We start from the raw sequence: 42,731 nt of genomic DNA on the forward strand, positions 1-42,731 counted from the left end.
TTAGGTGGGTCCCCCCCCAAACAGGGCAATCGCATTAAAATCTGAGATGCGTGATCCAGTAAAGATTTTAGAGTTTCAGTACAAATGAACGGCGATCGCGAAACCTCTTATGCAGTCAGCTTTTCAAAAATTAAATGCGATTGCCCTGCCCCCCCAAACTGTTTTGATGCGCGAGCGTCAACTCCTAAAAGAGAGAAAACAATCCGATTTTATGCTAATAATAATCAGATTGTCCTTAATCGTTTTATAACTTAAATCATGAGCTTTTTAGCAGTTTATGAATCTCATTTTACCAAACATTTAACACAAACACAGTTCGAGGCTTTTAGAATTTTACTGTGGTTGCTGACAGTACATAAACAGGTTAGAATAGAAAGGTTAGCAGCTTGTTTTCCTTTACCAATCCTTTATCAAAGTCGTCGTAAACATATCCAGAGATTCCTAGTTTTGTCAGCTTTAGCCATTCCCAGATTCTGGTTTCCTGTGATTAAAGCTATTATTTGTAAAGAATTTAAGACTGGCTCTCGTCTGATTATAACAATTGACCGAACCCAATGGAAAGATAAAAATGTTTTCATGGTTGCTGTTATCTGGAAAAAGCTGGCTTTACCCATCTATTGGACACTTTTAGGGAAAAGAGGAGCTAGCAGATTATCTGAACAACAGGCATTAATTCAACCTGTTCTTTGTCTTCTAAAAAACTATGAGTTAGTCATTCTTGGAGACCGAGAATTCCACAGTGTTAAATTAGCTTATTGGTTGAAACAAAAAAAGTAAAAAACAAAAGTTATTCTTCGCTTTTCGTCAGAAACAAGGTACAAACCAGAAAAAAGATGATGAAGATTATCAAACTTTTTCGCAGTTAGGAATGAAACCTGGGATGAAGATGTTTTTAACTGGGGTTTCAGTCACTAAAAATAAAGGGTTTGGAAACTTTAATGTGGGAGCATATTGGAAAAGAAAATACAAGGGCAAACAGGAAAAAGAGCCTTGGTTTATTCGTAATTGCTCACCGCAATAAAGAATCTGTCTTGACAACATAAAGGTAAAATCGGGGATTTTTATGTATAGTGGGGGTTATGACCACAAATGCTACCATTGATTCAAAGCTAGTTAGAGCTATCGCCGATGAACAGTTGGCGAACAATGTCTTCATGATTGAGTGGCTAGTCAAGGCACAACAACAGTTATCTCTTCAACAAAGACTGATTGACCAGCAACAACAACAAATCTCTACACAACAGCAAGAAATTGAAAAATTGAAAGAAGAGAGAGATAAGCTAAAAAACCGTAACTCAAAAAACAGTTCAGTCCCCCCATCATCAGACCCACTAAAAAAGCCTTCTGACAAAAAGAAACGCAAAAAAGGATTTAAACGCGGACCAAAATATGACCACCCAGGGAAGACCCGTAATGGTTTTGGTCAGCCCGATAAGATAGTCCCTTTAGAACTAGAAAACTGTCCTGTTTGTGGGGGTTCAGTGGAACGAGATGAAGTAGTTCCCGAAAAAGTCCAGCAAGTGGCTGAAGTAGTAGACCAACCCATAGAAATCAGGGAATATCGTCGCGGATTCTATAAATGTCCTAGTTGTGGATGGTCAGATTACAGTCCTGTTCCATTGGGAGTTAAAGAAGGATTCAGTTATGGGGTGCGATTAAGTAGCATCGTGGGCTGGCTTGGCTATGGGGGTAATCTTACATGGCGTAAACAGGAACATTTTATAGAGTATGTCTTTGGCATTCCCATTTCTCAAGGGAGCCTTGCCAAAATGCACAAATGGTTTCAAGAAAGTTTAGAACCCTTGACCCAACAGTGGTTAAAGTACATCCAGCAGCCAGGAATCCGATGTGTTGACGAAACCAGTTATTGCATCGATGGCATCAAGTATTGGGTTTGGGTAGCCACATCAAATGAGGTCTGTGTGTTGATGTTGGCTCCCACTAGAAGCTCCGCAGAAGTCGAGAAATTGTTAGGAGCAGATTTTAAGGGCATCCTCACCAGTGACTGCTATAGTGCCTACTTTAGACAAAGTGCGATGGCCAAACAGAAATGTCTGGCACATTTAGAACGAGAGTTAGAGTCCCTTAAAACCAGTCGTTTTCAAGCGAATCGAGAATTTGCTGCCGATGTACAGCAAGTTTTAGCAACCGCCCGTATCCATTATCGTCATTATCATGCTCGAAATTTAACCCTTGAAGACTTAGGCTCCAAAAGAACAGAAGTCGAGAACTCACTGCAAAAGATTTTTAAAGCAACTCCCAAAAAAGGATGGCCTTATGATGCACAAAGATTGATTAACCGTCTCAAACGTCATTGGGAAGAGTGGTTCACCTTTCTAACTTATCCTGAAGTCAAACCAGATAATAATGATGCTGAGAGAGCTTTACGTCCCATTGTCATTCACCGCAAAGTAAGTGGGGGAGTAAGAAGCGACTGGGGTGCAGAGTTAGTCACCCAAATGTTCAGTTTTTTAGAGACCATGAGATTACAGGGGCAAAATGCCATTGTCCAATTATGCGAATTATTGTCATTAGCTGGTCGGAGTCCCCCAGGATTAGAGATGTAAAAGGCTCCGGAGCCGATGGGGGATAGATTTTTCTTGATCGCCCTATCTCTCTGCACAAAAATACAAAAGGTTAGCTGATAATCTCCGCTAACAAAAAACTATCTTACTATTCTTTTTTTTTCTCATATTGTTGTTTTTATTTGAGGTTTTTAAAAGACTTGATTCTGGGAATGTTAGTCATTAAAATAGCCGTAATAAATTAGCTTAAATTTTACGCTAAATCACAGGGCTTATATTTTTGTTGACTCAACTGATGTTGTTTGTAGTGCTTTTCAATAAGACTTTTTTGTTGCGGTGAGCAGTTACAAAATTAGTTTACCTTTATTTTTTATTTTTTCTCCTTTTTCTTGGAGACAATCCTTTTTTTTTACTTCTTTATCACTCTTGTCTATTTCTCTTTTTACTATTTTTTTATTGATTTTGCTTATCAATTCTCCATCAATTCTTTTCCTAAAATGAACTAGCATTGAAGATTCCAGTGGTGGCTCTTGTTGATAACAATTTAAACCTATAAAGTATTGTAGATAGGGATTTTCTCTAATCTGTTCTATAGTTTCTCTATCACTTGTTCCTAATTTTTCCTTAATAATTAATGTCCCTAATGCCATTCTAAATAGTTTGGCTGGCGCACCTTTTTCTGCTGAAAAAAGTTTAGCATATTCTTCCTCAAAATCATCCCAAGGTATCAACTCTGCCATGATTACCCAACGATTATTGGGGGACAATTTGCCCTCGAAAGGTAATTCAAATTTTTCTGGGGGCGGTAAAGGTTGCTCCTCTTTTCGATACATTTGTTCTTGACCAACAACTGGGAGGTGTTTCTACCAATTATAGCGGTTTGTAGCCGACAAAGCTGATCTTTTTTGCGATCGCGAATATGGGTGTAACCTTTTAAAGAATAGGGTTTTGCTTTTATTCAGCAAACCCTAAATAATCCTTTTACCCAGGTTTCAAAATAACTTGCTAATTTTGTTTGAGAAGCATTATCTATGCTAATTAAGAGACTACAAGCAACATCAAAGGTATAGTCTCTTAATTCTGGATACCAAGTTAACTCTTTGGTTTGTAACCACTTGTCTATATATTGTTGAGTAATTTCGGTCATTTTCGGAATATAACTATTTAACGCCCTGGGTTTAAACGCTTGGGCTAATAATTTCCGTCTAGAAGTATGAAAAGTACCATCGTTAGTGGACAAAGATAATTTTCCTAAGAGAATACGGGTACTTTTTGGCCAGGTTGAGACAACATATTGATTTTCGTTACGGAATAGAAATTGATTGGCCTCTGCACCAATCATGATAACAGCGTTATTACCAAAGATATTGGTTTTATAAACGTGACCATATTTTTTTAGTTTCTTCTTCCCAAAATCAGGATCAAATAAAAAGCTAAGGCTTTCACCGATCAAGGGTAGTCCTTTATCTCCAGGGGGTAAAGATGCAGGTTTTTTGCTTTCTAATTGTGTCATTTTTGATGGATTAAAATTAAATTTTGATCTACTAACCTTTAATTTTAATACCAATTCCTAAAGTTTGGCTATACATCTCTGTAGGGGTCAACGGCCGTTGACCCCTACAAGATCAACTTATTTAGTCTAAGTTGGTGAAAATGATCTAAAAGTAAAAGAAAAAGGGGCAATTTTGCCCCTTCCAACCAACTTTAAAAAAGTCAGTTAAACCACACTAAAAACAATCACAAATCCTAACACTGCCCCAAATACAATTAAGGCATAAAATTGGGCGCGACCATTTTCTAGATATTTCAAACCTTCTCCACTGACTAGAGTAGCTAAACCGGTCAAATTAACCGCGCCATCAATAACACGATAATCTACTTCCATAATTTGACGGGCTAAGCGACGACATCCCATAATAAAGACATTATGGTAAAGATCATCGAAATACCACTTATTCAGGGAAAACTTATACAAGGAAGGTAATTTATCGGCGATCGCTTTGGGATCAATTTTGTGTTGTAAATACGTCAAAGAAGCGATGGTAATACCAATCAAAGCAATACCCACAGAATTTCCGGCCATAATCCCAAACTCAGTCCAGTCGAAGTGAGAAACCTCTTCTATCACCTCTCCAGGGGCGTGTATAAAGCCCTCAAAGGTATTATCCCAAGGTTTACCCAATAAACCGATTAACGTGGAAGGAACGGCTAAAATAAGCAGGGGTAAGGTCATGGTTAAAGGAGACTCATGGGGATATTCGCTGTGGCCGTGGCCATGATCATCGTGGCCATGATCTTCGCTATCATGTTCCAATTCTTTCACATCCATAGCCCCAGGACCAAACACAGGGGCAACTGCTGCTGATAACTCAGCCCGAATGTCCATATCATTGCCTCGGAAGTCTCCTTCAAAGGTCATAAAATACATCCTGAACATATAAAAAGCGGTTAAACCAGCAGTCAACCAACCCACTAACCATAAACTGGGGTTTGCTTCAAAAGCTAAGCCTAAAATCTCGTCTTTTGACCAGAAACCAGCAAAGGGAGGTATTCCACAAATAGCTAGGGTTCCGATCAAAAATGCTAAGGAAGTTAGGGGCATATATTTTCTTAGTCCCCCCATTAAACGCATATCCTGGGCTAATACTGGATCATGACCTACAACCTCTTCCATGCCATGAATAACGGACCCAGAACAGAGGAATAACATGGCTTTAAAATAAGCATGGGTCATTAGGTGAAATAGTCCGGCAGTATAAGCACCGATACCCATGGCCATCACCATGTAACCCAGTTGGGAGATAGTAGAGTAAGCTAAACCCTTCTTGATATCGTTTTGGGTTAAAGCGATGGTTGCCCCCAAAAAGGAGGTAATAGCCCCAGTCCAAGCGATGGTTGTCATAGCTACGGGGATGTTCTCGAATACAGGATACATCCGCGCCACCAAGAAGACACCTGCTGCTACCATGGTGGCAGCGTGAATTAAGGCAGAAATAGGTGTGGGGCCTTCCATTGCGTCTGGTAGCCAAACATGGAGAGGAAACTGTGCTGACTTTGCCACTGGTCCCAAAAAGACTAAAACAGCGAATAATGCGGCTAATGCCGGGGCAATCATTCCAGAAGAGACTAAATCTTCTAATCTTTCCCCCATCACATCAAATTCAAAGCTTCCTGTTGCCCAGTAAATGCCTAACATTCCCAAGAGGAGGCCAAAGTCACCCACACGGTTAGTAACAAAGGCCTTTTGACAAGCATCGGCCGCCGCTTTGCGATCGAACCAGAAACCGATGAGGAGATAGGAACACATCCCCACCAGTTCCCAGAAGATATACACTTGCACTAGGTTGGGACTTATTACTAAGCCCAACATAGAGGCACTAAAAATACTTAAATAAGCATAGAAACGGACATAGCTTGGATCGTGGGCCATGTATCCATCGGTGTACACCATCACTAACAAGGCTACCGTAGTTACGATAACACACATCAAAGCACTAATATGATCCAGGGTGTATCCCATTTGTAGGCTAAAATTGCCTGCGGCTGCCCATTCGATCATACGGGTGTATTCCCCATGACCTTGAATTTGACTCCACAATAGGGTAAAGGATAACACCATCGATGCCCCTATCAGGGAAATAATAAATACTGCGTTGACTTGTCTGAGGCGGTTGGTTGCTTCATTAAAGGAAATTAAGCCTAACCCCACCACCATCGCCCCCAACAAGGGCAACACTGGAATAAGCCAGGCGTATTGATAAATAGGTTCCATAGAGTAATGCCTAAGTTTTGTGTTCTCTACTTTAGTTGATAACGCTAACTCTTCTGTTATAGACTTTTTTTAAGGAATTTTTCAAATCCATAATAATAAGAGAAGAAGTTTTGTCTTAAAATACGGCTGAAGATAAAAAACAATTTCTAAAGCCTCAATTCCTCACACTGACATAAATTCAATTCTGGGTACTAGGGGATCTTTGACTAAGCCAATGCCTTGAAAATCCCAGCGTTCTAAAATGGTTTTTAATTGGGTTCCTGATGTAGATTCTACAATAAAGCGATCGCTGACATCGGAACCGTGAGTATTAAGATAACTTAGTGCCTCAAAATTTTCTGGAAATACCAATACATAACTCACAGGGGCTTCGTCTTCTCCTTTATCAATTTGGGCAACTAAATATTTGCCATCTACTTTGGAACGAACGATATAATAAAGTTGTGAGAGCATATTTGTCTATTTAATATTTTCCAATTTAATGCGAGGATCGACTGCTTTCAATAATAAGTCAGCTAATAAATTACCCACAATTAACATAGTAGCACCCATAGTTAAACTTCCCATTACTAAATACAAATCCTGTGCCGTTACCGCCTGTAAAATCAGTCTTCCTAGCCCTGGCCAATTAAAGAAAAATTCGGCAATAAATGATCCCCCTAATAAACTAGCAAATTCAAATCCTAAGAGGGTAATTAAGGGGTTAATAGCATTGCGTAACCCATGGACATAGATAACCTTATATTCTGGTAGTCCTTTGGCCCTAGCAGTCTGAATATAATCCTGTCTCATCACGTCTAACATTTGTCCCCGCATTAAACGCATTAAACCAGCAAAGCTGGTAATACTCAAGGCAATAGTAGGCAAGATCATGTGCCAAGCAATATCTAATATTTTGCCTATGGGAGATAATTCTGTATGGTTTAAACTGGTCATATTTCCCACTGGTAATAACGGGGATAAATATTGAGCAATAATCAGTAAAACTAAGGCTGTTATAAAACTAGGAAATCCTTGTCCTAAATAACTAACAACCCTTAGTATTTTATCAGTCCAACTACTCTGTTTAACTGCGCTTAGAATTCCTAAAGGAATGGCTATTAACCAAGTAATAATAATAGAAGAAATTGCTAATAATAAGGTTGCGGGTATTCTTTCGCCTAGTAAAGAAGCAACAGAACGGTTATAAACAAAGCTTGTGCCAAAATCTAATTGAGTAACAACCTGCACAAACCATCGCCAATATTGAACATACCAAGGTTTATCTAAGCCAAATTGATTAGTTAATTGTTTGATAGTTTCCTCAGCAATTTTCGGATTCTGTTTTAAGGTATCTAAGTAGTCTCCTGGGGCAAGTTGAATGATAATAAAACTAAGAATAGAAGCCAATAATATAGTTAATAAGCCTTGTAAAATTCGCTTTACAACATAGACAATGTTTTCCGCATCTAACCAGTTTTCTAACTTATTTGAAGGTTTATTAGGTTCAGGGGATAGGGTTTGAGTCATGATAATTAGAAAAGATATTAATCTAGGTAATTTATTCCTTATTAAATCAGCAAATTTAATCTCTTAATATTCTATCAGAGTAATAATGGGAACATCAGGCAGCTTTTTACGACCTTCTAAGGCTTTTAATTCAATAATAAAGGCAAAGCCCAAAACATTACAACCAATTTTTTCCAATAACTCTGCCGTTGCTTTTGCCGTTCCTCCTGTTGCCATTAAATCGTCTACTATTAAAACATTATGATGATCCTCTAAAGCATCTTGATGAATTTCTAAACTATCCGTACCGTATTCTAACTCGTACTCTACCTTATGCACAGCAGCAGGTAACTTACCTGGTTTTCTCACAGGAACAAACCCTGCATTTAATTGATAGGCTAAAGGAGCTCCAAATAGAAAACCACGGGACTCCATCCCCACAATATAATCAGGGGATAAATTAGCACTCAAACATTTTTCCTTCAAGGTGTCAATGGTATAACGTAAACCTTCCGCATCACTGAGTAAGGTGGTAATATCTCGAAAAACAATACCCTGTTTAGGAAAATCAGGAATATCACGAATTAAAGCTTTAAGATCCATTGATTCTTTCTGAGCAAATTTTCCTATGTATTATATATGAAGACACCCCTCGATGGAAAAATCTAACGTTGATACTCAAAAATTAACGGGACGGTATCTAATCCAGCCAGTTCATAGTTTTTCATCATCTGCTGAAAAGCATCCCAGGCTGGTTTATTTCTGATAACGACACAAGCAGCACTTCCAGGAGCATTTGTATCAAAGTGTATCCCAAAGTCTCCCCTGGTCTTTCCCCAAATGTCGACTTCTTCTACTTCAATCCGAGATCAGCTTAAGAGAGTGTACGGGAATTGGTTTTAGAGTTAGAACAACTCGACAAATTAAGAACAACATTGGTCAATCAGTTAAGACAACGGTTTGCCTTAGAATACCCAGAAGCGGCCGCACAAACATGGCAAACGAACGATCACGGTATGACCCCTATAATTGAGTGGTTAATCGGCAAGAATCATCACGGAAGACGAGTAAACCATTGCAACAATTCTGTCGCTAACAGCTTAGGTATTGACATCTCAGAATATTCTCTAGATCACGGTTACGCTATACATCACATAGAGCAGCGTCGTAGAGACACAGAAAGGATGTTAGATGAAGCGATGGATCAAGAGTGCTTTATTCCCTACCTACAAGCTTTTAAGGGGTTTCGGTGGGGTATAGGAATGGAAGCTTTAACATTAATGAAAGTGTACCCCTTCGAGAAGTTCTTAGTAGATGGATTTCCTGTGGTTGAGTGGATAGAAACTAAGAACAATGGGAGACAAAAGCGCAACCGCAGTTTACAACATTTTCAATCCTACTTAGGGTTGTCCCGTCAAGTTGAGCAATCAGGTGATAAAGAGAATATACGGTGGTTTAACTCAAAAATGATGCGGTCACACTATTATATATGGTGTCTATCCAGTATTTGTCCTAAACCACCTAAGCGGTTAAATACAGAGATAGGGAAAAAGTTGGGGAAGAAATGGGACAATTTCAAGGACGCTAAGCAAGCTAAGGGGAAAGATGCTATTATGCGCTTAACGTTCTATGCCACTCGCTTGCTTTTCCAACAACTCAAGGATAATATCTGCTTTTAGCTCTACAGCAATAACCCACCAGCTTGTTATGGTGGGTATAATTTTGACAGAAGTTTGATTTAGACAGATACTGGGGAATAATAAGAATGTCAACAGCAGTAAGAAAGATACTTTAATAACCATGAATTTAATCAGAATCTGGATCATTGCTAGTAACGGATTTCGAGAAGTTATTCGCGATCGCATTCTTTATATAATTGGATTTTTTGCCGTTGTTTTAGCCCTATCTTTGCGCTTACTTCCTGAAATTTCGGTGGGGACAGATGGTAAAATTTTTCTCGATGTTGGTTTAGGGTTAACCTCTTTTTTAGGGGCGATCGTTGCTATTTTCGTAGGAACTGCTTTAATTAACAAGGAAATTGAAAAAAGAACCGTTTTGATTTTAATTCCTAAACCCATTAGTCGGGCAGAATTAATTGTGGGTAAACATCTAGGTTTATGTGGCGTTTTAGCCGTTGTTATTGCCATTATGACGGCGCTTTATTTAGGGGCATTAACTTGGGCAAATATTATATTCTCTCCTTTTAGTTTATTAGTTTCTCAGGTTTATCTCTTACTAGAATTGGCTGTGTTAACAGCCGTTGCCATAACGTTTGGGACTTTTACAAGTTCAATTTTAGCTACTTTGTTAAGCTTTGGTATCTATATTATTGGACATCTCAGTAGTGACTTACTCGAATTAGCACAAATAAGCAAAAATCCCCAAATTACCGCCTTAACAGAAAGCATCTATTTAGTTGTGCCTAACCTAGAAAGATTTAACCTCAAAAATACAGCAGTTTATGGAATTCTTCCCAGTAGTTCTGATTTATTAGTTAATGGGGTTTATGGGATGATTTATATTGTTCTCCTACTGACCATTTCTAGCTTTATTTTCTCTCGTAGACAGTTCTAAAATCACCTTCAGGGAGATCCTAAACCGTCAAATCAACCAACTGGGTGAGCCGTCAACCGCCCCCAGTGGTAAAATAGGTATGAGATCCATTCTTTAAGTCAGGAAATTCAGTTTGGTGCTATCATCCATGATTGCCGATTTTCGTGTTATCTTTGAGCGTGACCCTGCTGCCCGCAATTGGCTGGAGGTTCTTTTCTGCTACCCTGGGTTACAAGCAATTATGCTTCATCGTGTTGCCCATAGTCTTTATAAACAAGGAATGCCATTCTTGCCTCGTTTAATCTCCCATCTGGCAAGGTTTTTTACTGGTATTGAAATTCATCCAGGGGCCCAAATAGGTACTGGTGTATTTATCGACCACGGCATGGGTGTGGTCATCGGTGAAACTGCCGAAGTTGGTGACTATAGTTTAATCTATCAGGGTGTCACTCTTGGGGGAACTGGCAAAGAAAGCGGTAAACGTCATCCTACCCTTGGTAAAAACGTGGTAGTAGGCGCAGGGGCTAAAGTCCTCGGCAACCTTAATATAGGTAATAGTGTGAGAATTGGAGCAGGTTCTGTAGTATTACGGGACGTTCCCTCTGACTGTACCGTTGTGGGAATTCCAGGGCGCATAATTTATCAATCCGGGGTCAAAGTCAACCCCCTAGAACATGGCAACTTACCTGATTCCGAAGCGAAGGTAATTCGGTTATTACTCGACAGAATTGAAGCTTTGGAAAAACAGGTTGAAGCATTACAAGAAGATAAGTTAAAACAACGAGAATTAGTGGTTAGTGGTATATCTAAGCTAACAGCTAGTTCTGATCATGATGAATCTCATAGTTGTTATATAAAAGATAAAGAAATCGAGGAATTTCTCGGCGGTACCATGTGACTTTTTATCTGATTAATTCCAACTGTAGGGGTCAACGCTTCGACTAAGCTCAGCGTTGACCCCTCTATTTATTTTTTTCTGCTGATCTCATTCTCAATTTATTGTGCTTAAAATACTACCGATACGTGGCCAAGGAAAGAAGCGAAAAATAGCATGACCAATGACATTTTTTTCTGGTAAAAATCCCCAGATATGAGAATCGTTACTATTATTTCGATTGTCCCCCATGACGAATAAATAACCTTCAGGAACTTGTACAGAATCCAAATTATAGTTAGGAGATTCTAAAATATAATTCTCTTCAAGAGGGGTATTATTCACATAGACTATGCCATTTTCCACAGCAACTATATCACCTCCAGTCCCAATAATTCTTTTAATAAAAGCTTGCTCTTTTTCGTACCCTTGCATTTGTAATTGCGTGGGAGGTTCAAAAACAATAATATCTCCTGTTTGGGGTGGATGAAAATAATAAGAAACTTTTTCGACAACTAGGCGGTCTCCAGTTTCTAGAGTGGGAGACATAGACTCAGAAGGAATATACCTGGGTTCGGCAATAAAAGTCCTAATAATGAACGCTAGAATAACAGCAATGACCAAAATTTGTACATTTTCCCAGACAGTTTGCCAGATGCTATTGTTGGTGTTTGAGCTTGAGTTGGATTGTTCTTTTTCTGGATCGATGGTCATAGATATTACCGAAAATTACTCTTTAATTATAACTTATTGATTCAGTTGTTTTTTAGCTTGTTGCCAAAGCTTTTCTAAATCTTCTAAAGCATAATCATTTAAGGGGCGATCTGCAATTTTTTCCATTTTAGAAAGTCTTTGAATAAATCTTTCATTCGTACCTGATAATGCTTCTGAAGCATCTAAATCATACCACCTGGCTAAATTAATAATAGTGAACAATAAATCCCCTAATTCCGCTTGTTGATGGCTTTTGTCATCGGTTTCTAATGACTCTTTAAACTCGGTTAACTCTTCAGAAAATTTATCCCAAACTCCCTCGACATTTTCCCATTCAAAACCAGCTTTTGCAGCCTTAACTGAGATTTTACTACTAGCCATTAAAGGGGGTAAAGTACGGTGATAACGATCTAATTTTCGACTCAATAACTGAGCCATTTCTTGGGTTTCTCCTTTTTCTTCTGCCTTAATTCTTTCCCAATTTTGACGAACTTCTTCGCTATTTTCAACGGTTACATCGCTAAAGACATGAGGATGGCGACGGATTAACTTTTCTGTGATGCCTTCTGCCACTTCTTGTAAGCTAAAATGACCGTAATCTTTGGCTATTTGTGCTTGTAATACCACTTGTAATAGTAAATCCCCTAATTCTTCAACAATGGCTTTTTGATCTTCGCTTCTAAGGGCATGAACTACCTCATAAGCCTCCTCTATGATATAAGGTATCAAAGTTTGGGGAGTTTGAGCCAGATCCCAAGGACATCCTCCGTCAGGCGATCGCAGTTTGGCTACCACATTAATCAAATGATTTAATGCTTCTAATATAGCGTGATAGGTTTGGTTTTGAGTGGTTTGAGGGTTAGACATAAATGGTTAGAATAAAACTTACCTATTTATTGTTAACTAAGTTAGCATTTTTTTCAATGATTATTGATAAACAGCTCTAATTTACTATGTTGCTTCCTGCATTTTAGTTTGAGCTAATTTTAACAATTTTTGTGCTTCTTCATAAGCAGTAGTTCCTGTTTTTACTTTTTTGAGTTGTTCCATGGCTGTTTGTATTTTACTAATAAATAATTTTCTTTGATCCGCTTCAACTCCATCTGCGAATTGTTCTTGAATAGCCTGGATATCTTTTTTAGCAATTTCTAAGGCTGCTACTGATTGCTTTTCAACTTTACTGTTTAGTTTAACTATACTTAAATTGGTTTCATATTCTGCTAATAAAGCTTGTGTTTCTAAATAGCCTATATCATTTTGAGAAATAGTCTCTAAGCGACTAATAGCCTTTTGCCAAAGTTGTTGACATTCTTGCCATTTATCCACCGAATGAGGAGGGTTTTCACATAATTTTGTGGCTGATGAAGAAAAGCTTTTAGCTGCTGTTATCATTCTATTAGTTCTTTGCTGATCTGTTATAGTTCCTGTTACAGATTGAAAGTCTCCCTGATAACTATTTGATTTTGGACTAACTAACGTTGCTGCAAAAGTTTGAGGAGGTAATTGTTGTAATTCATCTAAAGATTGCTGCCAACTGTTTATAATTGTTTGTTTTTGTTCCGGTTGAATTGCCTGTTGATAGTTTTGTTTGGCTTTTTGGAGGTTTTCTTCTGCTTGTTGATATGTATTAAAAGCATTTCTTTGTTGAAAAATAATCGCTTCCATTCTTCCTATTTTTTTTCTAGCTGCTTCAAATTCATCGATGGTAAACTGCCAACTACAACTAAACATTTGACAGTATCTTTGAGGTTCATAACCAATAAACCAAACAGGTAGTTTATCTAAGTTTTCTTGAGCAAGTTTAACCTTTTTTTCCCCTAATTTGATATCCTCAAAACTAGAAACATGATGAATAAGTTGATCCGCTTGTTCCACATGGGCGATCGCTTCTCGATAAGGATGATCCATCTCGATATAACTAGGTAATAATAACAGTGGAGCAACTTTTGAGACGGGACGACGTATCATAGGATAGGGTAAATTAACGAGGGAAATAAGTCCCACTAAACCCGCAGTTGTAACCGTTGTAATGCCTAGACCCCAAGCAATTAGTTTTAGTTTCATAATTGATAATAGTAAGTATACTCAACATTAGTATTCCCCATATTGATCAATTTGTTATCACACAGCATTAGCTATCATGACTAGGGGATTAGAGAGATTCCTCGTTTCCTCGCAATGATAATTATCAATTATCAATTATCCATAATATTCCTGATAAAATAGTTAAAATTATGGTTAACCAGTCTCCCCATTTAACATATAAAGTTTGGCTATTTCGAGGATAAATAGTACCTTGATGTAGTTGGTAAGTATTCATTTCTGATATCCATAAAGTATCTCCTTTTGGGTTAACAATAGCAGAGTATCCAGTATTAGTTGCCCTTGCCATCCATCTGTCAGTTTCAATGGCACGAATAACATCTTGTGCATGATGTTGTGCTGGCATAATTTCACTATAATGGGCATTATTAGAAGCTGTAAGAATAAACTGTCCCCCTGCATTTGCTTGGCGACGAAAATGCTCACTAAATGCAGATTCATAACAAATTCCTGTGATTGCTTGACCAAAAGGTGTCTCAAATATTTGGTCAGATGTTCCTGCTATTAAACGACTATCTAATGGTGATAATCTATTAATTATTTTCCCTAAAATATCCTCAAACGGAATATACTCTCCAAGGGGAACTAACTTTACTTTATCAAAACGACTTAAAATATTCCCTGTCTCTGTCATCATAAATAAACTATTAGTATAACTTCTCTTTTCACTACCAAAAGCACCAAGAATGACAGGGACTTTTTGCTTTAAAATAGCACTATAAAAAGAGCTATTTTTGATGATATACTCTACATCGAAAGGGAGAGCAGTTTCTGGTGTAATAATTAGATCAACCTTTTGATTACTAAGTTTTTCATATCCGTTTGTATAACCCTCAATCGCTTTTCTCCATCCTGAAGCATAGAGTTTGATCGTATTAGGAATATTTCCTTGAATAATCCCCACATTTATCTCTTTGCTTAGATCATTAATTAAAGGTTGTTTATATAAGTAAAATCCCCCTAAATGTAATAAGATTATTCCTAATGTTCCTGTCAAAATCAATAATGAAAACTGTTTTTTGTTTACTCCCAAAACAAAAATGGACTCTGCAAAAATACCATTGATAGCTACGATAGCGGCAGTTACTGTGGAATAACCTGATAATTTTGTTAACTGTAAAATAGTTAAGTTATTAGGACTTTGAGTGTAAGATAAAGAAGTCCACCACAAATCACCTTGATTCCAAAGCAATTCTAATAAACACCAAACAGCTACCCCAAAAACAACCCTACTTATAGATTGAAAAAGATTATTATTTAACCATGTTTTCTTTTTAATTCCCATTCCCTGTTCCTCTCCACCCTTAGTAAGTGGGGGCAGGGGGGAATTACCTATTTCTTTACTTCCAATAAATAAACGAAAAATAACCGACCAAAGGGTAACTAATATAGCTCCCCATATAGTAATAAATAACCAGCAAAAAATAGCAATTAATAAACTAAATAACCAAGGAACTCCCATCCAAGTCATAGGATGAATACCCGTTATCCAAAATAAAGAAAAACCATGATAAGCAAATCCCCAAATAAAAGCAATTAATGTTTTTTCATTAACAATTATATTTCTAATTTTTAACTTATTTTTAACTCCTGGTGTTAACGATGTAGTCTTATGAGATATAGTAAATAACCATAAGGGAATTAATGCTATCCAAGCTAAATACGAAGCAGAAAAGGGAGCCGTTGTCAAGCCCATTAATAGACCACTTATAGCAGTTAATAATAATTTCATCAAAAAATTGGGTAGAAACCCCGTCCTTCTAGGACGGCTTTACTTGTGTTAGAATGTCTTGGTTGGCGAGTCGCAGTGACTTCTAGATTTGGGTGAAACTCCTAGTAGTAGGACGCTCTAGTTAAATGCCTAGTTCTAGCCAGGACAAGCAACAGGTCCCGATTGAGCGAAACAAAAAAGAAGCCAACACAAAAACTAAAAGTATGCTGCGGACCCTTTTGGGGGCGAGAGAGTAGGGGCAATTGGTATCGCCCAGCGAGCAGTATTTTAGTACTTATTTTTGTTTTCACCTTCCTAAAGTCTACTCGCCCTAGAATATGTTTATTATTGGTCGAGATTCACCACATCGGCATAGCCGAGAGTCCTCTCTCGACATTTAAGATAAAAAGATAGGGGTGAACGCTGAGCGTAGTCGAAGCGTTCACCCCTACAAATTTTCTACATCTTCTCACAATGATTATTCATTATATGCCGGAAACAAACTGCGAGGAAAATCTTGTGCTGATAAACAAATATCCATTGCTCTAATGGGGTCCATATCTGTAACTTCTCTAGCAGTAGCAATAACACATTCAGAATAAAAACCAGGTCGTGAACTGGTACGACAGGAATTTAATAAAGTTAATAAGTTAATCTCTTCTGTATCTGTGTCGGGATCAACCGTTGCTAAACTAGGTACAGCGTTATAAATATCAGCGACACAGTTTCCTAAATCAATAGGTCGCCTCACCTGAAAACAAGCATTTACAGAGTTATTTCCATCGATAGGAGTTGCATTTCCTATCATACTGACACACTCTGATAATTCTTTGGGAATCAGTGCATCAGAACAAGCAATAGCTGCATTATCTCCCGATACATTGAACTTTTGTAGTTGTGTCACACAGACACTATATTGGTTCCAGTCTCTGGCCTCTACCACAGGAACGGTAAACAAACCTAAACCGAGAGAAACCGGAAACACTCCTAACCCACGCAATAAACGATTTAATGACATGATTATCACTGTTTGAAACAGTCTTATAAAGTATCAAAATCTAATAGATCACTTGGATTCTAACAAAAGATTCGATGAAGTCACCCTTAAAGCTCAAAATTTTCTTCAAACCATTGACGAGTCATGGGTTGTTCTACGATTAAACCTTCTCCTCCCAATACCTTTAAGGGTTCCCCTTCAACGGATAACCAAACTTGTCCCTTCTCATCTAAACTGCTGGCTGTGTACAACAATTGGGCTAAACGTCCTGTCATAGAAGCACTACCACCCTCAGTTGTGAATTCGGAAGAGAGATTAATCCTTACCCCTTCTTCGTCTATTTTTAGGCTTAATAACTTAGTATTTGGGGGTATAGTGGTGTAATTTTCAGCAGTTTCAGTCCCCGATAATAACTCTTTGACCCCAGTTTCGAGAATGTCTTCGTCTGTTAAAGACTTTGAGATGCTTAAAGGACTCTCTTGCAGTTGTAAGCGATCGCCTCTACTATTTAGCCAATATACTTGTCCTTGTTTGTTTTTGGCAGAAGGTTGACTGATAGGGTTTTCTCTAGGGGTTGGGGGGGTGATATCAGTAGAATTACTCAACGTATGTATAGCCCACCAAGTGGTTATAGTTCCGGTGGTAAGCATTGCAGCGAGAATACCCGCAATAAAACCAGTAGAGGAACGATTGTGACGTTCATTATTTTGCATATTATTTTCCTCTTAATCTTTCTCTATTCCTGATGACGATTCTAGCCTAGATAACAGTTCCTCAGTTTATCTTCAATGTCGGGGTGAAGACCCCCGTTACACGGATGCGCTTCGGTGGTGGAACAGTTAAATTAATTGTTTAAATCTTTACATTTAATATCAGTAAATATTCCATTCATCTCCAGTAAGAACATTTAAGTAGTAGAATTTTTAATTGTTTAAATCTTTATGTTTAATGTCAGTAAGAGCACTATTTGCAAAAAAAATAAAGATTTACAATGTGATTATTAGAGACGAAATTAATTTTTTGTAAATAGTGAAATAATAGTTCACTCCCATAGAATGTAGGGATAGTGTCTATTTTTATCAAAATCAGTAATTTTAGACCATGGATTAAAAGTGCTACGAAAACTAGCAAAATATTTTGTTAAAGTGGCAAATGTCTGCGCGGAAAAGTAAAAATTTACGGAGGAATTGTAAAAATGATTTTTAATAACCAGGGACAGCTTATGGATGGCAGTGGTCAGTCTATTGTGATTCTAGACACAGGAATTGACTTAGATCATCCTTTTTTTGGTCCAGATTTAGATGGAGATGGAGTTTCAGATCGTATTGTTTACCACTATGATTTTGCAGCAACACCATTAACAAATTATAATGATCCCACGAGTAATGATGATAACGATGCCAGCGACTCTAATGGTCATGGGAGTCATGTAGCCAGCATTGCTGCTTCAAGTGATTCCAATTATCCAGGAATAGCTCCTGGTGCTGATATTATTGTCCTGAAAGTTTTTGATAATAACAATTCAGGGAATTTTTTTGATATAGAACAAGCTTTACAGTGGGTAGTTGCCAATCAGCAACAATACAATATTGCCAGTGTCAATATGTCCCTCAGCACTGGAGGCAACTATGTAAACCCCACCAATTTTGGGATTATTCATGATGAATTACAACAATTAGCTCAAGAAGATGTTATCGTCGTTTCTGCTGCGGGTAATACTGGACAGTATGGTGTATCCTATCCAGCAGCCAACCCTTATTCTTTAGCGGTTTCTTCCGTAGATGATTACAATAATAGAAATATTTCTTCTTTTTCTCAACATCATGAGACTTTAACCGATGTCTTTGCCGACGGGAGAAGTATTCGAGCCGCCAATCAAAACGGTGGAACAACGGTTAAATCAGGAACAAGTATGGCGGCTCCTGCGGTTAGTGGAGCCATCGCAGTAGCGCAACAGTTAGCTGAGCAAGAGTTAGGCAGAAGATTAACTTTTGATGAAATTAAAACTGTACTCGCACAAGGGGATGACATTGTCGGTCCAGTTCAATACACAGATGACTACGATGGCAAAGTCTTAAACATCAACAAATTAGGGAATGCTATCCTCGACATGGTGGAAACTCCCAGTGAGATTATCATTGCTCAAGCAGGTGATATTAGCAATTTAGACCATAATAGTCAAACCATTGTCTTTGACCATGAGTTTACTAACCCAGTTATCTTTGCTCAACCCTTATCTTATAATGGGAGTGATGCATCCACTATCAGAATTACTGATATTCAAGGCGATCGCTTCTCTGTAAAACTTCAAGAAACCAATTTAAGAAACCAAGAGACTAACGAGGGCAATCATCTAAAAGAAACTTCCGGTTTCTTAGTGCTTGAGAAAGGTATCTGGGAACTATCTGACGGCACTATTATCGAAGTGGGTACTACCACTACCGATGCCACCACTAAATCCGGTTGGGAAAGTATCACCTTTAACCATGATTTTGACGATGCTCCTATAATTTTAACCCAAGTTCAAACCGACAATGATGCTACCTTTGTGCAAACTCGTCAGAAGAATATCACCGAAAATGGATTTGAGCTTGCCTTAGAAGAAGAAGAAGCTTATCTTAATACTGGACATGGAGCAGAAACCATCGCTTGGTTAGCAATTTCTCCAGGACAAGGTGACTGGGATGGCAACGCTTTTATGGCAGGTAATACGGGGGATCAAGTTACCCATAATTGGCATACTGTTGACTTTGGCAACCTCTTCAACAACGCCCCTAAATTCTTTGGTAATATTGCTAGTGCAGCTTGGCGAAAGTAATCCACCAGATTTTTAATGAAACTAACGGAAGAATCTCGAAGTTGATGTCCATGATAAAAGCATTGCCAATTAACCTCTCCAACCTACAGAAAACAGTACTCCAACAAATAGTGAGAGGGACAACAAACCCCTATCGCCTTGTTAGACGAGCCAAGCTAATCTTAGCCGCAGCATCAGGAGAGAGCAATAGTTCGATTAGTCGAAGATTAGAATTAGACCGAGTACAAGTGCGTCAGTGGCGATCGCGATGGTTTGAGGAGAGAGAAAAACTGAGTGCCGCCGAAGAACAACAGGTAACGGAGAAAGCATTAATGGTCTTGATCAAAGGAATTTTAAGCGATCGCCCAAGACCTGGAACAACAAAATCCTTTACGGTCGAACAAGTAGTCCAGATTGTAGAGATCGCTTGTGAAGAATGTGAAAAATCAGACAGACCAGTGAGCCATTGGACACCTTCAGAGTTGGCGGATGAAGCCATAAAAAGAGGAATTGTCGAAAAGATTTCCCCCCGTAGTGTGGGGCGTTTTTTAAAAAGAAGCGACATTACAACCACATCTCGTTCGTTACTGGTTAAATGCCAAAATTGATGATCCCTTAAAATTTAAAAAGCAAGTCAAATATATCTGTGAACTTCATCAAGAAGCTAAAACTTTGTTAGAACAAGGAATTCATTTAATTAGTACAGATGAAATGACAGGGATTCAAGCTCTTGAGAGATTATTTCCGAACAAAAGAATCAAGCCTAAACAAGTAGAAAAAATCGAATTTGAATATGAAAGACACGGAACTTTAAGCTTGATTGCGAACTGGGATGTGGCAAGAGGAAAAATTGTTAGTCCCTCTATTGGACCGACAAGAACAGAACAAGATTTTTCTGAACATATCCAGAGAACGATTAAGATTGATGAAAAAGCAGAATGGATTTTTATTGTAGATCAACTCAACACTCATAAATCGGAAAGCTTAGTCAAATTAGTAGCAGAAAGCTGTGGAATTACTATTGATTTGGGGAGAAAAGGAAAGGAGGGGATTTTGCAATCTATGGACAGCAGAGCAGATTTTTTATCAGATGAATCTCATCGAATTCGCTTTGTTTATATTCCCAAACATACATCGTGGCTTAATCAAATTGAGTGTTGGTTTTCGATCTTAGTCCGGCGTTTACTCAAAAGAATTACTGTCCGTTCAACTGAAGAACTATCCCAAAAAATTCTCAATTTTATTGATTACTTTAATCAACATTTTGCTAAGCCGTTCGTTTGGAAATTTAAGGGCTTTAAAGATCATAAGTGACTGGTGGATTATTTTTGCTAAGCTGCACTAGTTTGTCAAGACGAAAAAAATAATTTTTTTGTACTATTCAGTAAACAGTGTAAACCAAGACGGGGACTCGTTTATAAGCAGGGGTTTGCGATCGCTTATCGAGATGTGCTTTCATCAAGATATTAGCTTCAGGATAGAACATTAACGCTGCACCTTGTTTAATTTCACCGCAAATAATCTCAATATTGTGCAATTTTCCTCCATCTCCTTGTACTGTTACCCGTTGATGTTCATTTAAACCAGCTTTATGCACATCATCAACATTCATTAAAATACAATAACGGTGAGGCATATTGCGATAGGGATCATCGTTACGATAGACTACCGTGTTATGTTGACGATAACTGCGTCCAGTAATTAATGCAACCACCACCCCAGAAAAGGGTTGAGACACGCCAAACTCTTTGGGTTGGGGTAAAGTAATGGTGGGTAAGGGTGTTTCCTGCATGATAGCTTTACCTGACGCTGTGGGAAACTTAGGTTCTGTAAAAATGCGTCCTGAAATAGTAAATTCTTCTTCTGTTTCGTCTATCTTGGCAATTTTTTCGTAACCCGGAATGGTTTCAGAAATAAGTTTTCTCACATAATGAGTGTCTTGTAACTTGCGCCAGTTTACGGGATCATCTCCTAAGAGACGATGGGCTAATTCTGTGATAAAGTCTATTTCTGAGATAAGATCGGCGTTTTTTAGGTGAGTTTTCCCCTCATCATTCAACCTAACAAAATTATTCCCCGACTCAACAGTAGTTTTATGGGGGTTTTCAAACCTTGCATAGACAGGAAGGATAATAGTATTTTCTGCTGCGAGGCCGTGAAAATGTCCTAAGTTGGGTTTTGTGGAGAGATATATAACGGTTTCGATGTTATGTAATGCGCGTTTTGCTTGGGTTAAGTCAGGGTTAGCTGCATAAAGATTTCCTCCCAAACATAACAAAGTATCCACCTTGTTGTCATCTGCTGCATCTATTAGCGATCGCGCGTCATAACCTGGGGTACGATTAAGCGATCGCCCTAATAACCTTTCTAATGCTTCTTGGATCTCTTTTTTGAGGTTGTTGGTAACTCCCATAGATCCAAAACCTTGGACGTTAGAATGGCCACGAATAGGCATTAACCCTGCACCTAATTTTCCCACATTTGCGGTCATTAATGCTGTGTTAGCAATACTAAAAATAGTTTCCACACCGTGTAACTGTTGCGTAACACCCATGGCCCAAGCAAAGACAACACCTTTTGCATTGCTGATGAGAGTTGCAGCAGTTTCTATGTCTTCTTGGGAAACACCACAAGTCTCTGTTATAGTTTCCCAGGAAGTTGCTTGAGACTGTTGTAGAATAGTCTGCCAATTTTCTGTATAATTTTGCAAGAAATCTTGTTTAACTAAACCTCTTTCTATTAAAGACTTTTGTATCCCCACAAAGATAGCGAGATCGCTACCCGGATCAGGTTTTAAGAATAAAGATGCAATATTTGATCCCGAGATGAGAGACTTAACGGGAAATGCAGGAGAAGCGAACTTTTTTAACCCTATTTCTTCCACGGGGTTAATAACGATAACTGTCCCCCCGCGATCGCGTATTTTAATTAACTCATTCATCAGACGAGGGTGGTTTGCTGGTGCATTGGAACCCACCAATACCACACATTCTGATGCTTTTAAGCTTTCCAAACTGACTAAAGATGTCCCTGTACCAAACACGGTTTTTAACCCTACTGCTGAGGCACGATGGCACAAATCAGAACAATCTGCTAGGTTATTAGAGCCAAGCGATCGCATCATCAACTGTAAGAGATAAGCTGCTTCGTTAGATGAACGTCCGGAACTATAGGAAGCAATGCGATCTGAAGGTTTCTTAAATGCTGTTTCAACTAAGTTATAAACCTCATCCCAACTAATGCGTTGATAATGACTGTCCCCCTTGCGTAGAATAACAGGGAACGTTAAACGGCCGAGTCTATCTGCTTCTTGAGAGTTTAACTGTTGTAAGTCTGTGAGGGAATATTGTTCAAAAAAGTGGGGTGTTATTCCTGGTTGTAACTCGGATGATATTGCTTCGACACTTTTAACACACCGTTGTAGGGTTTCCCCGACTTCATTACTAAACCCACCTTTTTGGCCTCCGGTTCCCCACGCGCAAGATAAACAAGCACTTTTGTGAAATAGGGTTTTCCACAGTTGCACCCCATCAGCAGAAAGAGTGTAGTTGGCCCAGTCTTCTATTAAGGGTAAACCACCGCCCATTTTTTTGCCAGGGTGAGGGGTTAAGGGGTTGTTGTCGGGTTGGTTGGTGTTGTCCACAGTTAATGAATAATATTTGGACAAGAATAATTTTGAAGATGTCCTCTAATTATAGAGACTTTCTGGCGTTTATTTATCAATCGTTAAGATCATTTTATCTCAAAACTCATTGTAGGGTGGGTTAGACGGCGATAATTTAGGTTATCACAAGAATATAAAAATCCGTCGTAACCCACCATCTTCGTTAACATAATATATTACCATTTCCGTGTAATTACTGATAGAAAAATTTGTTACTGGGGAATACTTAGTGTGTAAGGAAAAAGTTATTTTTCTTCTGTTAATCTAGTCATTTAACTTAGGTAATATCTGTATGTCTCGCAATTTTTTATTCAACTTAACTACTCTTATCACGGGAACCACTGCTGTATTATTTCTGAGTCAAACTAATATCGCTGAAGCAGCAACCATTGAATTCTTTAATTAAAGTGATTTTGCTAATGCTGCTGGAGATTTAACGTTAATTGATTTTGATTCATTAACTCCTGGTAATGGGGTAATAACAGGAAATGAATTTATCAATGAAGGATTAAGTATTGTTCAAAGAGATGGTCAACCAATTAATGTTATTAGTACATCCTTCTTTTTTGGTGGAGGATTTAATGATAATCTATCAGAAAACTATGACTTTATTTTAAGTAACTGCTCACCGCAACAAAAAAGTCTTATTGAAAAGCACTACAAACAACATCAGTTGAGTCAACAAAAATATAAGCCCTGTGATTTAGCGTAAAATTTAAGCTAATTTATTACGGCTATTTTAATGACTAACATTCCCAGAATCAAGTCTTTTTAAAACCTCAAATAAAAACGACAATATGAGAAAAAAAAGAATAGTAAAATAGTTTTTTGTTAGCGGATATTATCCGCTAACCCTGTGTATTTTTGTGCAGAGAGATAGGGGGATCAAGAAAAATCTATCCCCCATCGGCTCCGGAGCCTTTTACATCTCTAATCCTGGGGGACTCCGACCAGCTAATGAAAATAATTCGCATAATTGGACAATGGCATTTTGCCCCTGTAATCTCATGGTCTCTAAAAAACTGAACATTTGGGTGACTAACTCTGCACCCCAGTCGCTTCTTGCTCCCCCACTTACTTTGCGGTGAATGACAATGGGACGTAAAGCTCTCTCAGCATCATTATTATCTGGTTTGACTTCAGGATAAGTTAGAAAGGTGAACCACTCTTCCCAATGACGTTTGAGACGGTTAATCAATCTTTGTGCATCATAAGGCCATCCTTTTTTGGGAGTTGCTTTAAAAATCTTTTGCAGTGAGTTCTCGACTTCTGTTCTTTTGGAGCCTAAGTCTTCAAGGGTTAAATTTCGAGCATGATAATGACGATAATGGATACGGGCGGTTGCTAAAACTTGCTGTACATCGGCAGCAAATTCTCGATTCGCTTGAAAACGACTGGTTTTAAGGGACTCTAACTCTCGTTCTAAATGTGCCAGACATTTCTGTTTGGCCATCGCACTTTGTCTAAAGTAGGCACTATAGCAGTCACTGGTGAGGATGCCCTTAAAATCTGCTCCTAACAATTTCTCGACTTCTGCGGAGCTTCTAGTGGGAGCCAACATCAACACACAGACCTCATTTGATGTGGCTACCCAAACCCAATACTTGATGCCATCGATGCAATAACTGGTTTCGTCAACACATCGGATTCCTGGCTGCTGGATGTACTTTAACCACTGTTGGGTCAAGGGTTCTAAACTTTCTTGAAACCATTTGTGCATTTTGGCAAGGCTCCCTTGAGAAATGGGAATGCCAAAGACATACTCTATAAAATGTTCCTGTTTACGCCATGTAAGATTACCCCCATAGCCAAGCCAGCCCACGATGCTACTTAATCGCGCCCCATAACTGAATCCTTCTTTAACTCCCAATGGAACAGGACTGTAATCTGACCATCCACAACTAGGACATTTATAGAATCCGCGACGATATTCCCTGATTTCTATGGGTTGGTCTACTACTTCAGCCACTTGCTGGACTTTTTCGGGAACTACTTCATCTCGTTCCACTGAACCCCCACAAACAGGACAGTTTTCTAGTTCTAAAGTGACTATCTTATCGGGCTGACCAAAACCATTACGGGTCTTCCCTGGGTGGTCATATTTTGGTCCGCGTTTAAATCCTTTTTTGCGTTTCTTTTTGTCAGAAGGCTTTTTTAGTTGGTCTGATGATGGGGGGACTGAACTGTTTTTTGAGTTACGGTTTTTTAGCTTATCTCTCTCTTCTTTCAATTTTTCAATTTCTTGCTGTTGTGTAGAGATTTGTTGTTGTTGCTGGTCAATCAGTCTTTGTTGAAGAGATAACTGTTGTTGTGCCTTGACTAGCCACTCAATCATGAAGACATTGTTCGCCAACTGTTCATCGGCGATAGCTCTAACTAGCTTTGAATCAATGGTAGCATTTGTGGTCATAACCCCCACTATACATAAAAATCCCCGATTTTACCTTTATGTTGTCAAGACAGATTCTTTATTGCGGTGAGCAATTACGTTTTGTCATCACGAGATTTAGGCTAAATCTTCGTTTAGCTTGTCCAAACTTTCCCTCAATAGCATTACGGAAGCATTCATCGGAGTGGGCTTGTTTCTTTTCTTCTTCACTGACATTTTTCGGAGGTCTTCCTAACTTCGGACCACTGATTCTTATCCCTCTTTCCTTACACCAATTTCTGTTTTCCCTAGTTCGATAAATTTTATCTACATGGACGGATTCGGGATAATAGCCAAACGTTTCTTTATACTTTTCTACTTGTTCTTTTAAATGACAAGATTCATTGAAGTTTTCCCAACTTATTTTATCTAGAAACACATAGTTATCTACACAGCTTACTGAGAGTTTAGCTCCAAACTCTATTGGTTTTCCTGCTTTTCCCCTCACTATTGGACGAATATGCGGTTGAGTTAAACTTACAATTCTTTGAGGAACACTCTGGGTTTTATTCTCCCACATTGACTGTTGTTGTTCATAAACTTTTTTGATAGTCTCTAGACAATTTTTCTGTCTTTTACTCAGATTTTCCAGGGAAGCCCCAGCTTGAATTAAGTCTTCTATATTTCCTAAATTTTTCTTAAGGTATTTTAACTGTTTCCCGATAGCTTTTCTTCTTTCTTGATAAGATACTTTTCGTTTTTTAGCTACTTTTAAGTATTCCTTTCTAGCAATTATTCTAGAAGTTCTCGGCTTTTTTCTCAATTTTACTCTTAATGGTTTATAAAGATTATCTATTATTCTTTCTGTCTCAATTCTGGCTTGATTTAATATGCCTAAATCCGTTGGGTATTTGATGTCTGCTGGCGCACAAGTCGCATCTAAAATTAGTTTACCTTTATTTTTTATTTTTTCTCCTTTTTCTTGGAGACAATCCTTTTTTTTTACTTCTTTATCACTCTTGTCTATTTCTCTTTTTACTATTTTTTTATTGATTTTGTTTATCAATTCTCCATCAATTCTTTTCCTAAAATGAACTAGCATTGAAGATTCCAGTGGTGGCTCTTGTTGATAACAATTTAAACCTATAAAGTATTGTAGATAGGGATTTTCTCTAATCTGTTCTATAGTTTCTCTATCACTTGTTCCTAATTTTTCCTTAATAATTAATGTCCCTAATGCCATTCTAAATAGTTTGGCTGGCGCACCTTTTTCTGCTGAAAAAAGTTTAGCATATTCTTCCTCAAAATCATCCCAAGGTATCAACTCTGCCATGATTACCCAACGATTATTGGGGGACAATTTGCCCTCGAAAGGTAATTCAAATTTTTCTGGGGGCGGTAAAGGTTGCTCCTGTTTTCAATACATTTGTTCTTGACCAACAACTGGGAGGTGTTTCTACCAATTATAGCGGTTTGTAGCCGACAAAGCTGATCTTTTTTGCGATCGCGAATATGGGTGTAACCTTTTAAAGAATAGGGTTTTGCTTTTATTCAGCAAACCCTATATAGAGTCGTAAAAGCTGTTTGGATGCCATCAAAAGGCATTATGTGGGATGATGATCGTCTTCATCAAAAAGAGTTTTTTGGTTTAGATTACATTGTTTGAGATGGTCACGCTCATAGTTTAGCTGATAATAATAAAATGCCTCAGTTTCACGAATACTGGAATCAGTACGGTGGTTTATCTGGATTTCAAAACCATGTTCTTGAAAAAATTACAAAAATTTAAAAAGAACACACTGTTAAACTCCTTCATCAAAATTAACTCGTTTATATAACTCCTCTAAACTAATTTCAAACTCAACGGAATCTAAAGATAATTTACTTTCTTTTGTTTCGTACTCTGTTAATATCCATTGATGCTCAGATGTTTTCACAAAATGTTCAACTAATAGACTATATTGATCGATTAAAATATATTCTTTAAACTCAGGAATAGACCGATAAAAACGAAATTTATCCCCTCGATCCCTTGCTTGAGTTGACTTGGATAAAACTTCCACAATAATAGTAGGATTAGTAATAGTGGTGGTTCCTGGAGTTTGATAAATGGGTTGTTCTTTAACTACCATAATATCGGGATAAGTGTACTCACGATAATCAGGAATCCATAAACGAACATCTCCTGCAAATACTTCTGCATTTTGTTCCCTTAAAGCAAAGTTTAAATAAGTACAAAATTCAAGAACAAGACGATTATGATTAGTAGTTCCTCCAGTCATTAGAACAATATCTCCCTGACGATATTCGTGTTTTTCTGCTGATTTTTCTTCTAATTGTAAATATTCTTCTGGTGTATAAATTTTTTTTTCTGATGCGATAGTCATGATATTTTCCCTCAACTTTTTAAATACGCATAATTCTAGTTTAACAATTTAAGATTAACTAAGGTGGGCAATGCCCACCCAAGTAATTAACTAGCAGAAACTTTCAATGTTTTTAAGTCAGTTAACTCGCCTTCCAAACTTACCCCACGACCATTTGCGGCGAGATGACGGACAATTTTATAAACAGATTCTACCTCATCAGGAGAACCAGCTTTTTCTGCTAAAGTTGCCATATCTAAGACTTCAGAAGTTTCTTTTATCACCGTTTGTACTTTAGTTTGTAAGTCCAAAATAGAGGCGGCCATTTTCTTACCTGCTTCTACTCCAGGTTGATGATAAGCATTAATATTAACCAGGGAAGCATAGAAACTAACCGTCCTTTCATACAAAGCTATTAAAGCCCCAACAATACGAGGATTAACTTGAGGAATAGTAATAGTAATCGAGTCACGATTATTCTCAAATAAAGCTTGTCTGGTTCCTTGTAAAAACCCCGATAAAAAGTCCCCAGAAGTCACTCCAGGTTCGATTTCAAAAAGGGTATCTCTGCCATCTTCTAAGACTTCGATAAAGGTTGCAAAAAAGTTAGGAACACCCTCCCTTAGTTGCTGTACATAAGCGTGTTGATCCGTCGAGCCTTTGTTACCATAAACAGCAATCCCTTGATAAACAGTATTGCCATCGAGATCCTTTTCCTTACCCAAAGATTCCATGACTAACTGTTGTAAATAACGACTAAACAACAGTAAACTATCTTTATAAGGAAGAACTACCATATCCTTTTCTCCCTTACCATTGCCAGAATGATACCAAGCTAAAGCCAATAAAGCAGCAGGGTTGGTTTTGAGATCCTTAACCCGTGTCGCTTCATCCATTTCCTTGGCCCCAACCAACATTTCATCAATATTGATCCCTTGTAGGGCAGCAGGTAATAAACCCACGGCAGATAGTTCAGAAGTTCTGCCCCCAACCCAGTCTTGCATAGGAAACCTTGCCAACCATTTATCATCCACTGCTACTTTGTCCATTTTACTGCCCGGCATGGTAACAGCAACCGCGTTGGGTTCAAAAGCTAACCCCTTGCTTTCATAGGCGTTTTTAACTTCCAACATCCCGTTACGAGTTTCTGGGGTTCCTCCCGACTTACTGGTGATGAGGACTAGGGTATTTTTGAGGTGATCACCAATTTGCTCGATAACCCGATCAATACCAGCCGGATCATTATTATCAATAAAATGAATGACCATGGGAGGATCAACATCCGATAATGCTTCGGCCACAAATTGAGGACCTAAAGCCGATCCCCCAATACCTACGGAAAGAACATGAGTAAACTTGTCTGCTGTGGGGGGTTTAATGGTTCCTGCGTGGACTTTTTGCACAAATTCGCCAATATTAGCCAAAGGTTCGGTTATTTCCTTTCTCACATCATCATTGGGGGCTAATTCTGGGGCCCGTAACCAATAATGTCCCACCATGCGGCCTTCATCCGGGTTGGCGATCGCCCCACTTTCTAGGGTTTCCATATCTGCAAAGGCTTTCTCAAATTTTGGGGTTAGTTGTGTTACCAAGCCATGATCGAAGCGCATTCGGCTAACATCAACATAAACCCCTAATCCTTCATGATAATAAAGCCAATCTTGGTAACGTTGCCACAGTTGTTGTTTATCCATAGGAATTATTGCACGAGTTTTTAACACAGGGGGAATTTTTTGACACTCCCTCAATCGATCATAGATATATTTGCTAGGAAGATAGGCTTAAGATTTCGTTATTTTTTTGGGTAATGATGACAATTTTTGCTTCTTTTTTCTCTTAGTTAGTTGTTTGATTTTTTTCTCAAAATTTATCTTAGTACCTCACAATGACAACTATCCATTATCCATTATCCATTCCTCAGAATGACAATTTCTAAGTTATATTCTCTACCATAATAATCATCAATAAGCAATATTTATAATATTTTCTTAATTATTGTCAGGATAGCTGATTGCGTACCATAGCCTTGAAAAAAAAGATAGATCCTTGTAAAGTTTATTAAAAATACGTTACATTTAAGGTTTAATATTTGCGTCAGTCCATTTTAAATGAATTTATTACATTCAACAAAACCCATTTTAAGACGAAAGCAGAGGGATATCTATTGCCAAGAATATCAATCTTTAGTGAGTCTTTATCTCAAAATTGCTGGTAAAACACTTTATTCTGGTTTATATAGCTGTTTAGATCAGGTTTTCATCATTTGGGGACTTATTGTGGCGGCTATATTTGTGACTGCGCAATTTTTACCCATTAGCTGGACAACTCAGGCCATCGTTTGGTCAATTTTAACCCTTGCCGGAACCTTGTCTATGATGATCCTCACCCATTTTTGGGTAAAGCAACAACAGCTTAATTGGATCTTGTACCTTTGGGTGATGTTGATGGTTAGTGGTGTTATCTTAACAGACTGTAGTATTTTTTTGGGTTGGGGTTGGTTATTGATCCATCTATCCCATCTTTGGTTAGGGTTATGTAGTCTCGGGTACATTATCACGGCCTTGGGGTTAAGTTCCCGTGCTTTATTATTGGTAGGGTTAGGACATTTATTGGGTATTTTTAGTTTACCTTATGTCATGGGTTGGGAATTTTTAGCCACAGCCGGGATCATGGTGGTGAGTTTACTGGTATTAGCAGAGACACAATGGGATCATTCCTAATAAATTTATAAAATTTTAAGGTTTCTTTGGGGCTATAAGTCCCTTGATAAGTTAGAGTCAAAAATAACCAAGCTCTAGCGTAATAAAAAATGTTAAAACATGATGTCGTTATTGTGGGCGGTGGTTTAGCGGGATCTCGCGCTGCCCTAGAAATTAAACGCCTCAACCCTAGTATTGATGTAGCTGTTGTTGCCAAAACCCACCCCATCAGATCGCACTCAGTTGCTGCCCAAGGAGGGATCGCTGCCAGTCTAAAAAATGTTGATCCTGAAGACAGTTGGCAGTCTCATGCCTTTGATACCGTTAAAGGATCGGACTATTTAGCGGATCAAGACGCAGTAGCTTTACTAACCCAACAGGCCCCCGATGTGATCATCGATCTCGAACATTTAGGGGTATTATTCTCCCGTTTAGACAATGGGAAAATTGCTCAACGGGCCTTTGGTGGCCATACCCATAACCGTACCTGTTACGCCGCCGATAAAACGGGCCACGCTATCCTTCATGAGTTAGTCAATAACCTACGACTCAACGGAGTGAAAATTTATGATGAATGGTATGTGATGAAGTTGATCTTTGAAGATGAAGAAGCCAAAGGCATAGTCATCTATCATATCGAAGATGGAACCTTGGAAATCATTCACAGTAAGGTGGTGATGTTTGCAACAGGAGGTTATGGCAGGGTATTTAATACCACCTCCAATGATTATGCTTCCACTGGGGACGGTTTAGCCATGTCTGCGATCGCTGGGGTTCCCCTAGAAGACATGGAGTTTGTCCAGTTTCACCCCACTGGTTTATATCCCGTTGGTGTTTTAATTTCCGAAGCAGTTAGAGGGGAAGGGGCCTACCTTATCAATAGCGAAGGAAGGCGGTTTATGGAAGATTATGCCCCTTCACGCATGGAACTCGCCCCCCGTGATATTACCTCTCGCGCTATTACCCTGGAAATACGTGCTGGAAGGGGTGTACATCCTGATGGTAGCCCAGGGGGTCCCTTTATCTATTTGGATCTGCGACACATGGGGAAAGAAAAGATCATGAGTCGGGTTCCCTTTTGTTGGGAAGAAGCACACCGTTTAGTGGGAGTAGATGCGGTTTATGAACCCATGCCTGTGCGTCCCACTGCCCATTATTGTATGGGTGGTATTCCAGTTAATACTCAAGGTAGAGTCAGGTTAAGCGGAGATCGCCTCACAGAAGGGTTTTTTGCTGCGGGAGAATGTGCTTGTGTTTCCGTACACGGGGCCAACCGTTTGGGCAGTAACTCTTTATTAGAATGTGTGGTTTATGGCAAAATTACAGGGGAAAATATCGCCTATTATGTAAAAGATCGTAAGTTTTCTGATTTGGATGAGGAAGCTTATTTACAGGAAGCAAGACAGCGTATTTCTGGCCTGTTAAATAAAGGCGGAAGTATTCGTATTGGGGCATTACGTCAACAGTTTCAAGACTCTATGGCGGAACATTGTGGGGTATTCCGTACTGAAGAATTAATGCAGGAAGGAATTGAGAAAATTCAACAATTTAAAGCTCGATACGACAACATTTATCTCGATGATAAAGAAAGTTGTTGGAATACAGAGTTAATTGAAGCCATGGAATTACGCAGTATTATGGTAGTAGGGGAAATGATTTTAACCTCTGCTTTAAACCGTAAAGAAAGTCGTGGGGCCCATTCACGGGAAGATTATACAAAACGGGATGATCCCAACTTCTTGAAGCATACTTTGGCTTATTATTCCCCTGCTGGTTTGGACATTCAATATATGGATGTGGTGCTTGATATGTTTGAACCTAAAGAACGAAAATATTAATCCTTGTCAGGTGGGTAGTGCATCGGCCTACGGTGAAATTTTTAGTTAGTAAGGTGGGCAGTGCCCACCTTATTTCTAACCTTGTGTCAACATGAACAATTATTTTTATTACAATAAATGTAGAAGAGGCATACTCTCACATAATTCGATCTAGTTGGAGATAATCAGATGAAATATAAATTAGATCACGAAGCAAAAACGTTTGGAGATTGGGCTTATTTAGCGGTTGCTAAACATTATAAAAAATTCCTATCCCATGAATTAGCTGTGCTAGAAGATAAAGATCCCGAAGAATTACATCAAATGCGTGTGGGTATGCGACGCTTAAGAAGTGCTATTAATGGCTTTACTGCTGCTTTAAATTTGCCTGAAAATGGACAGGGTAAAAAAGTCGGTAAAATTGCTAAATCATTGGGGAATTTACGAGATTTAGATGTTTTAGAAGACACCTTAAAAAATAAATATTATCCTCATTTACCCAACAAAGAACAAAAACGGTTAAAAGAAGTATTATATAGTTTAGAAAAAAACAGAAAAAAAGCCTTTAAAAAAGTAAGAGAAACGTTAAACAGTCAAAACTATTTTGATTTAAAACAAGCTTTTGCTCATTGGTTAAAACATCCCAAATATCATGATATTGCTCAAGTTTCTATTGAGACAATTTTAGCGGATATTCTCTTACCAGAAGTGAGTCAATTAATGTTACATCCTGGATGGTTAATAGGTTTTGACTTTGCATCACAGACGAATAATTTATCTAAAAAAGCAGTAGAATCTTTATTAGATAACGACGAATTGATTTTACACGATTTACGTAAAGTAGGGAAGCGAACCCGTTATAATATGGAATTGTTTACTCAGTTTTATGATCACATATATCAAACCTATGTCACAGATGTTAAAGGTATACAAAGTATTTTGGGGGATATTCAAGATAGCTTTGTTTTAGCTGAGTTTCTTAACGAGATTTGTGATGATAATATTCTCAGTAATCTGCCAACTTTTTGCGAAACTTTACAAGATAGTCGTTATCAAAAGTGGCAAGAATGGGAAAATTTACAGCAAAAATTTCTCAATCATCAAACTCGGAAAAACTTGTATCTTACTATTTTAGAACCTTGCTTTAGTAACTCTCAGAAGGTTGTAGAGGAAATAGTAGCTACAAATATACCGTAACACAAGCAAGATAATTGTTACAGCCTAGAAGGCTATGTTACTAAATAACAACAAAAGTTTACCAATTTGTAACGAAAATAAAATAATTATCAAATAATATTTTCTCGTTTTCTAATAGCTTTAAAATCGGGTTACAATATTTATTAGGGGAATATTTCCCTAATATTTTTGTGATTAATTAATAGAGTGTGGCATGAGGAGATAGAAATCATACTGTTAGGAATGCCATGAAAGTTATCCCCTCGATTTTGATTACTGTTAGTGTTATTTTGGTTGCACCTAACGCTGTTGCTCAAGTTCTTCGTTCTTCTGATTTTAACACATTAGCAAACACATCCAGCGAAGATTTAGGAGGAGTTCAACCCAGAACTATAGAAGATTGGGATTGGGGAGTGGGGGGGCCATTTCCTACACCTCAAACCTCTACTCCTTTAGATTCTAGCACTTTGGACTTAGATTTGTACGAAACTAGAGTTAGAAGACTCAATGAAACTTATGAAGATTTGAATTATCAGGTAGGGGACTATTTTCGTCCTACCCATCGTTTTCCTGTGGTTGATTTTTAACCTTACCATTCCCCTCCAGGGAGGGGCGGGAGTGGGTTGGTTTAGGGGTAGGTTAGACTAATATATTTAGATCATCCCTCCTAACCCACTATTTTCGTTTTTTGGCGTATTAAATTAAGCTAATAAAGCCTACTTGAGTAAAGGTATTAACGTTGTAGGGGTCAACGGCCGTTGACCCCTACAGGACTGTGTAGCTTAACTTTAGGAAACTGATCTAAAAATATCTAAGATAGAAGATTCTGCATATCTTGTTCTCGATATTGCACTCTTTCAATTAATAGTTTAACAATGAATTTGTGGAACGCTGATGCTAGTTTAGGTTCCTCTCTTTCCATGCGTTTAAAAGCATGACTGGAAAAGAAATAGACAGAACTATGTTCATCAGCGATGACAGAAGCAGAGTGATTAGACTGACTATAAAACCCCATTTCCCCGATAATGGTTTCACTTTTATAAGTTCGTAAACATTTAGTTTTATCCGGTGCTATTTCTTTGATAACACTGAGTTGTCCTGATCCTAAAAAATACATCCCTAAATTTAATTGTCCTTGACTAAATAAAAATTCTCCTGGTAAGAGTTTAAACGGTTTAAGATAACTGATAAGTTTAGGAATGTCCACAGAAGGAGGAAAATAGTTACTTAACTGTGTTTCCAATAATTGACAGGTTTTATGAATCGGATAATATTCCTCAAGCAGTTTTTCTTCACACCAAGCTAAACCAATATTTTTTTCTTCAACAAGATGAATAAAATCGTCTTGTAAACCTACTTGTTTGTCCAACTTTTCTTGATCTTTTATAGTCAAGCTAGTAAGTATAAAATTAACAGAATAACTTTTAAGTAGTTGCTTAATTTTAATAAAGTTAATTAAAGCAGAGGAATCTAGACCATTAACCATATGAAAATCCAATAATACAAATTTAATAGAAGGTTGTTCTCCGTCATATAGACGGTTACGGATAGTATTGAATAATTGATTAGCAGTGCCGAAAAATAACCAACCCTGTAGTTCTAAAATATAAAGACTTTCGCCATGCTTTTTAATTATTTTTGTTTCTAAAGATGAACGTTGTACATGGGAAGAAGAGTGAAATAAAGAAGAACTATTTTTGATAATACTGAGACGACTAGATTTAATAACAAAAAGAATCATAGCTACAACAAAGCCAACAATAATACCTTGTAATAATCCCCAAAAACCGATAGAGACTACAATCAATAAAACTAAAAAATAATCACTTTTGGATAAATTCCACCAACCATCATAAAGCCATTCTACCAAAAAATTTAAGCCTAAAAATAAAGTTAATCCTCCGATTAAAACTTCTGGTAATAAGGATAATATCGACATTCCTCCAAACAAAGCTAAGGCACAAAAGCCACTCAAGAACCAACCCACAACACGACTAGAAGCCCCTAGACGATGATTAAGAACCGAACGACTTAATGATACATAACTGGTTAACCCCCCTCCCATTAAGCCCGATAAAATATTAGCAATTCCTGTTATTTTTAATTCATGATTTAGGGCAATATCCTTTTGTAATGCTATCTCAATTCCACTAATATTTAAAAGGAGTCCTATCACCCCTAAAAGAATAATAGAAAACATTTTTGGAAGATAATTAAACACTAAAGATAAATCAGCATTTTTCAAGGTATCAACCGTTAATGCTGGGAAGGAAGTATTTTGTTGTATAGGTTCCATTAATAATCCCATTCCTCTTGCTTCATCCAGAGATATCCCTGTTATTCCTAAGAATAAATAGAAAGAAAATACTGTTAAAAACATAATACCAGGTAAGACTAAACAATGTCTGAAAAAACGCAGGGTTATTAATAACAAAAAGCCAAATATAAACTCAGGCAGCCACTGGGATAAAATCTCCCAGGAAAATAATTGACTAACATTATTTAAACTAATTTCAATTCCTGCATAATTTTTGATAATACCCGACACTAATAACCAACCTGTCCCTGTTAAAAATCCCCCAATAACAGGATAAGGAACATAGCGAACTAAACTTCCTAAACGAAAAAAAACGAGGGTAAAAAAACAATTCCACTGAGTATTCCAGTGACAATAATTATTACAATAAGGGTTAAGAAAGTTGTTTCTATGTTATCAATAGATGATTGAGCCATAATGGTACTAGCAATAACGCTTAAAATGGCTACAGGCGGTTCTTGAATAGAGGGAATAATTCCAGGTAATGACGTTCTAGAAGCAATAAATAATGCTGTAACAATGTTACTAATTAGAATTAAAGCAATACCGATAGAAATGTAAGGAGATAAAGAACCAGCAAAAATTAAATGGCTACAAGAAACAGCCCAAATAATGGAAAGAGTTGCCCCTATTAAACTAGCAGTAAAACTAGAGAAAAAACGGAGAGGATGAAACTCTTTTTCAATAAAAGTCGAAACTTTTGAAAAGTAAGAAGGATCTAACACAATTTTTAAATATGAAATTTATAAACTTTGGTGGATTATCATAACGTAAATTGTCATTTTGAGCAGACAGTACAAGTAGTGCAAGCATCTTGCTTGCTTTTTGTCTAGCTCTAGCAGGACAAAAATTAGTTAAGATATTAATCAGCAGCATTGAGTTGAAGAGAAACCCGATAAACAGGTTGATTTTTATTCAATGTGGCAATTTCTCGTTCTGTAGCAATGGGAAAAGGATTTTCTGTTAACCAAGTTTCTAGATGTTGTTTTTGGAAACAAGTATTAGCGAGAAAGTTATCGGCCATTTCTTGAGCAACGTCTTTAACATCTGATTGTAAAAAAACTGAACCATCAGAAACTAAATGGGTAGCGATCGCCTTAACTAAAGCAGGTTGTACCACCCTTCTTTTTAGGTGATTGCGTTTGAACCAGGGATCGGGAAATTGAATGGTGACGCAATGTAAAACTTGAGGGGGAAAAGACTCTAATATTTGTTCAATATATAGGTTAATATTACAAAAGAGAAAATGGAGGTTAGATAACTGTAAATGATCCCGTTGTTCATTCGCTTCAATCACCAAAGGTTCTCTAATTTCTATGCCCAAAAAATTCATCTCAGGATATAATGGAGCCATCTTTAATAAAAATTTGCCCCTAGCGCAACCAATATCTAAATGAAGGGGGCGATCGGGACAAGAATAAATCTTATCCCACTCAGGTAAAATCAGAGGTTGACGGTATTTTCTGCTTAAAGGGTTAACGTGCTGACGGACACGGACTCTTGCCAAAATGACACTCTCCTATCTATGCTAATTGACAACTCCACTGCCCTTATGGCGAGTGGATTCTTAAGAGACAAAAATCCTTAAAGGGTTAGCCAAAAACCCCCTAGACACTCGCTCAAAACTGAGTCTGTGCTTACTTTTAACCAAAATATTGGCACTCCCATTAATATCGCTAGAAACCAGATGCTTATCTTTTGTCCGATACAAACCACGTTTAATTCTTTTACCAGAAAACTTCTGTTTACCTGGGTTATCGGCATTGTAAACAGGAATCTCATCTTGGTCGTAAAAACTAGCTTTAGACGAGTAAGACTCTTCTTGCTCCAAGTATTCGATACCATAGCGAGAACACAAAGCTTTAAGCTTCTGTCTCAGTTGCCAAAAAGGAATTTGAACAAAGTTGAGGTAGTGCGGTCTTGGGGTCTCCCCAAGTGGAGCAACTGCCGTCTGATTATTGGAACGTCCGATATTAATCTCGTGTTTGATACCAGGGTTATACCCGACTACAAGCTTGCCAATTTGATAGGTCAAACAATGGTTAATTATTATTCGAGCCGTTTTGTTCAAATAATCTCTCACACGATCATTACGCCATTGATAAAGTCTAGCCTGTTGATTAGTAAAGCTTTTAATACCTTGTCTTGGTGCGCTTTCCTTAGCGGATTGAGAATCCGCAGGGTCGCACCGCTGTTTATCCTTGGCAGATTGAAGTTCAGCATTACGCTTGTTATACCACTGATTAATGCTTTTAAGTCTTTTCCCATCAATCAAAAATTGATGCCCCTCAGTGTCAAAACAAGCAGCCAAATTATCAACCCCCAAATCAATAGCCATCGCTTTGTCAGGAGTAACAGATGTCTCTACTTTTTCATCCTCATAAATGTACTCGATCTCAAACCATCTCGCCGAGTATTTTGGATGTATTCTTACCTCCTTAATATCTTTATCTTTCAGTCTTTCAGGGAGTTGGATCTTAACCTCACCGTACTCCTTATTAAATTGTCGAGACATGGGAATTCTAAACACCCCATCTTTGACTTTGATTCTCGGAATAATCAGAGGGAAATATCCGTCTTTCGGCAAGTATTTCGGAAGTTGTGGTTTTTGGTCATAGCGTCCTATGCTAATAGCCTTAAACAAACCCAAGAAAGACCTCATACTTCTATCCACCACCTTCATAGTCTGTTGCGCGATATCGGTGTTCAGAAGTCGATAGTTCTCGTTAGACTTACAAATATGGTAGTTAGATTCGTAGGTCAGCCGTTCTCTTTCTATAAAGAAATACTGCCTACATTCGTACAAGGCCACATTAAAAAGATTTTTGCTCAAACGACACAATACAGTCAGGGCTTTAAATTCCTGCTGGCTAAGTCGTCTAAGTTGATTCTTTTGAGTGGCGTACATATTTAACAGTATTTCACTTTATATCTAGTATATAGCGAAATACTGTAATTGTCAAGCCGTCCTAAAGGCGGTCGGATGAGGCGGAATTTATTTCCGCATCTCAGGTCGACCAAGAGAGGACTGGGTTTCAGTCCCAATTTTTCGATGATAAATATATGCTTAAGTTGAAGAATTTTTGTGATGAATTTTCGCTTTTCTATTATCAGTGATCCCCATGTAGCGGTTCCCCATACCCTCCCCGATCATACTAAACGTTTTCATCTAGTCGAAGTTAGTATTCTTGCCCTAGAAAAAGTATTAAGTCATCTAGAACAGCTTAACTTAGATTTTCTCCTTTTGCCAGGGGATTTAACCCAAGATGGAGAAGTGGATAATCATGATTGGTTAGGGAAACGATTGCGATCGCTGCCATTCCCTGTGTTTGTGGTTCCGGGTAATCATGATGTTCCTAGTGTGAACCCGACAAAAGCTAAGATTGGTTTGCATCAATTTCCGAGTTATTACGGTCATTGTGGTTACAGCAGTCAACAATTGTATTATACCCAAGAAATTTTACCAGGGGTGAGAATTATTGGTTTAAATTCTAATGAATTTAATGAGGAAGGGAAACAGTTAGGTTGTTTAGATGAGCAACAATTAACTTGGTTAGAAAACTTATTACCCCAGGTGAAAGATCAACTACTTTTAGTGATGATTCATCATAATGTAATCGAGCATTTACCGGATCAAAGTCATCATGAATTAGGTAAAAGATATATGTTAGATAATGCTCCTCTATTACTAAAAATGTTGAATTCCGCTAACTGTAAATTAATTTTTACAGGCCATCTCCATGTACAAGATGTTGCTTATCATCAAGGAATGTATGAAATTACAACGGGATCATTAGTTAGTTATCCCCATCCTTATCGTGTTATTGAAGTCAAACGACCCTTTGACGGTTCATTGAGCCTGAATATAACCTCTCATCGGGTCAAAAGTGTCCCAGGATGGGATAATTTAGAGGAAATTTCTCGTCTATGGTTAGGGGAGCGATCGTTTCCTTTCATGGTCAAATTACTAACAGCATCACCATTAGGAATATCTCTAGAAGAAGCAGAAAAATTGGCTCCATATTTACGATATTTTTGGTCAGATGTTGCCGCAGGGGATGCCATTTTTGATTTTCCTAATTTTCCAGGTGAAATTCGTGATTATTTTCAGAGATTTAGTGCGATCAAGGCTGATGGAACAGTGGCTAAAATTGATAATCAAGCCATCCTTAACTTATAAAAGTAAATTTATTTTATATTTTAAATAAACATAAATAAACATAAATAAACAGAAAGGCTTGCTTCTTTCTGTTTTTAAATATATTTACTTATCCGTGTCATAAGAGACTTTAAATAATCTTTATATTTTAACTAATTACATTTACGTATTCTCGTCAAAAGCTATGGATGAATACGATAAAGTCATGGGCTATATAATAAATTTTCAATAAAGAAAAAGCAGAAAAATACTTGATAATACTGATGCCTTTTTTGATAAAACTGTTAACAATAAAGGAACAGAGAGTAAAAATCTATTGCCAAATTTTAAAGGTAAACCAAGTGAGCCTTCCATCCTAACAAGGGTTAACACAATTTACGAGAGAATTAATTATGAGTGAGCAAATGACAAAATCTAATCAAGATATTTTTTATAATTCAACGGCGGAGAATTCTGGGGCTGGAGAACCCCTGGTTAATCTTGAGAATACTTATGCCTCGTCCTCTATAATGGGGACTGATATCACCTCCGATTTTGTCAAGGTAGATGAATCCTTACAGGGTTTACTAACAGATAGCGGCTCTTATACTGAGGCAACCACAGAAGAAACGAACGTGGGAGATACTATTACTGGCATTAATGAAGCCGAACCATTGATTTTTAGTGATACAGAAACAGGAGTTTTAGATAATAGTGATCCTACTTATCAAGGAAGTTATAGCGATGTCTATCGCCTAGATGGTTTGGGGAATAATGAAGCTATTATATTACACCTAGAAGGGTTTGGCTTTAGTCATTCCTTAGAATTAATTAACGGTGGAACAGGAGAGATAATCAGTCAGTATGATGCTATAGAAAGCGAGGGAACTTCTTTTAATGAAGTGATGTTTAGCACCGAAAACGATATAGAATATCTGGTAAGAATTACTTCCGTCGAGAACCAAATCACAGGAGAATATACCTTAGCAACCACTTCGGGAGAACTTACGGAAACCTTAATTTTTAGTGATACAGAAACAGGAGTTTTAGATAATAGTGATCCTACTTATCAAGGCCGTCCTCAGGATGAATACATTTTGAGGGGTTTTGGGGATCAAGAAACCGTTATTCTTAATTTAGATAGTGCAGTATTTAGCGGTTCCTTGCAATTAGTTAACCGTGAAACAGGAGAAGTGATTCATCAGTCTCAGGTCACAGAAAGCGACGAAAATGCTCCTGTACAACTGGCATTTACCAGCAGCAGTGATCTGGAATATTTGGTGAGGGTAATATCCTTAGAAGAAACAGCCATGGGAAGCTATACTTTAGGAGCAACTTGAGGACAACTCACCCCTGGTGTCAGCGATCAAACCATTCAAGGCAGTATAACGGAGGATGATGAAGTGTACCGCTTCTGGGGTGGAAGGTACTCCGATCGATACGACATCACTAACTTATCTGACTTCCAAACCATCAATATTGAGCTTACTTCCTCTGATTACAATACCATGTTGTTTTTGGTTAATGCTGACACGGGACGTTATATAGTGCCTAATCGAGGTTCTTATAATAGTGAAGACGGCACTTACTCCTCAAATATTACCTACAAGGCCAGAGCAGATGTTAATTACGCTATTGTGGTTAGTTCTTTTTCACGCCTACAAGTAGGAGACTATACCTTAGATGTCAAGACCAATTTCTCTGTTAATGCTGGATTTGATCAAAATGATGACGATTTTCACCCTATCATCAGAAACCGTCTCATGGATAATTATCTCTTATCCGATGTACAGGTGGGAGAAGATGTTGAGATCAACTTAAATAGTGGTTCGTCTAATAATCTTGTTCAGTTGATTAATAAAGATACGGGGGATGTTTTACAAAGTAGTAACCAACCTAATCTTAAGTTTACGGTAGAAGATAATATTAATTAGGATTTGCTGAATAAAAGCAAAACCCTATTCTTTAAAAGGTTACACCCATATTCGCGATCGCAAAAAAGATCAGCTTTGTCGGCTACAAACCGCTATAATTGGTAGAAACACCTCCCAGTTGTTGGTCAAGAACAAATGTATCGAAAAGAGGAGCAACCTTTACCGCCCCCAGAAAAATTTGAATTACCTTTCGAGGGCAAATTGTCCCCCAATAATCGTTGGGTAATCATGGCAGAGTTGATACCTTGGGATGATTTTGAGGAAGAATATGCTAAACTTTTTTCAGCAGAAAAAGGTGCGCCAGCCAAACTATTTAGAATGGCATTAGGGACATTAATTATTAAGGAAAAATTAGGAACAAGTGATAGAGAAACTATAGAACAGATTAGAGAAAATCCCTGTCTACAATACTTTATAGGTTTAAATTGTTATCAACAAGAGCCACCACTGGAATCTTCAATGCTAGTTCATTTTAGGAAAAGAATTGATGGAGAATTGATAAACAAAATCAATAAAAAAATAGTAAAAAGAGAAATAGACAAGAGTGATAAAGAAGTAAAAAAAAAGGATTGTCTCCAATAAAAAGGAGAAAAAATAAAAAATAAAGGTAAACTAATTTTAGATGCGACTTGTGCGCCAGCAGACATCAAATACCCAACGGATTTAGGCATATTAAATCAAGCCAGCATCATCTCATAAAACCCAGCAGCAACGGTAA

The 42,731-nt window shown here is 37.8% G+C and carries 35 protein-coding genes and 3 pseudogenes; 17 read left to right on the forward strand and 21 right to left on the reverse strand.

Features of this window, described 5'->3' with window-relative positions; genetic code table 11:
* Positions 1–258 precede the first annotated feature (258 nt).
* From CWATDRAFT_RS31735 to CWATDRAFT_RS12590, 3 genes are all read left to right on the forward strand, one after another.
* Positions 259–777 carry a hypothetical protein gene (locus tag CWATDRAFT_RS31735; protein WP_007305375.1) on the forward strand — a complete coding sequence of 173 codons (519 nt, stop codon included), beginning with the start codon at positions 259–261 and terminating at the stop codon, positions 775–777.
* A gap of 103 nt (positions 778–880) precedes the next feature.
* The gene (locus CWATDRAFT_RS39770) at positions 881–1,021 is read left to right on the forward strand and encodes a hypothetical protein (protein ID WP_232287087.1); all 141 of its coding nucleotides are present in this window, start codon (positions 881–883) and stop codon (positions 1,019–1,021) included.
* A 49-nt stretch (positions 1,022–1,070) separates the two neighbouring features.
* Positions 1,071–2,567, forward strand: a complete 1,497-nt coding sequence (locus CWATDRAFT_RS12590) for an IS66-like element ISCwa4 family transposase (RefSeq protein WP_007305377.1) — start codon at positions 1,071–1,073, stop codon at positions 2,565–2,567.
* A 305-nt stretch (positions 2,568–2,872) separates the two neighbouring features.
* Here CWATDRAFT_RS12590 and CWATDRAFT_RS12595 read toward each other — a convergent pair.
* The 6 genes and pseudogenes from CWATDRAFT_RS12595 to CWATDRAFT_RS12620 all read right to left on the reverse strand — a co-directional run.
* Positions 2,873–3,358: pseudogene (locus CWATDRAFT_RS12595) on the reverse strand (IS5 family transposase); the annotation flags it as partial.
* Positions 3,359–3,483: 125 nt separating this feature from the next.
* On the reverse strand, positions 3,484–4,038 hold the full coding sequence (locus CWATDRAFT_RS12600) for a cytochrome P450 (RefSeq protein WP_007305379.1): 555 nt from the start codon (positions 4,036–4,038) through the stop codon (positions 3,484–3,486).
* A 204-nt stretch (positions 4,039–4,242) separates the two neighbouring features.
* The gene (locus tag CWATDRAFT_RS12605; protein ID WP_007305380.1) at positions 4,243–6,297 is read right to left on the reverse strand and encodes an NAD(P)H-quinone oxidoreductase subunit 5; all 2,055 of its coding nucleotides are present in this window, start codon (positions 6,295–6,297) and stop codon (positions 4,243–4,245) included.
* A 162-nt stretch (positions 6,298–6,459) separates the two neighbouring features.
* On the reverse strand, positions 6,460–6,750 hold the full coding sequence (locus CWATDRAFT_RS12610) for a hypothetical protein (RefSeq protein ID WP_007305381.1): 291 nt from the start codon (positions 6,748–6,750) through the stop codon (positions 6,460–6,462).
* Between the two features lie 6 nt (positions 6,751–6,756).
* The gene (locus CWATDRAFT_RS12615) at positions 6,757–7,806 is read right to left on the reverse strand and encodes an ABC transporter permease (RefSeq protein WP_007305382.1); all 1,050 of its coding nucleotides are present in this window, start codon (positions 7,804–7,806) and stop codon (positions 6,757–6,759) included.
* Between the two features lie 63 nt (positions 7,807–7,869).
* Positions 7,870–8,388 (reverse strand): adenine phosphoribosyltransferase, encoded by a 519-nt coding sequence (locus CWATDRAFT_RS12620; protein ID WP_007305383.1) that lies wholly within the window; start codon positions 8,386–8,388, stop codon positions 7,870–7,872.
* 290 nt (positions 8,389–8,678) lie between these two features.
* On the opposite strand from CWATDRAFT_RS12620, the gene CWATDRAFT_RS35815 reads away from it, so the two are divergent.
* The 3 genes from CWATDRAFT_RS35815 (at position 8,679) to cysE (ending at position 11,236) form a co-directional block, all read left to right on the forward strand.
* On the forward strand, positions 8,679–9,464 hold the full coding sequence (locus tag CWATDRAFT_RS35815; RefSeq protein ID WP_007305384.1) for an IS110 family transposase: 786 nt from the start codon (positions 8,679–8,681) through the stop codon (positions 9,462–9,464).
* Between the two features lie 121 nt (positions 9,465–9,585).
* A complete protein-coding gene (locus CWATDRAFT_RS12630; protein ID WP_007305385.1) occupies positions 9,586–10,359 on the forward strand; it encodes an ABC transporter permease in 774 nt (257 codons plus the stop codon).
* A gap of 115 nt (positions 10,360–10,474) precedes the next feature.
* Positions 10,475–11,236 (forward strand): serine O-acetyltransferase, encoded by a 762-nt coding sequence (gene cysE / locus CWATDRAFT_RS12635; RefSeq protein ID WP_190273843.1) that lies wholly within the window; start codon positions 10,475–10,477, stop codon positions 11,234–11,236.
* Between the two features lie 93 nt (positions 11,237–11,329).
* Here cysE and lepB read toward each other — a convergent pair whose 3' ends face one another.
* The 6 genes from lepB to CWATDRAFT_RS12665 all read right to left on the reverse strand — a co-directional run bounded on the left by lepB (position 11,330) and on the right by CWATDRAFT_RS12665 (position 17,450).
* A complete protein-coding gene (gene lepB / locus CWATDRAFT_RS12640; protein WP_007305387.1) occupies positions 11,330–11,926 on the reverse strand; it encodes a signal peptidase I in 597 nt (198 codons plus the stop codon).
* Between the two features lie 33 nt (positions 11,927–11,959).
* Positions 11,960–12,793, reverse strand: coding sequence for a nucleoside triphosphate pyrophosphohydrolase (gene mazG, locus CWATDRAFT_RS12645; RefSeq protein WP_007305388.1), 834 nt, complete (start codon positions 12,791–12,793; stop codon positions 11,960–11,962).
* Between the two features lie 84 nt (positions 12,794–12,877).
* On the reverse strand, positions 12,878–13,990 hold the full coding sequence (locus CWATDRAFT_RS12650) for a hypothetical protein (protein WP_007305389.1): 1,113 nt from the start codon (positions 13,988–13,990) through the stop codon (positions 12,878–12,880).
* Positions 13,991–14,114: 124 nt separating this feature from the next.
* Positions 14,115–15,761 (reverse strand): apolipoprotein N-acyltransferase, encoded by a 1,647-nt coding sequence (gene lnt, locus CWATDRAFT_RS12655; protein WP_007305390.1) that lies wholly within the window; start codon positions 15,759–15,761, stop codon positions 14,115–14,117.
* Between the two features lie 457 nt (positions 15,762–16,218).
* Entirely contained in the window at positions 16,219–16,758 is a 540-nt protein-coding gene (locus CWATDRAFT_RS12660; protein WP_007305391.1) for a hypothetical protein, read from the reverse strand.
* A gap of 86 nt (positions 16,759–16,844) precedes the next feature.
* The gene (locus tag CWATDRAFT_RS12665) at positions 16,845–17,450 is read right to left on the reverse strand and encodes a GerMN domain-containing protein (RefSeq protein ID WP_007305392.1); all 606 of its coding nucleotides are present in this window, start codon (positions 17,448–17,450) and stop codon (positions 16,845–16,847) included.
* A 482-nt stretch (positions 17,451–17,932) separates the two neighbouring features.
* Here CWATDRAFT_RS12665 and CWATDRAFT_RS12670 point away from each other — a divergent pair, with 482 nt between their 5' ends.
* The 3 genes from CWATDRAFT_RS12670 (at position 17,933) to CWATDRAFT_RS12680 (ending at position 20,848) form a co-directional block, all read left to right on the forward strand.
* Complete coding sequence (locus CWATDRAFT_RS12670; protein WP_007305393.1) at positions 17,933–19,555, forward strand: S8 family peptidase; 1,623 nt, start codon at positions 17,933–17,935, stop codon at positions 19,553–19,555.
* A gap of 44 nt (positions 19,556–19,599) precedes the next feature.
* Entirely contained in the window at positions 19,600–20,142 is a 543-nt protein-coding gene (locus CWATDRAFT_RS12675; RefSeq protein ID WP_071905583.1) for a helix-turn-helix domain-containing protein, read from the forward strand.
* Between the two features lie 64 nt (positions 20,143–20,206).
* Entirely contained in the window at positions 20,207–20,848 is a 642-nt protein-coding gene (locus tag CWATDRAFT_RS12680; protein WP_007305395.1) for a transposase, read from the forward strand.
* Positions 20,849–20,915: 67 nt separating this feature from the next.
* Here CWATDRAFT_RS12680 and CWATDRAFT_RS12685 read toward each other — a convergent pair whose 3' ends face one another.
* The 5 genes and pseudogenes from CWATDRAFT_RS12685 to CWATDRAFT_RS12705 all read right to left on the reverse strand — a co-directional run bounded on the left by CWATDRAFT_RS12685 (position 20,916) and on the right by CWATDRAFT_RS12705 (position 29,626).
* A complete protein-coding gene (locus CWATDRAFT_RS12685; protein ID WP_198138981.1) occupies positions 20,916–23,120 on the reverse strand; it encodes an FdhF/YdeP family oxidoreductase in 2,205 nt (734 codons plus the stop codon).
* A gap of 1,000 nt (positions 23,121–24,120) precedes the next feature.
* Positions 24,121–25,617, reverse strand: coding sequence for an IS66-like element ISCwa4 family transposase (locus CWATDRAFT_RS12690; RefSeq protein ID WP_007304618.1), 1,497 nt, complete (start codon positions 25,615–25,617; stop codon positions 24,121–24,123).
* A 70-nt stretch (positions 25,618–25,687) separates the two neighbouring features.
* Positions 25,688–26,983, reverse strand: a pseudogene (locus CWATDRAFT_RS12695) (IS5-like element ISCwa2 family transposase); the annotation flags it as partial.
* Positions 26,984–27,368: 385 nt separating this feature from the next.
* Entirely contained in the window at positions 27,369–27,953 is a 585-nt protein-coding gene (locus CWATDRAFT_RS12700; protein ID WP_007305398.1) for a Uma2 family endonuclease, read from the reverse strand.
* A gap of 86 nt (positions 27,954–28,039) precedes the next feature.
* Entirely contained in the window at positions 28,040–29,626 is a 1,587-nt protein-coding gene (locus tag CWATDRAFT_RS12705) for a glucose-6-phosphate isomerase (protein ID WP_007305399.1), read from the reverse strand.
* A gap of 492 nt (positions 29,627–30,118) precedes the next feature.
* Between CWATDRAFT_RS12705 and CWATDRAFT_RS12710 the strand changes: the two genes are divergently transcribed.
* From CWATDRAFT_RS12710 to CWATDRAFT_RS12725, 4 genes are all read left to right on the forward strand, one after another.
* Positions 30,119–30,652: a hypothetical protein gene (locus CWATDRAFT_RS12710; RefSeq protein WP_232287088.1), complete on the forward strand. Its 534-nt coding sequence runs from the start codon at positions 30,119–30,121 to the stop codon at positions 30,650–30,652.
* An 89-nt stretch (positions 30,653–30,741) separates the two neighbouring features.
* Positions 30,742–32,469, forward strand: a complete 1,728-nt coding sequence (locus CWATDRAFT_RS12715; RefSeq protein ID WP_007305401.1) for a succinate dehydrogenase/fumarate reductase flavoprotein subunit — start codon at positions 30,742–30,744, stop codon at positions 32,467–32,469.
* Between the two features lie 168 nt (positions 32,470–32,637).
* The gene (locus CWATDRAFT_RS12720) at positions 32,638–33,645 is read left to right on the forward strand and encodes a CHAD domain-containing protein (protein ID WP_007305402.1); all 1,008 of its coding nucleotides are present in this window, start codon (positions 32,638–32,640) and stop codon (positions 33,643–33,645) included.
* A 227-nt stretch (positions 33,646–33,872) separates the two neighbouring features.
* Positions 33,873–34,211: a hypothetical protein gene (locus tag CWATDRAFT_RS12725; RefSeq protein WP_007305403.1), complete on the forward strand. Its 339-nt coding sequence runs from the start codon at positions 33,873–33,875 to the stop codon at positions 34,209–34,211.
* Between the two features lie 224 nt (positions 34,212–34,435).
* Here the strand turns inward: CWATDRAFT_RS12725 and CWATDRAFT_RS12730 are convergent, their stop codons facing one another.
* From CWATDRAFT_RS12730 to CWATDRAFT_RS12745, 4 genes are all read right to left on the reverse strand, one after another.
* Positions 34,436–36,208 carry a SulP family inorganic anion transporter gene (locus CWATDRAFT_RS12730; protein ID WP_232287089.1) on the reverse strand — a complete coding sequence of 591 codons (1,773 nt, stop codon included), beginning with the start codon at positions 36,206–36,208 and terminating at the stop codon, positions 34,436–34,438.
* Positions 36,209–36,240: 32 nt separating this feature from the next.
* Complete coding sequence (locus tag CWATDRAFT_RS12735; RefSeq protein WP_007305405.1) at positions 36,241–36,666, reverse strand: hypothetical protein; 426 nt, start codon at positions 36,664–36,666, stop codon at positions 36,241–36,243.
* A 137-nt stretch (positions 36,667–36,803) separates the two neighbouring features.
* Positions 36,804–37,448: a tRNA (guanosine(46)-N7)-methyltransferase TrmB gene (gene trmB / locus CWATDRAFT_RS12740; RefSeq protein WP_007305406.1), complete on the reverse strand. Its 645-nt coding sequence runs from the start codon at positions 37,446–37,448 to the stop codon at positions 36,804–36,806.
* 60 nt (positions 37,449–37,508) lie between these two features.
* The gene (locus CWATDRAFT_RS12745) at positions 37,509–38,849 is read right to left on the reverse strand and encodes an RNA-guided endonuclease InsQ/TnpB family protein (protein WP_042711480.1); all 1,341 of its coding nucleotides are present in this window, start codon (positions 38,847–38,849) and stop codon (positions 37,509–37,511) included.
* Between the two features lie 180 nt (positions 38,850–39,029).
* Between CWATDRAFT_RS12745 and CWATDRAFT_RS12750 the strand changes: the two genes are divergently transcribed.
* The 4 genes and pseudogenes from CWATDRAFT_RS12750 to CWATDRAFT_RS12765 all read left to right on the forward strand — a co-directional run.
* Positions 39,030–40,121 (forward strand): metallophosphoesterase family protein, encoded by a 1,092-nt coding sequence (locus tag CWATDRAFT_RS12750; protein ID WP_007305408.1) that lies wholly within the window; start codon positions 39,030–39,032, stop codon positions 40,119–40,121.
* A gap of 383 nt (positions 40,122–40,504) precedes the next feature.
* Positions 40,505–41,419 (forward strand): hypothetical protein, encoded by a 915-nt coding sequence (locus CWATDRAFT_RS12755; RefSeq protein ID WP_007305409.1) that lies wholly within the window; start codon positions 40,505–40,507, stop codon positions 41,417–41,419.
* Positions 41,420–41,482: 63 nt separating this feature from the next.
* Positions 41,483–42,013: a hypothetical protein gene (locus CWATDRAFT_RS12760; RefSeq protein ID WP_007305410.1), complete on the forward strand. Its 531-nt coding sequence runs from the start codon at positions 41,483–41,485 to the stop codon at positions 42,011–42,013.
* Between the two features lie 135 nt (positions 42,014–42,148).
* Positions 42,149–42,703: pseudogene (locus tag CWATDRAFT_RS12765) on the forward strand (transposase); the annotation flags it as partial.
* Between the last annotated feature and the right edge of the window lie 28 nt (positions 42,704–42,731).

Source organism: Crocosphaera watsonii WH 8501 (assembly GCF_000167195.1).
GTDB lineage: Bacteria > Cyanobacteriota > Cyanobacteriia > Cyanobacteriales > Microcystaceae > Crocosphaera > Crocosphaera watsonii.

Excerpts from the sequence above, each read along its gene's own strand:
- CWATDRAFT_RS12725 (WP_007305403.1), top strand. The coding sequence starts at position 33,873 with ATGAAAGTTATCCCCTCGATTTTGATTACTGTTAGTGTTATTTTGGTT.
- CWATDRAFT_RS31735 (WP_007305375.1), top strand. The coding sequence starts at position 259 with ATGAGCTTTTTAGCAGTTTATGAATCTCATTTTACCAAACATTTAACA.
- mazG (WP_007305388.1), bottom strand. The coding sequence starts at position 12,793 with ATGTCTAACCCTCAAACCACTCAAAACCAAACCTATCACGCTATATTA.
- CWATDRAFT_RS12660 (WP_007305391.1), bottom strand. The coding sequence starts at position 16,758 with ATGTCATTAAATCGTTTATTGCGTGGGTTAGGAGTGTTTCCGGTTTCT.
- CWATDRAFT_RS12665 (WP_007305392.1), bottom strand. The coding sequence starts at position 17,450 with ATGCAAAATAATGAACGTCACAATCGTTCCTCTACTGGTTTTATTGCG.
- CWATDRAFT_RS12600 (WP_007305379.1), bottom strand. The coding sequence starts at position 4,038 with ATGACACAATTAGAAAGCAAAAAACCTGCATCTTTACCCCCTGGAGAT.
- CWATDRAFT_RS12745 (WP_042711480.1), bottom strand. The coding sequence starts at position 38,849 with ATGTACGCCACTCAAAAGAATCAACTTAGACGACTTAGCCAGCAGGAA.
- CWATDRAFT_RS12650 (WP_007305389.1), bottom strand. The coding sequence starts at position 13,990 with ATGAAACTAAAACTAATTGCTTGGGGTCTAGGCATTACAACGGTTACA.
- CWATDRAFT_RS12750 (WP_007305408.1), top strand. The coding sequence starts at position 39,030 with ATGAATTTTCGCTTTTCTATTATCAGTGATCCCCATGTAGCGGTTCCC.
- CWATDRAFT_RS12715 (WP_007305401.1), top strand. The coding sequence starts at position 30,742 with ATGTTAAAACATGATGTCGTTATTGTGGGCGGTGGTTTAGCGGGATCT.
- CWATDRAFT_RS12670 (WP_007305393.1), top strand. The coding sequence starts at position 17,933 with ATGATTTTTAATAACCAGGGACAGCTTATGGATGGCAGTGGTCAGTCT.
- CWATDRAFT_RS12630 (WP_007305385.1), top strand. The coding sequence starts at position 9,586 with ATGAATTTAATCAGAATCTGGATCATTGCTAGTAACGGATTTCGAGAA.
- CWATDRAFT_RS39770 (WP_232287087.1), top strand. The coding sequence starts at position 881 with ATGAAGATGTTTTTAACTGGGGTTTCAGTCACTAAAAATAAAGGGTTT.
- lnt (WP_007305390.1), bottom strand. The coding sequence starts at position 15,761 with ATGAAATTATTATTAACTGCTATAAGTGGTCTATTAATGGGCTTGACA.
- CWATDRAFT_RS12700 (WP_007305398.1), bottom strand. The coding sequence starts at position 27,953 with ATGACTATCGCATCAGAAAAAAAAATTTATACACCAGAAGAATATTTA.
- CWATDRAFT_RS12610 (WP_007305381.1), bottom strand. The coding sequence starts at position 6,750 with ATGCTCTCACAACTTTATTATATCGTTCGTTCCAAAGTAGATGGCAAA.
- CWATDRAFT_RS12705 (WP_007305399.1), bottom strand. The coding sequence starts at position 29,626 with ATGGATAAACAACAACTGTGGCAACGTTACCAAGATTGGCTTTATTAT.
- CWATDRAFT_RS12755 (WP_007305409.1), top strand. The coding sequence starts at position 40,505 with ATGACAAAATCTAATCAAGATATTTTTTATAATTCAACGGCGGAGAAT.
- CWATDRAFT_RS12720 (WP_007305402.1), top strand. The coding sequence starts at position 32,638 with ATGAAATATAAATTAGATCACGAAGCAAAAACGTTTGGAGATTGGGCT.
- lepB (WP_007305387.1), bottom strand. The coding sequence starts at position 11,926 with ATGACCATCGATCCAGAAAAAGAACAATCCAACTCAAGCTCAAACACC.
- CWATDRAFT_RS12605 (WP_007305380.1), bottom strand. The coding sequence starts at position 6,297 with ATGGAACCTATTTATCAATACGCCTGGCTTATTCCAGTGTTGCCCTTG.
- CWATDRAFT_RS12615 (WP_007305382.1), bottom strand. The coding sequence starts at position 7,806 with ATGACTCAAACCCTATCCCCTGAACCTAATAAACCTTCAAATAAGTTA.
- CWATDRAFT_RS12675 (WP_071905583.1), top strand. The coding sequence starts at position 19,600 with ATGTCCATGATAAAAGCATTGCCAATTAACCTCTCCAACCTACAGAAA.
- CWATDRAFT_RS12685 (WP_198138981.1), bottom strand. The coding sequence starts at position 23,120 with ATGGGCGGTGGTTTACCCTTAATAGAAGACTGGGCCAACTACACTCTT.
- CWATDRAFT_RS12620 (WP_007305383.1), bottom strand. The coding sequence starts at position 8,388 with ATGGATCTTAAAGCTTTAATTCGTGATATTCCTGATTTTCCTAAACAG.